The organism is Candidatus Pelagibacter communis (genome assembly GCF_001180185.1).
GTDB lineage: Bacteria > Pseudomonadota > Alphaproteobacteria > Pelagibacterales > Pelagibacteraceae > Pelagibacter > Pelagibacter ubique_F.
This window is the reverse complement of record NZ_CVSS01000021.1, coordinates 1-57156: the sequence shown is the minus strand read 5'-3', so window position 1 is coordinate 57156 and position 57156 is coordinate 1. Positions and strand designations below refer to the sequence as shown.

61 protein-coding genes, 3 tRNA genes and 1 pseudogene (1 of these 65 only partly in view) are annotated in these 57156 nt (G+C 29.5%); 19 read left to right on the top strand and 46 right to left on the bottom strand.

What is annotated here, in order from left to right:
• From nuoH to AMN95_RS01610, 15 genes are all read right to left on the bottom strand, one after another.
• On the bottom strand, positions 1–181 hold the 5' end (the start) of the coding sequence (gene nuoH / locus AMN95_RS01680; RefSeq protein ID WP_075522270.1) for an NADH-quinone oxidoreductase subunit NuoH. The gene continues 818 nt to the left of window position 1, outside the view; the window shows 181 of its 999 coding nt (coding positions 1–181); it begins with the start codon at positions 179–181; the stop codon falls past the left edge of the window.
• 2 nt (positions 182–183) lie between these two features.
• Complete coding sequence (gene nuoG, locus AMN95_RS01675; RefSeq protein WP_075522269.1) at positions 184–2217, bottom strand: NADH-quinone oxidoreductase subunit NuoG; 2034 nt, start codon at positions 2215–2217, stop codon at positions 184–186.
• The gene (gene nuoF / locus AMN95_RS01670; protein ID WP_075522268.1) at positions 2210–3538 is read right to left on the bottom strand and encodes an NADH-quinone oxidoreductase subunit NuoF; all 1329 of its coding nucleotides are present in this window, start codon (positions 3536–3538) and stop codon (positions 2210–2212) included. The genes nuoG and nuoF overlap by 8 nt, the downstream gene beginning before the upstream one ends.
• Positions 3531–4139 carry an NADH-quinone oxidoreductase subunit NuoE gene (gene nuoE / locus AMN95_RS01665; RefSeq protein WP_075522267.1) on the bottom strand — a complete coding sequence of 203 codons (609 nt, stop codon included), beginning with the start codon at positions 4137–4139 and terminating at the stop codon, positions 3531–3533. The genes nuoF and nuoE overlap by 8 nt, the downstream gene beginning before the upstream one ends.
• On the bottom strand, positions 4136–5311 hold the full coding sequence (locus AMN95_RS01660) for an NADH-quinone oxidoreductase subunit D (RefSeq protein ID WP_075522266.1): 1176 nt from the start codon (positions 5309–5311) through the stop codon (positions 4136–4138). Before AMN95_RS01660 ends, nuoE begins: the two co-directional genes overlap by 4 nt.
• Positions 5295–5903, bottom strand: coding sequence for an NADH-quinone oxidoreductase subunit C (locus tag AMN95_RS01655; RefSeq protein ID WP_075522265.1), 609 nt, complete (start codon positions 5901–5903; stop codon positions 5295–5297). The genes AMN95_RS01660 and AMN95_RS01655 overlap by 17 nt, the downstream gene beginning before the upstream one ends.
• A gap of 2 nt (positions 5904–5905) precedes the next feature.
• Positions 5906–6421: a NuoB/complex I 20 kDa subunit family protein gene (locus AMN95_RS01650; RefSeq protein ID WP_075522264.1), complete on the bottom strand. Its 516-nt coding sequence runs from the start codon at positions 6419–6421 to the stop codon at positions 5906–5908.
• A 9-nt stretch (positions 6422–6430) separates the two neighbouring features.
• The gene (locus AMN95_RS01645; protein ID WP_075522263.1) at positions 6431–6799 is read right to left on the bottom strand and encodes an NADH-quinone oxidoreductase subunit A; all 369 of its coding nucleotides are present in this window, start codon (positions 6797–6799) and stop codon (positions 6431–6433) included.
• Positions 6800–6897: 98 nt separating this feature from the next.
• A tRNA-Asp gene (locus tag AMN95_RS01640) sits at positions 6898–6974 on the bottom strand.
• A gap of 14 nt (positions 6975–6988) precedes the next feature.
• A tRNA-Val gene (locus tag AMN95_RS01635) sits at positions 6989–7064 on the bottom strand.
• 49 nt (positions 7065–7113) lie between these two features.
• Positions 7114–9492: an endopeptidase La gene (gene lon / locus AMN95_RS01630; RefSeq protein WP_075522262.1), complete on the bottom strand. Its 2379-nt coding sequence runs from the start codon at positions 9490–9492 to the stop codon at positions 7114–7116.
• Positions 9493–9552: 60 nt separating this feature from the next.
• On the bottom strand, positions 9553–10821 hold the full coding sequence (clpX, locus tag AMN95_RS01625) for an ATP-dependent Clp protease ATP-binding subunit ClpX (RefSeq protein WP_075522261.1): 1269 nt from the start codon (positions 10819–10821) through the stop codon (positions 9553–9555).
• Positions 10822–10912: 91 nt separating this feature from the next.
• Positions 10913–11524: an ATP-dependent Clp endopeptidase proteolytic subunit ClpP gene (gene clpP / locus AMN95_RS01620; RefSeq protein ID WP_075522260.1), complete on the bottom strand. Its 612-nt coding sequence runs from the start codon at positions 11522–11524 to the stop codon at positions 10913–10915.
• A gap of 33 nt (positions 11525–11557) precedes the next feature.
• Positions 11558–12991, bottom strand: coding sequence for a trigger factor (tig, locus tag AMN95_RS01615; RefSeq protein ID WP_075522259.1), 1434 nt, complete (start codon positions 12989–12991; stop codon positions 11558–11560).
• Positions 12992–13001: 10 nt separating this feature from the next.
• A tRNA-Leu gene (locus tag AMN95_RS01610) sits at positions 13002–13086 on the bottom strand.
• 88 nt (positions 13087–13174) lie between these two features.
• Between AMN95_RS01610 and AMN95_RS01605 the strand changes: the two genes are divergently transcribed.
• The 3 genes from AMN95_RS01605 to AMN95_RS01600 all read left to right on the top strand — a co-directional run bounded on the left by AMN95_RS01605 (position 13175) and on the right by AMN95_RS01600 (position 14001).
• Positions 13175–13426: a DUF1289 domain-containing protein gene (locus tag AMN95_RS01605; protein ID WP_075522258.1), complete on the top strand. Its 252-nt coding sequence runs from the start codon at positions 13175–13177 to the stop codon at positions 13424–13426.
• Entirely contained in the window at positions 13419–13592 is a 174-nt protein-coding gene (locus AMN95_RS05630) for a hypothetical protein (RefSeq protein WP_179850335.1), read from the top strand. The genes AMN95_RS01605 and AMN95_RS05630 overlap by 8 nt, the downstream gene beginning before the upstream one ends.
• A gap of 64 nt (positions 13593–13656) precedes the next feature.
• Positions 13657–14001 carry a hypothetical protein gene (locus tag AMN95_RS01600; protein WP_256997914.1) on the top strand — a complete coding sequence of 115 codons (345 nt, stop codon included), beginning with the start codon at positions 13657–13659 and terminating at the stop codon, positions 13999–14001.
• Here the strand turns inward: AMN95_RS01600 and AMN95_RS05695 are convergent.
• Both AMN95_RS05695 and AMN95_RS01595 read right to left on the bottom strand, forming a co-directional pair.
• Entirely contained in the window at positions 13998–14123 is a 126-nt protein-coding gene (locus tag AMN95_RS05695; protein ID WP_256997913.1) for a hypothetical protein, read from the bottom strand. The two genes, AMN95_RS01600 and AMN95_RS05695, sit on opposite strands and share 4 nt — an antisense overlap.
• Before the next feature lie 4 nt (positions 14124–14127).
• Positions 14128–14685 carry a histidine phosphatase family protein gene (locus AMN95_RS01595; protein WP_075522257.1) on the bottom strand — a complete coding sequence of 186 codons (558 nt, stop codon included), beginning with the start codon at positions 14683–14685 and terminating at the stop codon, positions 14128–14130.
• Between the two features lie 2 nt (positions 14686–14687).
• On the opposite strand from AMN95_RS01595, the gene AMN95_RS01590 reads away from it, so the two are divergent.
• Complete coding sequence (locus AMN95_RS01590; protein ID WP_075522256.1) at positions 14688–15368, top strand: uracil-DNA glycosylase; 681 nt, start codon at positions 14688–14690, stop codon at positions 15366–15368.
• Here the strand turns inward: AMN95_RS01590 and AMN95_RS01585 are convergent.
• From AMN95_RS01585 to AMN95_RS01555, 7 genes are all read right to left on the bottom strand, one after another.
• On the bottom strand, positions 15358–15780 hold the full coding sequence (locus AMN95_RS01585; RefSeq protein WP_075522255.1) for a YbgC/FadM family acyl-CoA thioesterase: 423 nt from the start codon (positions 15778–15780) through the stop codon (positions 15358–15360). The genes AMN95_RS01590 and AMN95_RS01585 overlap by 11 nt on opposite strands.
• Positions 15781–15803: 23 nt before the next feature.
• Positions 15804–16454 (bottom strand): DUF3047 domain-containing protein, encoded by a 651-nt coding sequence (locus tag AMN95_RS01580; RefSeq protein ID WP_075522254.1) that lies wholly within the window; start codon positions 16452–16454, stop codon positions 15804–15806.
• A 215-nt stretch (positions 16455–16669) separates the two neighbouring features.
• Positions 16670–17422 carry an SDR family NAD(P)-dependent oxidoreductase gene (locus AMN95_RS01575; protein ID WP_075522253.1) on the bottom strand — a complete coding sequence of 251 codons (753 nt, stop codon included), beginning with the start codon at positions 17420–17422 and terminating at the stop codon, positions 16670–16672.
• 4 nt (positions 17423–17426) lie between these two features.
• Positions 17427–18884, bottom strand: a complete 1458-nt coding sequence (locus tag AMN95_RS01570; protein WP_075522252.1) for a cytosine permease — start codon at positions 18882–18884, stop codon at positions 17427–17429.
• 25 nt (positions 18885–18909) lie between these two features.
• A complete protein-coding gene (locus tag AMN95_RS01565) occupies positions 18910–20244 on the bottom strand; it encodes a TRAP transporter large permease (RefSeq protein ID WP_082256649.1) in 1335 nt (444 codons plus the stop codon).
• Entirely contained in the window at positions 20241–20855 is a 615-nt protein-coding gene (locus AMN95_RS01560) for a TRAP transporter small permease subunit (RefSeq protein WP_075522251.1), read from the bottom strand. Before AMN95_RS01560 ends, AMN95_RS01565 begins: the two co-directional genes overlap by 4 nt.
• A 70-nt stretch (positions 20856–20925) precedes the next feature.
• Positions 20926–22020 (bottom strand): TRAP transporter substrate-binding protein, encoded by a 1095-nt coding sequence (locus AMN95_RS01555; RefSeq protein WP_075522250.1) that lies wholly within the window; start codon positions 22018–22020, stop codon positions 20926–20928.
• Between the two features lie 142 nt (positions 22021–22162).
• Here AMN95_RS01555 and AMN95_RS01550 point away from each other — a divergent pair, with 142 nt between their 5' ends.
• Genes AMN95_RS01550 through AMN95_RS01530 form a run of 5 tightly spaced genes read left to right on the top strand, consistent with a single transcriptional unit; the run spans position 22163 to position 27636 of the window.
• Positions 22163–23758: a GMC family oxidoreductase gene (locus AMN95_RS01550; RefSeq protein WP_075522249.1), complete on the top strand. Its 1596-nt coding sequence runs from the start codon at positions 22163–22165 to the stop codon at positions 23756–23758.
• Positions 23758–24351: a TerC family protein gene (locus AMN95_RS01545; RefSeq protein ID WP_075522248.1), complete on the top strand. Its 594-nt coding sequence runs from the start codon at positions 23758–23760 to the stop codon at positions 24349–24351. Before AMN95_RS01550 ends, AMN95_RS01545 begins: the two co-directional genes overlap by 1 nt.
• Positions 24351–25118, top strand: a complete 768-nt coding sequence (locus AMN95_RS01540) for an SDR family NAD(P)-dependent oxidoreductase (protein WP_075522247.1) — start codon at positions 24351–24353, stop codon at positions 25116–25118. The genes AMN95_RS01545 and AMN95_RS01540 overlap by 1 nt, the downstream gene beginning before the upstream one ends.
• Positions 25103–25906, top strand: coding sequence for a M23 family metallopeptidase (locus AMN95_RS05770; protein WP_075522246.1), 804 nt, complete (start codon positions 25103–25105; stop codon positions 25904–25906). Before AMN95_RS01540 ends, AMN95_RS05770 begins: the two co-directional genes overlap by 16 nt.
• Before the next feature lie 26 nt (positions 25907–25932).
• Positions 25933–27636, top strand: a complete 1704-nt coding sequence (locus AMN95_RS01530; RefSeq protein ID WP_075522245.1) for a hypothetical protein — start codon at positions 25933–25935, stop codon at positions 27634–27636.
• Here the strand turns inward: AMN95_RS01530 and AMN95_RS01525 are convergent.
• The 4 genes from AMN95_RS01525 to AMN95_RS01515 are packed head-to-tail and all read right to left on the bottom strand — an operon-like array spanning position 27633 to position 31319.
• Positions 27633–28937 (bottom strand): NAD(P)/FAD-dependent oxidoreductase, encoded by a 1305-nt coding sequence (locus AMN95_RS01525; protein WP_075522244.1) that lies wholly within the window; start codon positions 28935–28937, stop codon positions 27633–27635. The genes AMN95_RS01530 and AMN95_RS01525 overlap by 4 nt on opposite strands.
• A gap of 10 nt (positions 28938–28947) precedes the next feature.
• Positions 28948–30783 (bottom strand): carbamoyltransferase family protein, encoded by a 1836-nt coding sequence (locus AMN95_RS01520; protein WP_075522243.1) that lies wholly within the window; start codon positions 30781–30783, stop codon positions 28948–28950.
• A gap of 1 nt (position 30784) precedes the next feature.
• Positions 30785–30934: a DUF5989 family protein gene (locus tag AMN95_RS05625; RefSeq protein ID WP_179850334.1), complete on the bottom strand. Its 150-nt coding sequence runs from the start codon at positions 30932–30934 to the stop codon at positions 30785–30787.
• A gap of 1 nt (position 30935) precedes the next feature.
• Positions 30936–31319 (bottom strand): SxtJ family membrane protein, encoded by a 384-nt coding sequence (locus tag AMN95_RS01515; RefSeq protein ID WP_075522242.1) that lies wholly within the window; start codon positions 31317–31319, stop codon positions 30936–30938.
• A 130-nt stretch (positions 31320–31449) separates the two neighbouring features.
• Between AMN95_RS01515 and AMN95_RS01510 the strand changes: the two genes are divergently transcribed.
• Positions 31450–33426 (top strand): acyltransferase family protein, encoded by a 1977-nt coding sequence (locus AMN95_RS01510; RefSeq protein WP_075522241.1) that lies wholly within the window; start codon positions 31450–31452, stop codon positions 33424–33426.
• A gap of 5 nt (positions 33427–33431) precedes the next feature.
• Here the strand turns inward: AMN95_RS01510 and xsc are convergent, their stop codons facing one another.
• Complete coding sequence (xsc, locus tag AMN95_RS01505; protein ID WP_075522240.1) at positions 33432–35213, bottom strand: sulfoacetaldehyde acetyltransferase; 1782 nt, start codon at positions 35211–35213, stop codon at positions 33432–33434.
• A gap of 115 nt (positions 35214–35328) precedes the next feature.
• Between xsc and AMN95_RS01500 the strand changes: the two genes are divergently transcribed.
• Genes AMN95_RS01500 through AMN95_RS01490 form a run of 3 tightly spaced genes read left to right on the top strand, consistent with a single transcriptional unit; the run spans position 35329 to position 37871 of the window.
• Entirely contained in the window at positions 35329–35613 is a 285-nt protein-coding gene (locus AMN95_RS01500; protein WP_075522239.1) for a UxaA family hydrolase, read from the top strand.
• Positions 35614–35617: 4 nt separating this feature from the next.
• Positions 35618–36784 (top strand): UxaA family hydrolase, encoded by a 1167-nt coding sequence (locus AMN95_RS01495; protein WP_075522238.1) that lies wholly within the window; start codon positions 35618–35620, stop codon positions 36782–36784.
• 16 nt (positions 36785–36800) lie between these two features.
• Positions 36801–37871: a YeiH family protein gene (locus tag AMN95_RS01490; RefSeq protein ID WP_075522237.1), complete on the top strand. Its 1071-nt coding sequence runs from the start codon at positions 36801–36803 to the stop codon at positions 37869–37871.
• Here AMN95_RS01490 and AMN95_RS01485 read toward each other — a convergent pair.
• From AMN95_RS01485 to AMN95_RS01435, 11 genes are all read right to left on the bottom strand, one after another.
• On the bottom strand, positions 37864–38949 hold the full coding sequence (locus AMN95_RS01485) for a sulfite exporter TauE/SafE family protein (RefSeq protein WP_075522236.1): 1086 nt from the start codon (positions 38947–38949) through the stop codon (positions 37864–37866). The genes AMN95_RS01490 and AMN95_RS01485 overlap by 8 nt on opposite strands.
• Before the next feature lie 203 nt (positions 38950–39152).
• Positions 39153–39503: a hypothetical protein gene (locus AMN95_RS01480; protein WP_075522235.1), complete on the bottom strand. Its 351-nt coding sequence runs from the start codon at positions 39501–39503 to the stop codon at positions 39153–39155.
• A 17-nt stretch (positions 39504–39520) separates the two neighbouring features.
• Positions 39521–41380, bottom strand: coding sequence for an adenylyl-sulfate reductase subunit alpha (gene aprA / locus AMN95_RS01475; protein WP_075522234.1), 1860 nt, complete (start codon positions 41378–41380; stop codon positions 39521–39523).
• Positions 41380–41850 carry an adenylyl-sulfate reductase subunit beta gene (aprB, locus tag AMN95_RS01470; RefSeq protein ID WP_075522233.1) on the bottom strand — a complete coding sequence of 157 codons (471 nt, stop codon included), beginning with the start codon at positions 41848–41850 and terminating at the stop codon, positions 41380–41382. Before aprB ends, aprA begins: the two co-directional genes overlap by 1 nt.
• 34 nt (positions 41851–41884) lie before the next feature.
• Positions 41885–42679 (bottom strand): adenylyl-sulfate reductase, encoded by a 795-nt coding sequence (locus tag AMN95_RS01465; protein ID WP_075522232.1) that lies wholly within the window; start codon positions 42677–42679, stop codon positions 41885–41887.
• 100 nt (positions 42680–42779) lie between these two features.
• Positions 42780–43178 carry an HIT family protein gene (locus tag AMN95_RS01460; protein WP_075522231.1) on the bottom strand — a complete coding sequence of 133 codons (399 nt, stop codon included), beginning with the start codon at positions 43176–43178 and terminating at the stop codon, positions 42780–42782.
• A gap of 3 nt (positions 43179–43181) precedes the next feature.
• Entirely contained in the window at positions 43182–43955 is a 774-nt protein-coding gene (locus AMN95_RS01455) for an aminotransferase class IV (RefSeq protein WP_075522230.1), read from the bottom strand.
• Positions 43918–44475: an aminodeoxychorismate/anthranilate synthase component II gene (locus AMN95_RS01450; RefSeq protein WP_075522229.1), complete on the bottom strand. Its 558-nt coding sequence runs from the start codon at positions 44473–44475 to the stop codon at positions 43918–43920. Before AMN95_RS01450 ends, AMN95_RS01455 begins: the two co-directional genes overlap by 38 nt.
• Positions 44472–45623 (bottom strand): chorismate-binding protein, encoded by a 1152-nt coding sequence (locus AMN95_RS01445; RefSeq protein WP_075522228.1) that lies wholly within the window; start codon positions 45621–45623, stop codon positions 44472–44474. The genes AMN95_RS01450 and AMN95_RS01445 overlap by 4 nt, the downstream gene beginning before the upstream one ends.
• A gap of 1 nt (position 45624) precedes the next feature.
• Entirely contained in the window at positions 45625–46845 is a 1221-nt protein-coding gene (locus tag AMN95_RS01440; protein ID WP_075522227.1) for an MFS transporter, read from the bottom strand.
• Complete coding sequence (locus AMN95_RS01435; RefSeq protein ID WP_075522226.1) at positions 46842–48017, bottom strand: trans-sulfuration enzyme family protein; 1176 nt, start codon at positions 48015–48017, stop codon at positions 46842–46844. The genes AMN95_RS01440 and AMN95_RS01435 overlap by 4 nt, the downstream gene beginning before the upstream one ends.
• 164 nt (positions 48018–48181) lie before the next feature.
• Between AMN95_RS01435 and AMN95_RS01430 the strand changes: the two genes are divergently transcribed.
• Complete coding sequence (locus AMN95_RS01430; RefSeq protein ID WP_075522225.1) at positions 48182–48892, top strand: hypothetical protein; 711 nt, start codon at positions 48182–48184, stop codon at positions 48890–48892.
• Here AMN95_RS01430 and mnmA read toward each other — a convergent pair.
• A complete protein-coding gene (gene mnmA / locus AMN95_RS01425; protein ID WP_075522224.1) occupies positions 48885–50003 on the bottom strand; it encodes a tRNA 2-thiouridine(34) synthase MnmA in 1119 nt (372 codons plus the stop codon). The two genes, AMN95_RS01430 and mnmA, sit on opposite strands and share 8 nt — an antisense overlap.
• Positions 50004–50043: 40 nt before the next feature.
• Between mnmA and AMN95_RS01420 the strand changes: the two genes are divergently transcribed.
• Both AMN95_RS01420 and AMN95_RS01415 read left to right on the top strand, forming a co-directional pair.
• Positions 50044–50220 carry a DUF3553 domain-containing protein gene (locus AMN95_RS01420; RefSeq protein WP_075522223.1) on the top strand — a complete coding sequence of 59 codons (177 nt, stop codon included), beginning with the start codon at positions 50044–50046 and terminating at the stop codon, positions 50218–50220.
• Positions 50216–50980 (top strand): 3'(2'),5'-bisphosphate nucleotidase CysQ family protein, encoded by a 765-nt coding sequence (locus tag AMN95_RS01415; RefSeq protein ID WP_082256652.1) that lies wholly within the window; start codon positions 50216–50218, stop codon positions 50978–50980. Before AMN95_RS01420 ends, AMN95_RS01415 begins: the two co-directional genes overlap by 5 nt.
• 131 nt (positions 50981–51111) lie before the next feature.
• Here AMN95_RS01415 and AMN95_RS01410 read toward each other — a convergent pair whose 3' ends face one another.
• Entirely contained in the window at positions 51112–51675 is a 564-nt protein-coding gene (locus AMN95_RS01410; protein ID WP_075522221.1) for a regulatory protein RecX, read from the bottom strand.
• 28 nt (positions 51676–51703) lie between these two features.
• On the opposite strand from AMN95_RS01410, the gene AMN95_RS01405 reads away from it, so the two are divergent.
• The 3 genes from AMN95_RS01405 to bcp are packed head-to-tail and all read left to right on the top strand — an operon-like array spanning position 51704 to position 53656.
• Complete coding sequence (locus AMN95_RS01405) at positions 51704–52177, top strand: ABA4-like family protein (RefSeq protein WP_075522220.1); 474 nt, start codon at positions 51704–51706, stop codon at positions 52175–52177.
• A gap of 14 nt (positions 52178–52191) precedes the next feature.
• Positions 52192–53169, top strand: coding sequence for a glycosyltransferase group 2 (locus AMN95_RS01400; protein ID WP_075522219.1), 978 nt, complete (start codon positions 52192–52194; stop codon positions 53167–53169).
• Positions 53156–53656 carry a thioredoxin-dependent thiol peroxidase gene (gene bcp / locus AMN95_RS01395; RefSeq protein WP_075522292.1) on the top strand — a complete coding sequence of 167 codons (501 nt, stop codon included), beginning with the start codon at positions 53156–53158 and terminating at the stop codon, positions 53654–53656. The genes AMN95_RS01400 and bcp overlap by 14 nt, the downstream gene beginning before the upstream one ends.
• A gap of 96 nt (positions 53657–53752) precedes the next feature.
• Here the strand turns inward: bcp and AMN95_RS01390 are convergent, their stop codons facing one another.
• From AMN95_RS01390 to AMN95_RS01375, 4 genes and pseudogenes are all read right to left on the bottom strand, one after another.
• Entirely contained in the window at positions 53753–55054 is a 1302-nt protein-coding gene (locus tag AMN95_RS01390; RefSeq protein ID WP_075522218.1) for an ammonium transporter family protein, read from the bottom strand.
• A 134-nt stretch (positions 55055–55188) separates the two neighbouring features.
• Positions 55189–55464: an HU family DNA-binding protein gene (locus tag AMN95_RS01385; RefSeq protein ID WP_075522291.1), complete on the bottom strand. Its 276-nt coding sequence runs from the start codon at positions 55462–55464 to the stop codon at positions 55189–55191.
• 155 nt (positions 55465–55619) lie between these two features.
• Positions 55620–56732, bottom strand: a complete 1113-nt coding sequence (gene rseP / locus AMN95_RS01380; RefSeq protein ID WP_075522217.1) for an RIP metalloprotease RseP — start codon at positions 56730–56732, stop codon at positions 55620–55622.
• Between the two features lie 41 nt (positions 56733–56773).
• Positions 56774–57094 (bottom strand): annotated as a pseudogene (locus tag AMN95_RS01375) (SOS response-associated peptidase family protein); the annotation flags it as partial.
• Positions 57095–57156: the final 62 nt, after the last annotated feature.

Here is a 57156-nt window from a genome sequence, read left to right as displayed (position 1 = left end):
AAGCATCTGCCAAAGATTGAAGCAAACCAAAAGGTCCAACAACATTTGGTCCCTGTCTTTTTTGAACAAATGCCCAAACTCTTCTATCTAACCAGACTATCATTGCAACAGACACAAGAACAGGCACTAACAAAAATAAAATTTTATATACTTCTTGAAAAATTATATTCAAATATTCCATAATTATCCCTCAGTTCCAGTTTTCTTAATATCTATTTTAGAGTTATGACAATCTAACATTGTTTTTGATGCTCTTGCTATAACATTTGAAAAATAGTAACTTTTATAATCAATTATCAACTTTTCATTAATAAATTTTTCATTTATTTGATCATCAAAATTTAAAGAGATCTTATTTTCTTTCTGTAAACTGACAAAATTAAACATACTACTTTCTAATTCATCTTTATCATTAAATAAATTTCTATTATTGATAAAACCAGAAAGTTCATTCAAAATTTGCCAATCTTCCTTTGCTTCACCCGGAGGATAAGAAGCTTTATAAGCTTTTTGCACTTTACCTTCTAAATTTGTGAAGTATCCACTCTGTTCTGCATAAGTCGAACCAGGTAAAATTATATCAGCAATTTCAGCACCATTGTCTCCATGACTACCTTGATAAATTATAAATTCATTATTTTTTTGGAAATTTAGGTTATCTTGACCTAATAGATAAACAATATCAAACTTATGATTATTCAAATCATCAAATAAATTTTTTTCTTTATTTAAAATACCTAAATCTAAACATCCTACAGTAGCAGCGTCTGAAGTTAATCTATTTATGGAGTTCCAATCTTGTGAAATTTTATTATTATTTTTCAAAAAATCTTTTATTAAATTATATATCATTTTTGCTTTTTCTAATTTAAAAAAAGATTCACCTAGTATAATTAATGGTTTTTTTGAATTTTTGATTTCTTTGGAAATATCTGTTTGATTACTAAAAATATCAATTAAGGTATTAGTCTCTCCATTTAGTTTTTTATAAGGATATGTCAAATCACCAACATCATTCAAAGATATAATTCTAATATTATTATTTAAAAAAGATTTTCTAATTCTCGCATTTAAGATTGTTGCTTCAAATCTTGGATTCGTGCCAATTAAAAAAATTAAATCAGATTCTTCAATACCATTTATAGATGAGTTAAAAATATAATTCTCTCTTAAACTATCATCAACAAAATAGTTTGAAGATCTACTTTCATAATTTTTTGAATTTAAAACTCTCTCAAAAAATTCTTTAAAAATATAGCTAGACTCCATGTTTTGCAAATCACCGACAAATCCTGCTATTTTATCTTTAGGTGTATTTTCAATCTTTGACTTAATTATTTTAAATACTTCATCCCAACTAGCTTTTTCAAATTTACCATTGTATTTTATATATGGTGTATCTAATCTTTGATTAGAAAGGCCGTCACATGCATATCTAGTTTTATCTGAAATCCATTCCTCATTAATATCCTCATTAATTATAGGTAACACTCTCTTAACTTCCCAACCATAAGTATCAATTCTAATATTCGATCCTATTGCATCCATTACATCAATAGTCTCCGTTTTTTTTAATTCCCAAGGTCTAGCCTCAAAAACATATGGTTTAGATGTAAGAGCACCCACCGGACATAAATCAATAACATTTCCAGACATTTCTGATTGTATCGAATGCTCAAGATAAGTTGTGATTTGCATATCTTCACCTCTCCCGACAGCCCCCAGCTCTGGAACCCCTGCAATTTCTGTGGCAAACCTTATACATCTAGTACAATGTATGCATCTTGTCATTTGAGTTTTTATTAGCGGACCCATATTTTTATCAGGCACTGCTCTTTTATTTTCTTTGAATCTTGATTTATCTATTCCATAAAACATGGACTGATCTTGAAGATCGCACTCTCCACCTTGATCACAGACAGGGCAATCTAGTGGATGATTAGCTAATAAGAATTCCATTACCCCTTTTCTTGATTTTTCAATTTTTGGAGTGTTAGTTTTTATTATCATTCCTTCAGCTGCAGGCATTGCACAAGATGCGACTGGTTTTGGCGATTTATCTAATTCGACTAAACACATTCTGCAATTACCAGCTATTGATAATTTTTCATGATAACAAAATCTTGGAATTTCTACTCCAGCTTTTTCACAAGCTTGAAGAACTGTTAAGCCCTCTTCTACTTCTAAATCTATATCATTTACTTTAATTTTAAGCATTTTTATCTAACAAGTGTTGGTCAACTAAATATGGAATATTCTTATTTTCTTTTACAACAGGATCAAATTTATTTCTTTTCTTTATTTCATCTTTAAAATGTCTTAGTAATCCTTGAACAGGCCAAGAAGATCCTTCACCAAATGCACAAATAGTATGACCTTCGATTTGCTTTGTTACATCTTCCAACATTTCAATCTCATCTCTTGATGCCTCTCCTTTAGCCATTCTTTCGAGCATTCTCCACATCCAACCTGATCCCTCCCTACATGGAGTACATTGACCACAACTTTCGTGTTTATAAAATCTCGCAATTCTTGCCATACATTTTATAATGTCTTGGTCTTTATTTATAACAACAACCCCAGCAGTTCCTAATCCACTTTTTTCAGCCACCAGTGAGTCAAAATCCATTCTAAGCGTTTCACATTTATCTTTTGGAATTAATGGCATTGATGAACCTCCAGGAATAACAGCTTGCAAATTATCCCATCCTCCAATTACTCCGCCAGCATGGACTTCTATCAATTCTTTTAAAGATATGCTCATTTCTTCTTCAACATTACATGGATTATTAACATTTCCAGATATACAGAAAATCTTAGTCCCTGTGTTTTTTTCTTTACCTAATGATGAAAACCACTTTCCACCTCTTTTAAGGATAGTAGGAACAACAGCTATTGTCTCTACGTTATTTATTATAGTGGGACATCCATAAAGTCCAATCAGTGCTGGAAAAGGTGGCTTCAATCTAGGTTGACCTTTTTTACCTTCTATGCTCTCTAATAAAGCAGTCTCTTCACCACATATATATGCCCCTGCTCCATAATGGATATAAATGTCTAAATCCCAACCAGTGCCGGCTGCATTCTTACCAATTAATTTTTTTTCATAAGCTTCGTTAATTGCATTTTGAAGTTTTTGACCATCAATAAAATATTCTCCTCTAATATAAATATAACAAACATGAGCTTGGATTGCATAAGATGCGATTAAACATCCTTCAATTAATTTGTGTGGTTCAAATCTTAGTATATCTCTATCTTTACATGTTCCTGGCTCTGACTCATCGCCGTTAATTACTAAATAATGAGGTCTCGAACCAACTTCTTTTGGCGCAAATGACCATTTTAAACCAGTAGGAAAGCCTGCTCCTCCTCTTCCTCTTAATTGAGAGTTTTTAATTTCATTTATTATCCAATCTCTTCCTTTATCTATAATTTCTTTAGTATTTATCCAATCACCCCTTTTTTGAGATGAAATCACATCCGAACCTAAATCATTATATAAATTTTGGAAAATTCTGTCTTTATCTTTAAGCATTTTTTAGATCCATTAATGTTTTTCTATTATTTTCAGGTTCGTTATTTATCCTGCCTCTATATGAGCCTGGTTTTGGAGTTTCACCCTCTAAAATTTTGTCAATAATTTTTATAGTTTTATCCTTATCAAGGTCTTCATAGTAATCGTCATTAATTTGCATCATAGGAGCATTGACACATGCACCTAAACATTCAACTTCTGTCCAAGAACAGCTTTTATTTTCTGATAGTTCAAATTGATTTTTTGAAATTTTTTCTTTACAAGCATCAACTAGCTCATTCGCACCTCTGATCATACATGGTGTTGTCGTACAAACTTGAATGAAATATTTTCCAACAGGTGATAAATTGTACATGCTATAAAAAGTAGCTACTTCATAAACCTTAATATAAGGCATGTCTAAAAATTTTGCTATGTACTTCATCGCAGCTAATGGTATCCAATTATTATTTTGTCTTTGCGCTAAATAAAGCAAAGACATTACAGCACTTTGTTGTTTACCTTTAGGATATTTAGAAATAATAACTTTTGCTGCTTCTAATGAAGCAGAATTAAATTCAAATTTTTCAGGTTGATTTTTAGCTGGCCTTCTTAAACTCATCTATCTACCTCTCCAAAAACAATATCCAATGATCCAAGAACAGCTGGGACATCTGCTAACATATGCCCTTTAATTAAATAGTCCATAGACTGCAGGTGAGAAAAACCTGGAGCTCTTATTTTGCACTTATAAGGTTTATTAGATCCATCTGAAATTAAATAAACCCCAAACTCTCCCTTTGGAGCCTCAACAGCAGTATAAATTTCATCTTTTGGTACTCTATAACCCTCTGTAAATAATTTAAAATGATGTATTAAAGCTTCCATTGACTGCTTTAACTCTTTTTTGGGAGGTGGGGTTATTTTTCCATCCTGAGACTTTACGGGACCTTTTTCCATTTTTGTTAAACACTGTTTTATTATAGACACACTCTCCTTCATTTCCTCTATTCTGCACAAATAACGATCATAACAATCACCATTTTTACCAACAGGAATCTTAAAATCTAATAATTCATAACAATCATATGGCTGAGATTTTCTTAAATCCCAAGGAATGCCGGATCCTCTCATCATCACACCAGTAAAAGAATAATTTAATGCATCCTCTTTGCTAACAACGCCAATATCAACATTTCTTTGTTTAAAGATTCTGTTATCGGTAAGTAAATTTTCTAAATCATTGATAATTCTTGGGAAAGTTTCACAAAATTTTGCAATATCATTTTCTAGACCAGCAGGCAAATCTTGATGAACTCCTCCTGCCCTAAAATAGTTTGCATGTAATCTTGAACCAGAAGCTCTCTCATAAAAAGTCATTAAAGTTTCTCGTTCTTCAAATCCCCATAATGAAGGTGTTAAAGCACCAACATCAAGTGCTTGTGTAGTTACATTCAATATATGGCTCAATATCCTACCAATTTCACAGAATATTACTCTTATGTATTGGGCTCTTATTGGTACATCAATATTCAATACCTTCTCTACAGCTAACGCAAAAGCATGTTCTTGATTCATTGGCGCCACATAATCTAATCTATCAAAATAAGGTACTGCTTGCATATAAGTTTTGTTTTCAATGAGTTTTTCAGTTCCTCGATGAAGTAATCCAATATGTGGATCTGCTTTCTCAACTACTTCCCCATCCAGTTCTAGTATAAGTCTCAATACCCCATGAGCAGCTGGATGCTGAGGTCCAAAATTCAAATTTAAATTTTTAATTTTTTTTGTCATCTTTGATATCTGTTTGATCTTTAATGTATTTTGTCCCTTCCCATGGACTTTGATAATCAAAATTTCTATAATTTTGCTCTAACTTTACAGGTTCATTTATAACTTTTTTTTTGTCCTCGCTGTATCTTACCTCTGAATGTCCAGTCAAAGGAAAATCTTTTCTTAAAGGATGTCCCTCGAATCCATAATCAGTTAAAATTCTTCTTAAATCAGGGTGATCTTTAAAATTAATACCATACATGTCGAAAACTTCTCTTTCCATCCAATTAGCTGCAGGAAAAATGGATGTTAGTGAATTAACAACTTCATTTTCATTAATGTAATAAGTTACAATAATTCTTTGATTAAATTCGTGGCTTAAAAATAAATATACTAGCTTAAATCTTTTACTTTCTTCAGGGTAATCAACAGCTGTAATATCAATTAATTGTCTAAATTTAGTATCTAAGTTAGTCTTTAAAAATAGAATTACATCAATTAAATCCTCTTTATCTATTTCAACATATAATTGATTATGTTTAATTTCAGAATTGTTTATTTTAGTTGTTAGTTCAGAATTAATTTTTTTTTCTAAGTTTATAAGGGTTTTCATAATTATCTTGGTAAAGAACCTTTGTTTCTTATTTTTTTTTGTAATTGAAGAATTCCATATAATAAAGCTTCTGCTGAGGGTGGACATCCTGGCACGTAAATATCTACTGGCACAATTCTATCACAACCTCTCACAACAGAATATGAGTAATGATAGTAACCACCACCATTTGCACAGCTACCCATTGAAATTACATATCTTGGCTCTGGCATTTGATCATAAACTTTTCTAAGTGCTGGAGCCATTTTATTTGTTAAAGTGCCAGCTACAATCATTACATCTGATTGTCTTGGAGAACCACGTGGAGCTGCTCCGAATCTCTCTAAATCATATCTTGGCATCGCAGTTTGCATCATCTCAACCGCACAGCATGCTAAACCAAAGGTCATCCAATGTAATGATCCTGATCTCGACCAATTTACTAAATTATCAAGTGAGGTTGTAATAAAACCATTTTTACTAAAATCCTCAGCTAATTTTTTAAATTCTTCAGGGACTTGATTTAATTTGTTATTCATAAGATTAAATTATTCCCAATCCAAAGCACCTTTTTTCCATTCATAAATAAATCCAATGGTCAAAATGAACAGAAAAATCATCATTGATATAAATCCTAATAAACCAATATTGCCCAAAGAGATTGCCCAAGGAAAAAGAAATGCTATTTCTAAGTCAAAAATTATAAATAAAATTGCCACTAAATAAAATCTAACATCAAATTCCATTCTTGAATCTTGAAATGGTTCAAAACCACATTCATAGGCTGATAATTTTTCAGGGTCTGGATTTTTTGGAGAGAGAATATAATTCACGACAACAAATGCACCACTTAATCCTAAAGCGATTACTAAAAATAGTATAATTGGCAAATATTCTTTTAAAAATTCTGGAAACATATGAGTCTATATAGCTATTTTTATATCATGTTGTAGAGTAGAAAAGTCACATTTTTAAGGCCTAACTGATAATGATTATCACCAGTTTACAAGGAAAGTGGCGGGAGTGAAGGGACTCGAACCCTCGACCTATCGCGTGACAGGCGATCGCTCTAACCAACTGAGCTACACCCCCACTTATTCAGTTTTTGGTGGGCAGTAAAGGACTCGAACCTTTGACCCCCTCGGTGTAAACGAGATGCTCTACCAACTGAGCTAACCGCCCCAAAATAACGGTACTAATACATCAACGTAAGTATAAAGTAAATTAATTATTATTGAATACTGGCTTGAGATTTATCATCTTTTTTGGTTAAATCGACCTCTACCCATTCTACTCTTTTTAATTCTTTCATTAAAGCTATCTTTAAAACTTGATCAGCATTTTCTACAGGAGTAATTTTAATCTCATCAATAATTTTTTTTGGCATATCTACTAAATCTTTTTCATTTTCCTTTGGAATTATAACTTCTTTAATACCAGCACGATGAGCAGCTAGTAATTTTTCTTTAAGTCCCCCAATTGGAAGTACTTGGCCTGTGATTGTTACTTCCCCTGTCATGGCAACGTCTTTTCTAACAGGGATGTTAGTCAAAGAAGATACAATTGAAGTTACCATTCCAACTCCGGCAGAAGGACCATCTTTAGGAGTTGCACCTTCAGGAACGTGAATGTGAAAATCTTTTTTTTCAAAATGAGGAGGTATTATACCGTATTCTAAACATTTTGATCTAACAAATGATTTTGCTGCTTTAACTGACTCTTGCATCACATCACCTAGTTTACCTGTTATTTGCATTCTTCCTTTTCCGGGCATTGTAACAGTTTCAATCTTCAAAATTTCTCCTCCATATTCTGTCCAAGCTAAACCAACAACTATTCCCACTCTATCATTTGACTCAATCTCACCAAATTTATATTTAGCTACACCTAAAAAATCTGAGAGATTTTTATTATTAATTTTTACCTCTTTTTGTTCACCAGCTACCACTTTTTTTACTACTTTTCTTGCTAATTTAGAAATCTCTCTCTCTAAATTTCTAACACCAGACTCTTTTGTATAATTTCTTATTATCTCTTTAATGATGTCTTTATCTAAGTTCATTTCATTTTCTTTGACACCATTGTCTTTAATTTGCTTAGGTAACAAAAATTTATTTGCTATACTTATTTTTTCATCCTCTGTATAACCAGCTAATCTAATTACTTCCATTCTATCAAGTAATGGAGGAAGAATATTCAATGTATTTGCAGTCGTGACAAACATTACATCAGATAAATCATAATCTACTTCTAGATAATGGTCATTAAATGTTGTGTTTTGCTCTGGATCTAATGCCTCTAAAAGTGCAGATGAGGGATCACCACGATAATCATTTCCAATTTTATCTATCTCATCTAATAATATTAATGGATTTTTTGTACCTGCTTTTTTCATCATTTGAATAATTTTACCGGGCAAAGATCCAATATAAGTTCTTCTATGACCTCTAATTTCAGCTTCATCTCTCATTCCACCAACTGACATTCTTACAAATTGTCTATTTGTAGCCTTTGCTATAGATTTTCCTAAAGAAGTTTTTCCAACTCCTGGGGGTCCAACTAAACAAAGGATTGGTCCTTTAATTTTTTCAATTCTTTTTTGAACAGCTAAAAATTCTACTATTCTCTCTTTTACTTTCTCTAAACCGAAATGATCCTTATCCAAAACATCTAAAGCTTTTACCAAATCAATATCAACTTCGCTTTTTTTATGCCAAGGTAATTCGGTCATCCAATCAAGATAATTTCTTACAACTGTTGCTTCAGCTGACATTGGACTCATATTCTTTAACTTTTTAAGCTCTTGAAGACATTTCTTCTCAACTTCTTTAGGCATCTTTGCTTTTATGATTGATTTATTCAAACTTGTGTTTTCATCTTTCCCATCTTCTATTTCTCCAAGCTCTTTTTGAATAGCTTTAAGTTGTTCATTTAAATAATATTCTCTTTGGGTTTTTTCCATTTGAGTTTTAACTCGTCCTCTGATCCTTTTTTCAACACCGATTATACTTGCCTCATTTTCCATAATTTTTATAATTGCATCTAATCTTTTCTTTACATCAATTGTTTCAAAAAGTTGTTGTTTTTCAGAAATTGTTGCTGTTATGTGCGAAGCAATATTATCTGCAATCTGCGAAGGCTCTTTCAATTGTTTGATTGCATTAATTGTCTCGTTTGAAACTTTTTTATTAATTGAGGTTAATTTTTCCAGTCTCCTAATTGCAGTTGCTGCTAGTGGATAAAGATCTTCATCTTTATTTACTACATCTTTATATGGTGTGTAATCACAAGTAATAAATTTTTCATTATCTCTAAAATCTAAAATTTTAACTCTCTTATTCCCTTCTACTAAAACTTTTACAGTTCCATCTGGTAATTTTAAAAGTTGAAGTATATTTCCCTCACAGCCATACATAAATACATCTGTTTTTTTTGGGTCATCTATTTCAGAATTTTTTTGAGTTACTAAAATGATTTTTTTATCATTCTTCATTACTTCATTTAAGGCCGATATAGATTTATCTCTTCCAACAAATAACGGTATAACCATACTCGGGAATACGACAATATCTCTTAAAGGTAAAAGAGGTGATGAAATTTTAACGTCCATAATATAAATATGGATATTATATCTAATATTGCAATACCTTTTTATAAGTTATTAAGGATATTACGCCGCTGAAGTTTTGTTATTTTTTGATTTACCTTCATTTTTACTGTGTACCAAGATTGGTTGGGAGTGTCCTTTTGCAGCAGATGCATCGACTATTACTTCCTCTATGTTATCCTGGCTTGGCAAATCGTACATTGTTTTCAATAAAATATTTTCCAAAATTGATCTTAAACCTCTGGCCCCAGTTTTTTTGCTGATTGCTTTTTGTGCAATTTCTTTTAAGGCATTATCTTTAAAAATTAACTTAGCTCCGTCTAGTTTAAATAGCTCTTTATATTGTTTTGTTAATGAGTTTTTTGGTTCTTGTAAAATCTTAATTAAAGATTTTTCATCCAAATCCTCTAAAGTAGCTATCATGGGTAATCTACCTATAAATTCAGGAATTAAACCATATTTCAATAGATCTTCAGGCTCTAAATTTTTCATCCATTCACCTGTTTTTTTATCTTGTGTATTTTTAACATCAGCACCAAAACCAATAGATGTGCCTTTATCTCTTTGTGAAATTATTTTATCTAAACCTGCAAATGCACCTCCACAAATAAACAAAATATTTGTTGTATCTACTTGAAGAAATTCTTGTTGAGGATGTTTTCTTCCTCCTTGTGGAGGTACACTAGCAATTGTTCCTTCCATAATTTTTAATAAAGCTTGCTGAACACCTTCTCCAGAAACATCTCTGGTGATTGAGGGGTTTTCAGATTTTCTGCTTATCTTATCTACTTCATCGATATAAACTATACCTCTTTGAGCTTTTTCAACATTATAATCAGCAGCTTGAAGTAATTTCAAAATTATATTTTCCACATCTTCTCCAACATATCCAGCCTCTGTTAAAGTTGTTGCATCAGCCATTGTAAATGGAACATCTAATATTCTTGCTAATGTTTGAGCCAGCAGTGTTTTTCCACATCCAGTTGGTCCTACTAGAAGAATATTAGATTTAGCCAACTCTACATTTTTACTAGTTTTGTTATCGTAATTTAATCTTTTATAATGATTGTGAACAGCTACAGATAAAACTTTTTTAGCATGACTTTGTCCAATAACATAATCATCTAAGACAGTGCAAATCTCTTTTGGAGAAGGAAGTCCATCTTGGTGTTTAACGAATGTATCTTTATTTTCCTCTTTAATAATATCCATACATAATTCAACACATTCATCACATATAAATACAGTGGGGCCTGCAATTAACTTTCTAACTTCATGCTGGCTTTTTCCACAAAAAGAGCAATAAAGAATATTTTTACTATTTGTACTCATAATATTTTTTTAACGAATCAATATTTATATTCTATTATAGGAGACTAATTGATATCAAGGTTCAAATTGTAGATTTGCAATATATGGTATATTAAGATCTTTTTTCTACTACTTCGTCTATTAATCCAAATGTCTTTGCAGACTCTGCTGTCATAAAATTATCTCTTTCAAGAGCACTTTTGATTTCTTCCACATCTTTGCCTGTATGTTTTGAATATATTTCGTTTAACCTTTTTTTAAGGGATAGAACCTCATTAGCATGAATTTCTATATCTGTAGCTTGCCCTTGAAAACCTGCAGAAGGTTGATGAACCATAATTCTTGAATTCGGCAAAGAAAATCTTTTTCCTTTTGTTCCTGCAGAAAGTAAAAAAGATCCCATTGAGGCAGCTTGACCAATGCAAAGTGTAGATATTTCAGGTTTAATATATTGCATAGTGTCATAGATTCCCAAACCAGCTGTTACTAAACCACCTGGGCTATTTATATATAAATAAACATCTTTTTTTGGGTCCTCAGCTTCCAAAAACAATAGCTGAGCTGTAACAAGAGAAGCAACATTATCATTAATCTGTCCAGTTAAAAAAATTATTCTCTCTTTAAGTAATCTTGAAAATATGTCGTAAGCCCTCTCACCTTTACTTGATTGTTCAACAACCATAGGAATTAGACTACTCATATATTCTGAAATTTTATTTGTCATAAACTTGATTCGTTTAACTTATACAACTTGAGATTACTTTTTGCTAACTTTTTTTGTTTTTTTGATTGTAGATTTAGTTTTTGTTGATTTTAGCTCAGTTTTGATCTTATTTGATTTTTTTGTCTGAACTGTTTTTTCAGTTTTTCTTTGGTCATTTAATTCTTGATCAAGTTGTTGCTTTTGACTTTCTTTTAAAATTTTTTCGGCTTCATTTTTAGTAATTTCTTTTTTATTTGGTTTTGCTTTTTCTTTAATGAGATTAATTATCTTCTCCTCGTAAACAGTACCTCTTAAGCTTGCTACTGCAGAAGGATTCTTCTGGTAAAAATCCATTACCATTTTTTCTTGTCCGGGCATCATGCTTAATTGTTTCTTTATTTCTGCCTGAAGCTCTTGCTCACTCACTTTAATTTGATTTTGATCTCCAAATTCATTAAGAATTAAACCAGTTTTAATTCTTTTTTTTGCAATTCCTTCAAAATTTTTTCTATTTTTTTTGACGTCCTCATCGTTCATTCCTTGTGATAATATTTTTACTTCTTCATCAACTAAATTATCAGGTATTTCATCAACTTTAAATTTTTCTAATTCTTTTAAAATTTGATTTTTTGATAGTCTATCTAGTGAATTTTTATATTCATTATTAATTTGGTTTGATATTAGTTTTTTTAAATCTTGTAAATCTTTTGCACCTAAATTTTTTGCAAACTCATCATTGATTTTAGTTTCTTCAGGTTTTTTTATAGATATAATCTTACAATTAAATTTTGCTTTTTTATTTGCTAGTTTTTTTTCTGGAAAATTTTCTGGTAAAACTGCGTCAACAACTTTAGTTTGGTCTTTTTTTAAACCAATCAATTGTTTATCAAAACCTTTTAGAAATAAATCTTTTCCAAGTGTTAATTGTGTATTTTTACCTTCACTTCCATTAAATGTTTGACCATCCACTGTTGCATTATAATCTAATACTACTAAATCTCCCAGATTAGCTTTTGACTCTAGTGTAGCTTCTTTGAAATTTGGTTGGTTTTTTGCGATTTCATTTATTCTTTTATCAGTTTCTGAGGGATCAATCTTAACTGTGTATTGATCAAATTTAATATTACTTATTCCTTTAATATCAATTTTAGGTAGCTCTGTTATCGAAAGAACGTACTCTAACTCTTTATCTTCACCATATGTTTTCAAATTTAGTTTTGGTTGACCTGCAGGTTTTATTTTGTTCTCTTCTAGTGCTTTAGATGATGTTTCCTTTAATACTTTATCCAAAACCTCACTAAAAACAGCTTTGCCAAATTGTCTTTTTAAAATTTCCCTTGGAACTTTTCCAGGTCTAAAACCTTTTAAATTAACTGTACCTTTAATTTCTTCATATTTTTCATCCATATAATTGGACATGGTTTTTTTATCTACTAAGACTTTTACATCTTTGTTAAGACCATTTTTATTTTCTATAGTAACTTTCATAATATTTAAATGGTAGGGCGAAAAGGACTCGAACCTTCACATGTTGCCATATTGGTTCCTAAGACCAACGCGTCTACCAATTCCGCCATCGCCCCACAAATGTAGAGGTTTTATATATTATTGAAACTATTTGTCCAACGACAATTATTGTAAAATATATATATTTTCTATTATAATATAGTAATGATTATTTCACCTTGCATTAGTATATGTAAAACAGATCCAAGCACAGGATATTGCTATGGTTGTGGAAGAAATGAAGAAGAAAAAAAAATTTGGAAATTGCAGGAAACATCAGATGAATGGAAAAAAGAAAACCTTAAAACTATTAAAAATAGATTAACAGGTTGGCAATTAGAAAGTTTTGAAGAATCCTATACATTTAAAATTGAAAATGGTATTTCTTTATTTAAAAAAAATTTAAAAAATGAGTAAAACTTCAATTGTTATAATAATCTACATTCTTGGACTTATCTTTGGTGCGCTTGTACTAAAAATTTGGAGTGCTGATACGAGTGTTTTAAAAGGCCTTTTGGGTTTAGGTTGGACAGCATTGCTTTTAATTGGAATATTTTTTGCTGAAAAACATGAAAAAAATTAGATTTCTTATTAGTCTTTTTTTACTTATTCTTCTTATACAAAATTCTCAGTCAGAAATAATTGTGATGAGTGATTGTGATGATAGTCAGGATGAGTTTTTAAAGAATGAGTATATCCTAAATCTAAATGAATTGATTATGACTAGAAATTATGTTTATAAGGAAAAAACATATCAAAAATATCGACTAACTGATTTAAGTACTAAAAAATCAAACTCTTATGTTCGAAATATTTATGAAGAAAATGGTAAAATACTCACTCATAAACACGGATATCCACAATTTTATACTCAAATTCTTTTTGAAAAAGATAAACAAGAGATTTTCATGAAAACTGTTCTTAATGATGAAGAAGGAATATCTAAAATTTCTTTTTGTAAAAAAATTGAGAAATTTAAAAAAGAAAGTTAGCTTTTTTTATTTTTCTTAGAAAAATTTTTTTTTCTATTTCCAAATCTATTATTAGTAATGTTACTTCTATGTTTAGCGTAAGCTTGTTTTTGGGCTTGTTTCATTGCTCGCTTTGATGACATGATATTAAAAATCTATTTGTATACTACCAATTTTATTAAAATTTTTATCTGCAATAACTATTTCGCCCGATGAGGGAGCATAATCTAAAGCTTCTGATATTACTACATAATGAGTGACAAAAATTAAGTTTTTATTACCTTTAAATTTATCAATATAATTTTTCAAATCTAACATTTGTTTATGTTTATTATTAGCAAACTTTGCACTAAAAAAGGAATTTAAGAAATCTTTTGTTTCGAAATTTGTGAAAGCCAATTCAGCAGTTTCTTTACAGCGACACCATTCACTTGAAAAAACTTTGAAAATTGGAACATTTTTTTCTATAAAAAAATTTCCAATCTTCTTGGCTTGGCTTCTTCCTTCTTCACTCAAATTTCTTTGAGTATCACAGTTATTAATATCAAAATTTTCAGGGTCTCCACCACCTGGTGCATATGCATGTCTAATAAATATAAGTTTACCACCCTTTTTTAATTCTAATGATAATTCTTGATTTAAATCTGCTTTAATCGTTGACGGTAAAGTTATAAAAATAATGAGAAAAAATTTTATAAGTTTCATTAATGACTATTAAATTAAAAAAAATAAATAATACAATTATTAAATGTAAAAAATGTCCAAGACTTGTTAGTTTTATTAAAAAAATTTCATTAGAAAAAAGGAAACAAAATAAGAATGAAAAATACTGGGGAAAACCAGTCCCGGGCTTTGGGGATAATAAAGCAAAATTGATGATCTTAGGTCTTGCTCCTGCTGCTCATGGTGGAACAAGAACCGGAAGAGCATTCACAGGGGATAAATCAGGGAATTTTTTATTTAAGAGTTTATTTTTAACAGGAATTTCAAATCAAGATTTTTCAGAAAAAGCAAATGATAATTTAAAATTGAATAATACTTACATAACTAATGTTCTTAAATGTGTTCCTCCAGGAGATAAACCAGAAAATAAAGAATTAAATCGCTGTTCAACTTATTTTGAAAACGAAATTGAAAATTTGAAAAATCTTAAAGTGATCATTACTCTAGGTAAAGTTGCATTTGATAATTGTTTAAAAATTTATAAAAAAAAATTCATACTTCACAAAAAATTTGAATTTAAACACGGAAATAAATATTTATTGCCAGATAATAAAGTTTTGATTGCTTGCTATCACCCAAGTCCAAGAAATGTAAATACAAAATTAGTAACGACTACTATGATTAACCAATTACTTATTAAAGCAAAGAAAATAGCTAAGTTTTAATAGTGTCACAAAAATAGGGTTTAAATTTTATGTAAATTTCATCAGGTATTTTTACTGGTTTACCTAAATCATTGACAAAAACTAAATGAACTTGTGCCTCAACTATAATGTCATCACCTTTGGTAATTATTTGATTCATAAAAAAAGATGTTTTGGTGATAGATTTAACAAAAGATCTTATTGTTAGTTCGTCCTCAAGACTTGCGGGTTTTTTATATTCAATATTACAAGCTTTTACTATGATTAATGAACCAAAATCTTTTTTCACTTTTTGGTTACTGAACCCAATTGAATGGAGAGCTTCTGTTCTTGCTCTCTCTAAAAACTTTAAATAATTAGCATAATATACGACACCACCAGCATCAGTATCCTCATAATAAACCTTTAAAGTGTGAAAAAAATTCTCATGCATACGAAATTATAGCAAAAAATAAATCAATTTGCTGAAAAATATATATTTTGAAAATATGCGATAGATTTCATTTTTGAATTATCTGTATCTGACATAATAGCAAGTCCATCAAGCTCATTAACATCAAGATTATGCAATCTTTTAAAATCCTCTTTAACATTAGCTTTGACTGTTACCCATTCATTTAGGTTATCTTTTGTACTAGCTAAAACATTATCTATCGATTTCTTTGTATATGGGCTTGGGAAATTTGACCCAACTTCATTATTGCTTGAAAAAACATAATTTATAGCTCTATTTGATAATGGTGTGGCGCCAGTTTTTTTAATCACAAAAACTCTTGCAGCAAAATCGTGCCCTTTTTTTGTGTTTTCTTTAATTCCTGACAGATCCTTCTCAATTTTCCACGTAATATTTATAAATGGGGTCTTGTTGAGGTTTATCTTGATCTCTTTTCCTAGGCCAGAGGCAGCATTATCAGCAACTGATTTCAAATAATTCCCATTATCATTTGATCCAACTGTATAAAGTGTTTTATTGTCAGCCCCTCTTACCTTTCTTACTTGAAGATCTGCGAGCTCTGTTTCAGTAAAATCAAAAACTTGTAACTCATCTGCTGAAGACAAGTTAATAGATATAATTGTAATAATTAAAATATTTAAAATAATTTTCATTAAAGAATAAAAAATACTTAATACATTATTTAGACAAAATTTAAACAATCAAAGCTCAATATTTAGTTTTATATAAATAACATGAAGACAATATCCGCTTTTATACTTATAATTTACTGGTCTATAATGATTTTTGCGCCGGTTTTGTCTAAAGATATCAAGTTTAGTAGAGCTAAAATAAATAATATCAAAATAGTTGAGCAAAAACCCATAAGTTAATAAGTAGAACGACCACCACTAATATCAAAGACTGCTGCTGTTGAAAAAGTATTCTCCTCAGAAGAAAGCCAACAAACTAATGAAGTAAACTCTTCAACTTCTAAAAATCTTCCTCTTGGCACCTTTGATAACATTCTTTGAACATGCTCTTTAGTCATTTGATCCAAAATTCTGGTTTTTGCTCCAGCTGGAGTCACAGCATTTACAGCAATATTTTTATCTGCAAGCTCCTTACCTAATGACTTAGTTAGTCCTATAGCGCCCGCTTTTCCTACACTATAAGCACTGGCATTGGCATTTCCATCTTTTCCGGCTACTGAGGCTACATTTACAATTCTTCCGTAGTTGTTTTTAATCATATTTGGCACTATCGACCTGCAACAATTAAAAGTTCCCATCAAATTAATTTCTACAACTTTTTTCCACATTTCTATGTCATATTCCCATAGAGTAGCTGTGGGACCAGTTATGCCTGCATTATTTATTAAAATATCAATATTAGAGTTTTTTATGATTTCCCTCACATTTTTTTCAACTTCTTCATAATTAGATACATCCACCACATTTGAACTTAAATTTGAATTATTTATATCTTTTAAAGCTGACTCTATAGCTTTGGGATCATTATCCCATATTATCACATTTGCACCCGATTTTAAAAAACGTTTGGCGATATCAAAACCAAATCCCTGAGCACCTCCTGTAACAATTGCAGTTCTGTTTTTAAAATCAAAGGTAATTTTTTCCATAATTTTATTCTTTGGCTAATAAATAATAAGTAAGAGCAGCCACAAAAGCACCAATAATCCATGAAAATGATTGGAGAAACATCAAATTAGTATTCCAAATAGTTGAAGCTGAAAAAATAAAACCCAAAATTACAGAGTAAATTGCTTTTATGTGCCATCCTCCACTATAATAATAAATCCCATTACTCTCTAGAGAATAAATATCTTTATTATCTAACTTACCCTTTTGAATAAAATAAAAATCAGAAATCATTACTCCAAAAAGTGGTCCAAAAAAAGCTCCAAATGTATCAATAAAAGATAATGCACCAACTTGACTTAGAAAAGTTAACCAAAATATTCCGACTATAAAACCTATTATTGTTATAATTAAACCTGCGCTTTTTACAGATAAGGAAAAAGGGAAAAAATTTATTAAGGCATATTGTGAAGGAATAAAATTTGTTATTAGATTAGTTGAAGCAGATGCTATAATTATAAAGATCAAAGCTAAAATTATAAGAAATAAATTTTCTAATTTTCCAATAATATCTGTAGGGTTAGTAAGTATTCTAGTTAAATTTTCTGGATCTTGTTTTAAAAATGCATCCATGCCCGAAACAATAAATAAAGCAAAAAAAGAAAAAATAATTAAATTTGAAATTAAACTAAAATTTCCTTTTTGAAGTTGACTACTATCTTTCACATATCTTGAAAAATCTCCAAAACTTAAAATTACAATAGAAAAATAAGCAAACATGGTGCCAGTAACAGTGATTAATGGATTAATATTATTTTTATCTAGAAAATTTGAAAAATTAAGTGAGTTTAAAAAAGCTTTTGAAGTAAATTTAACATCATTTAATAAGACAGACAAAAAGAAAAATAGCATTCCAATATAAACAGCTGTAGCAGAAAAAATAATAATTTTTTTATTAAAATTCATTCCTGTAGTAAATAAAAAACCTTGAAATATGATTGATACAAGAATTGAAAACCAATCAATTAAATTCATTCCTAAAAAAAATGTTAAGAAAATTTGTTGATCAAGTAATGCAGGATCAAATGAAAAAATACCAATTCTTATTAAATAACTTAAAACTTTTGATAGAAAATATGTTTGAATACCAAATAAAAAAACACCAACAAAAAATCTTATAAGGCCAAAGTATTTTGCACCCTTAATACCTAAAGACGATCTGAGTAATACAATAAAAGGTAATCCATTTTTTTGAGATGGTTTACCTATTAAATTTGATAAAAAATAAACTAATAGTGAAGCAATTATTGTTCCAAAAAAAACTACAAAAGTATTTAAATTATAAATCAAATAAAGAGAAGCAATTAATGAAAAACCTATTATACTTTGAATGTTCACTCCCCAATAACAAAATAGTGTTTTCCAATCCCAATTTTTATCGTTCGGATTTACAGATACTAAATCCCAATTAGTAAGATTTTTTTTTAAATTTTGAGGACTCACCTAATTAATATAAAACTTAAACTTTCTACTGTCCATATAAGAGAGTTGGTAACCATAGAGCAATTTTAGGGAATATGATAATAAGCACTAAACCAACGACTTGTAGGACCATAAATTGCATCATCCCATAATAAATATCTTTAAGATCCCATTCTGGAACAACTCCTTTTAAGAAATAAGCTGATAGTGCTACAGGCGGGGATAGCCAGGCGGTTTGCAAGTTAACAGCTACCAGTATAGCAAACCAAGTTAAATTAAATCCTAAGGCCTCAATCAATGGTAATATTATTGGAACAATAATCATAACTATTGGTACCCATTCTAAAGGCCATCCTAATAAAAATATCATAACCATAACCATTGCAAGAATTAGATATTTATTCATTTCAAGACCTAATAAAAACTCAGTTAATAAAGTTGGTGTTCCTAATCTTGCAAAGACAGCACCAAAAAAATTTGAAGCTGCAACTAAAACCATTATCAATGCCGTTATCTCTAGTGTTTTAACTAAGGCTTCTTGCAACTTTGGGAGAGTTAATTTTTTGTAAGCTAATGAAAGAATTAAAGCACCCATAGCACCACACCCTGCTGCCTCAGTCGGAGTCGCAAAACCAAATAAAATACTTCCTAATGCAGCAAATACTAAAGCAGCTGGTGGCACTAAACCTAAGAAAAATTCAATCCACACATCCTTCATGCTCGCAGCTCTCATATCTTCAGGAATAACTGGTCCTAATTTAGGATTAATCATACATCTAATAGTTGTGTAACCTGCGTACAAACTTGCAAGAAGAATTCCTGGCAGAATTGCAGCAGCAAATAAATCTATTACAGGGATTTCCATTATCGGTCCCATAACTACTAACATAATGCTTGGTGGAATTAATATTCCTAATGTTCCTCCAGCTGTAATAGTTCCAGCAGCAAGTCTAACATCATAACCAGATCTGTTCATAGATTTTGCAGCCATAATTCCTAAAATTGTTACAGAAGCTCCTACAATTCCTGTTGCCGCAGCAAATATTACAGAAACAAATAAAACTGCATAATATAAAGAGCCTTTAACTTTAGCGAGCATCATTTGAAATGCTGAGAATAATCTTTCCATCAATCCAGCTTGTTCCATCATAATACCCATAAAGACAAAGAGTGGTACGGCGGCAAGTGTTTGTTCTGTCATTACCATAGAAAATTGGAGTGTCATTAAATAGAAAACTAACTTTCCAAATCCAAGATAACCAAATACAAATCCTAAAAATATTAAAGTAAAAGAAATTGGAAATCCTATAAAGATTGCAAATAGCATTACACCTACAAGTATAAAACCTAAAATTGCTGGATCTATAAATTCAGCAATCATTTAGAGTCTCCTGGCCATTCACCTTTTTTAGCTGCCCAATAACTTTTAAGTAATTCAGAAATACCTTGAATAAGTAGAAAAATAATACCAATTAATAAGCAAGTTTTAATTGGCCACATATAAGGCATCCAAGTAGTATCCATGCCTCGCTCTCCTCTTTGAATTGACTCTCCAACAAAACCTATTGTCATGTATAGAAAAACAATTAGTCCTGGAAAATAAAATAATAAATATAACCAAAAATCTATTAATCCTTGATTTTTAATTTTAAAATTTCTGTATAAAAAATCTGCTCTTATATGAACTCCTCTTGAAAGAGCATAACCAGCACCTAACATAAAAAGTGCTCCGTATAAAAAACGACTTATGTCATAAGCCCAAATTGTTGGTGCTAAAAATAATTTTCTTGCAAGAACTTCATAAGTCATTGCAAAGATTAGCGGCATCAGTATCCAGCAAACAATACTACCGATCCACTTACTAAATTTGTCAATACTTGTAATAGATTTAGCCATCCATAATGGCATGTCATCAGGCATTTTTCCCGAACCACTACGCCTTTCGGCAATCATTTCATCTGATATATCTAATTTACCTGGTTCGTCTGCCATAAAATTTTAATTTAAATAATTAGAGCGGACTATAAAAGTCCGCTCTAATCGAATTTAGATTAATTAATAATTACTTTAATGTTTCAGCGTGAGCCATTCCGAGCTTCGCATTAGACATTTGAGCACCACTCCAGAAAGGAACAGCAATATCAGCAAATTCTTTCATTGAATTATAAACTTCGTTAAAGAATTTATTTTCTTTAGCATTCTTGTTTAAAGATGCTTTTGCTGCAGCCATGTATTCTGTGAAATAATCTGAAGGTGTATCTTCTAAAATTACTCCATGCTTAGTAGTTAACTCTCTTAAAGCTTTTCCGTTTTCATAGATTCTATAACTTAAAGATTTAGCTAATGACGCATTAGCTGCAACTTCAAGAGATTTTTTCTCATGATCACTCATAGCATTATAAGTTTTTCCAGTAATATAAAAGTCAGCATTAACTACTACCTGGTGTAAACCTTGTAGATAATAGTGCTTTAATACTTTTTGGAAACCAAATGTTAAATCTGGTTTTGGACAACACCACTCAGCAGCATCGATAGTTCCTGCTTCTAAGGCTGGTAGAATATCTCCACCACCCATAGCAACAGATGCTATACCAATGTCTTTATAAGTTTGTCCTGGTATTCCTGGAGGAGTTCTGAACTTATATTTTCTAAAGTCAGCCATATCTTTAATTGGTTTTGGAAACCATCCTAAAGCTTCTGGTCCAACTGGTTGAATCATAAATCCTTTTATATCTCTCCCCATTTCTTTCCAAAGTTGGTCGTATAACTCTTTACCACCGCCGTATTGAAACCATGATAAGAAAGCAATATTGTCAATACCTACACCACCACCAGCTACTGGCGAACCAAATAACATAGCTGCAGGGTGATCTCCTGACCAATAGTGAGTCCATGCGAATCCACAATCAATCAATCCTTTGTCGACAGCATCTAAAGTTTCTTTTACACCAACAACAGCTCCGGCTGGTAGGATTTCAAACTTAAGAGATCCTCCTGTTAAAGTTGTTACAGTGTCAGTGAAGTCTTTTAACATTTTAACTTCATCAGCCTTAGTGTTAAGAACTGTCTGACATTTAAGTGTTTTTGCAGCATTAGCACTTGACGTAAATCCAATTACTAAAAGTGTTGCAAATAACATTGAAATGATTTTTTTCATTTATTTCCTCTCTCTTTTATTTATAAAAAACAAAGCTAATCAAAGAATGAAATTTAAAACAAGTGTTAATATTGAATTATTTTATTTTTTTGTTGATAAAAGTTACAAAATAAAAATTTTTAATTTATAAGAGTTCTAACCAATGGATAAATTTGATTTCATAATCTTAGGAGCTGGATCAGCTGGGTGTGTCCTTGCTAATAGGTTGTCAGAAAATTCTGCTAATAAAGTACTACTAATAGAAGCTGGTGGCAAGGATAACTATCCTTGGATACATATACCTGTTGGCTATTTCAAAACAATGCACAACCCAAAAACTGACTGGTGTTATAAAACTGAACCAGATGAAAGTATGAATAATATCTCAATCAGATATCCTAGAGGAAAAACTTTAGGAGGGAGTTCATCAATTAATGGTTTACTTTATATTAGAGGTCAAAATAGAGATTATGATATTTGGAGGCAGTTAGGTAATACAGGTTGGGGTTGGGATGATGTTTTACCATATTTTATTAAAGCTGAGGACCAAGAAAGAGGTAAAAATGAATTTCACGGAATTGGTGGTCCATTATCAGTTTCTGATCAAAGAATTCATCTTCCTCTTTTAGATGAATTTCAAAATGCTGCAGAAGAATTTGGTATTCCAAAAACTAAAGATTTTAATACTGGTGATAACCATGGATGTGGATATTTTCAAGTTACTGAAAAAGATGGTTTTAGATGTAGCACAGCAGTTGGTTATCTAAATCCAATAAAAAAAAGACAAAATTTAAAAATTATTACTCACGCACATGTAAAAAAAATAAATTTTGAAAATAAAATTGCAAAAGAAGTAGAATATTGGCAAGACAATGAACTCAAAAAAGTTCAAGCAAATAAAGAAATAATTCTTTCATCAGGTGCTATTGGTTCACCACAAATACTTCAAGTATCTGGTATCGGTAATTCTGATAAATTGAGAGATCTTGGAATTGATACGATACAAAATTTAAAAGGTGTGGGAGAAAATTTACATGATCATTTAATGTTAAGACCTGTGTATAAAATCAATGGTTTAAAATCACTTAATAAGAAAATTAATAGTTTATTTGGAAACTTAATGATTGGATTAGAGTATATTTTTAAAAGAAGTGGTCCAATGACAATGGGTGCAAGTCAGTTATGTATGTTTGCGAAAAGTGACTCCTCACTTGAACTTCCTGATCTACAATGGCATGTCCAGCCCATGAGCATGGACACATTAGGAGCTAGTAAGAATCATGACTTTCATGCCTTTACTCCTACAGTATCAAATATAAAACCTACTAGTAGAGGCCACGTAAGTATAGTCGATAAAGATTCAAGAATTTATGCAAAAATAAAACAAAATTATTTATCAACTGAAAACGATAGACTAATTGCAGCAAAAGGACTTAAATTGACAAGAAAAATTATTATGGAGTCCGAAACATTCAAAAAATATTCACCTGAAGAATATAGACCTGGAATACATATTAATGATAACGAAGAGTTAGTTAAACAAGCGTCTAATCACGCTCAAACTATATTTCATCCTGTTGGAACTTGTAAAATGGGACAAGATGATATGGCTGTAGTTGATGAAAAACTGAGAGTAAAAGGAATCAAAAATTTAAGAGTAATTGATGCATCTATTATGCCAAACATTACCTCGGGCAACACTAATGCACCAACAATAATGATTGCAGAAAAAGGTGCTGATATGATACTTACAAATTAATGTTTGCTGAATTATTTACCCCAGAGCAACTGACAATATTAACTCAAATCATTTTAATTGATTTAGTTTTAGCAGGGGACAATGCAATAATAATTGGAATGGTTGCATCTAAATTTCCATTAGAACAAAGAAAAAAAATAATTTTTTTTGGTATTGGTGGAGCAGTTATATTAAGAATTATCTTAACTTTACTAACTGCATACCTATTACAGATTACAGGTTTAAGATTATTAGGTGGATTACTTCTACTTTATATAGTCTATAAACTTTATACTGATGTTATAAAAGGCTCAGATCATGAGGAAGATATTAAAGTTGATAATTCTAGTTTCTTAAAAGCTATATGGACAATTTTATTAGCTGATTTTACAATGAGTTTAGACAACGTTTTGGGTGTAGCTGGAGCAGCAGGTGATCACTATAAATTATTAATATTTGGTTTGGTTTTATCAATTGTATTAATGGCTTTTGCTGCAACATTAATTTCAAATTGGATTAAAAAATACAAGTGGATCGCTTGGGCAGGATTATTAGCAATTTTAATTGTTGCTATTGAATTGATTTACACAGATATTCAAATATTATTTTTATAATGTACTTAAAAAATTATAATCTCAGAAATAAAACAGCAATTGTAACTGGAGCTGGTAAAGGACTTGGAAGAGCTTGTGCAATTGCTCTTGCTGAGGCTGGTGCTAATTTAATAATTATTAGTAGAACTCAAAAAGATTTGAATGAAGTTTCAAAAATAATAAAAAAACTTAAAGTAAAATGTAAGTCTTATGTATGTGACATTACAAATTTCAATGAAATAAAAAAAATAATCGATCAACAAACCAAAATAGATATCTTAATAAACAATGCTGGAAACAATCGTCCAGCACATTTTACAAAAGTTAAAAATAAAGATATGGAATATATGGTTAAGATCAACACTATCGCTACTTTTAATCTTGCACATCTATGTACTCTTAAAATGATAAAATCTAAAAATAGGAAAAAAATAGGTGGCTCGATAGTTAATATGTCATCTCAAATGGGGCATGTAGGTGGACCAATTAGAAGTGTATACAATATGAATAAGTTTGGCTTAGAAGGCCTAACTAAAGGAATGTCAATTGATCTTGCTAAATACAACATCAGAGTAAATACTGTCTGTCCTACATTTGTCGTAACTCCAATGACTAAAAAGTTTTTAAAAGATAAAAAATTCAAAAGAGATATGTTAAACAATATTCCTCTTGGTAGATTTGCAGAATTATCTGAAGTAGCATCAGCTGTTGTTTTTTTAGCCTCAGATGCAGCATCAATGATTACAGGAACCTCATTATTGGTAGATGGTGGATGGACTGCAAAATAATTTATAGATTATTTTTTATAATAATTCTCTTTGCCTCAACACAATTAAATGCAATTGAATTTAAAGGTAAATTTTTACAAGGTCATTATATTATTGGAATTACCAATCCATCTGCCAAAATATTAATAGGTAAAAAAGAAATTAAAGTTTCTAAAGATGGTTACTTTGTATTTGGAATAGATAGGGATAGAAAATTCGATGTCACTATCACAAAAATTACAAACGATAAAAAAGAAGTTATTACTAAACAAGTTTTAAAAAGAAAATACAATATTCAAAGAATTGATGGGTTAGAAGAAAGTAAGGTAACTCCACCTGAATCTGTTTATAAAAGAATTAAAGAAGAAAATAATAAAATTGGAGAAGCAAGAGCTATTAATTCTGACTTACCTTTTTTCAAAAATCAATTCATTATGCCAGTAGAAGGAATTATTAGTGGTGTTTATGGTAGTCAAAGAATTTTAAATGGTAAACCTAGATGGCCACACTATGGAATAGATATAGCTGCTAAAAAAGGAACAAAAATCCAATCATCAGCAACAGGTATTGTTACGTTGGCCGAAACAGATTTATATTACACGGGTGGAACTATTATTATGGATCATGGTCACGGTATCTCGACAATATATTCTCATTTAGAAACACTTAATGTGGGAGTTGGAGATGAAGTTCTGCAGGGAGATATTATTGGAACAGTTGGATCAACTGGCAGGTCAACAGGGCCTCATCTAGATTTTAGAATTAATTGGTTTCAAACAAGACTTGATCCTATGTCAGTATTAAACTAAATTTTTCATATCATATTCTTTAATAAATGATTAATTTTTTTGTTATTTTCTCTTTAGTATTATTAATATCTTTATCCTTTGTAGGATATGGATCAATACTCTCATATTTTTTAGACAGAAGGCTATTAAAAATAAATATTGGTTACTTAGGGTTATTGGGATTGTTCACCTGTACATTAATTTCTTATACAACAATAATATTTATTAAACACAATTACTACCACAATATACTTATTCATTTAGTCGGAATAATTATATTTTTTTATTTTTATCTTTCAAAAAAAAATAATTTCAAGATTAATATTAAAAGATTTTTTACTATTTTTATTTTACTTTTCATAGGTTTGTTAATTCTCAGAAACCATGATGATTTCAATTATTATCACCTTACATATTCTCTCGTTTTAACTGAAAATAAATTAATATTTGGTTTAGGAAACTTGGGTCATGGATATAATCATCATTCTTCAGTTTTTTTTTTAAATTCGATAATTTTTTTACCATTTATAAAACATTACTTATTTCACTCTATAGGATGGTTAACACTTTTTTTTGTGAATTTAGTCTTCATAGACAAACTGACTAATAAAAATTTAAAAATTTTAGATTTTAGTTATTTTTTTTACTTGTTTTCATTTCTTTTTATAAATTTTAAATTTTTTAGAATTGGGGGATACGGTACTGATCTTTCAGGTCAAATCATCATGTTAACAATAATTCCTTTGATTTATGAAATTTACAAATTTAAAAAAGTAAAGGAAATTAATAATTCAAATTTGAATTTATCAATTTTATTAATCACATATTGTAGCACATTAAAATCTATGATGATTTTAAATTTTTTATTTCTTGTACCACTTTTATTTTTTACAAAATTAAAAAATTTAAAATATATTTTATTACCTAAAACTATTTTAGCATCATTAATTGGTCTATTTCTTTTAATTTTTATGAATTTATCTTTTACAGGTTGTGCAGTTTATCCTGTCAAACAAACTTGCTTAGAAAATAAATTAGAATGGTCTTTGAGTAAAAGGCATGTTGAAAAGATGAATAAATTTTACCAATTATGGTCAAAATCTGGAGCTGGATTAAATTATAAAATCAAAAATGATGATGAATATATTAAAAAACTAAATTGGGTATCAAATTGGTATGAAAGATATTTCACATATAAATTTAAAGAAACTCTATTAGGTATGTTTTTTTTAGTTTTTCTAGTAACCTTTTTATATCAATTAAATATTAATCAAAGTTTTAAAAAAATTGATAGTTTGTCGAAAAGATCAATAAAAATCATATGCATTATTACGAGTTTATTATTTTTAGAATGGTTTTTATATCACCCTGCCTTAAGATATGGAGGATATCATCTTTTAGCAATTTTGATTTTCTTACCATTCTCTATTTTTTTAGCAAAAAAAAATATTAATCTTAAAAAAAAGTTATCTGTTACTTTTACTTTAATTATTTTATCATTTTTTTTATTTAACTATAAAAATTTTAAAAGGATCAAAGAGGAATTTTTAATAGTCAAAAATCATAACTTTCCTTTATTTTATTCACCAAAACAAGAATCCACAAAAATAGATATTGGAAATGATATATCTATATATGTTCCGAATGATCAAAAAGGATGTTGGACAGTTAAAACACCTTGTACACATTATGCGGGAAATGTTGAAGGAGACAGTTTAGGTCCATTTAAAATGATTAAAAGAAAAAATTAGATCTCAGTTCGTGCAATAATTCTTTCGTAAAAAAGTCTCAACCTTATCCCTAAACTTAAGATAGGTTTAATTGGTAGTTTAGTTGGTTTTTTTCTTTCCTGAATAATCTTTATTTCCTCAGATTGTTGATTATTTGCCATTAAAGCAATCTGCTCACCAAATAAAGTTCCAGCACCAATGCCTGAGCCAAAATAACTTCCAGCAACAAAAATTTTTTCATCAATTTTTTCAAATATTTGAGAACCATTACTGCTTCTTGAAACAATCCCTGACCAACTAGATGAAATAATATTATCTGGTAAAAATGGAAAACGTTTTTTTAATCCAATTTTATGGATATTAACTCTATTATTTAATGTACGTTTATCCATATAATTTGGATTCCTGTGTTCACTAGTATTTCTGATCAAAATTCTTCTATCCTTTGTAAGTCTAACGGTTGCGCCCATCGGTCGAACTGGTAATACACCCCATTCTTTTGGGCTTCCAATCAAACTATATTCTTTATCAGTTAACTGTCTTGTCATGCTTGCAGTAAGTGTTAAAGGAAAGTTAAATCTTTTTTTGATATTCATATTACTCAAAAAACCATTTGAGCAAAAAATAATCTTGTTAGATATGATATCGTTATTGTTAACTTTAGTTTCAATCTTGCCATTTGTTTTTTTCCATGATTTAAGAAATGAATTTTCTAATAAAGTAACATTCTCTGGCAATACATCTACCATAGCTCGTGCTAATTTAGCTGGGTGAAGTAAAATGCCACCTTTTGTAAAAATTCCAGTTTTATAAAAGTTTGTCCCAAGTTTTTTTTTTAATTGAGCCTCATTTAATATTTGATTTTCGAAATTTAAATTATCTAATATTTTTTTAAATTTTAATAATTTACTTATGTCTTTTTTAAGAGAGGAAGCAAAATATTTCCCACATTCATTCAAATCACAGTCAACTTGATAGTCTTTTAAAAATTGTTTAATTGTTTTAATACCTAAATCATAAATTTTTAATTTAGTTTTATAAGCCTCAATATCTCTTTTAAAACTATAACTGTCATTTAAAGTTGTATCCACCAGATATCCAGAATTTCTTCCGCTTGCTCCCTCACCTGCTAATTGAGCGTCAATTATTATAATTTTAAATTTTGAATTTATTTCTGACAATTTTCTTGCAGCTGATAGACCTGTATAACCAGCACCTACTATTAAAAAATCACACTTTTCGTTTTTACTAACAGATTTAATATTAAATCTTTTTGGAAGATCATTTATCCAGCCACAACTTTTATCATTAATTATTTGCATGAAGTTAAATCTAATCTAATTCAAATTCTTTTGTATAATCTTTTTTTAATTCCAAATTTTGTTTAGTTTTATCTAAAATGCAATTTCCAATTACCAAATAGTCTAATTCAGTTCCCATAAAACAATTAAAAGCATCGGACGGTGAATTAACTATAGGTTCACCTCGAACGTTAAAAGAGGTATTGACCAATACAGGGCAACCTGTTTTTTCCTTAAATTTTGATATCAAATCATAATACCGTCTATTAGTATCTCTACTCACTGATTGTATTCTAGCAGAATAGTCAACATGCGTAACTGCTGGTATCTCAGATCTTTTAACATTAAGTTTGTCTATTCCAAAAAGACTTTTTTGTGCTTCAGTCATTTTAATTTTTTTTTCTTGATTGATTTCTGCTACAAGCAACATGTAAGGGCTTTCGTCACTTAAATTAAACCATTTAGATAATTCCTCTTTAAGTACTGAAGGTGCAAATGGTCTAAAGCTTTCACGATATTTTACTTTCAAATTTAAATTCTTTTGCATGTTATCAGATCTTGGATCACCCAAAATAGATCTACAGCCTAATGCTCTTGGTCCAAATTCCATTCTGCCCTGAAACCAACCTATAGCTTTTTGATTTGATAGATATTCAGAAGTTTTATCAATTAAATCCTCATATTTATAAGTCTGAAATTTTGCACCTAAAGATTCTAAGTCTTTTTCTATTTCCAATTGAGTGAATTCAGTGCCTAAATAAGATCCTTTCATTTGATCTATCAAACTTTGTTTTCTTTCTTTATCATTTTCTAAATACCATAGTGCTAGTGCAGCACCTAATGAACCTCCAGCATCTCCTGCTGCAGGCTGTATCCAGATATCATCAAAAATTTTTTCTTTTAAAATTTTTCCATTAGCTACACAATTTAAGGCAACCCCGCCAGCTAAACATAAATTTTTTATATTATATTCTTGTCGTATAGATTTCGCTAATTTGATCATTATGTCCTCAGTAATTTTTTGAATAGATGCTGCAATATCCATATGAAACTGTGTAATTTTTTCTTTTTTTGGATCACGAGGTTTTTGACCAAATAATTTATTAAACTTATCATTTGTCATAGTAAGACCAGTTGAATAATTAAAATATTTTTGATCCAACCTAAAACTTCCATCATCTTTTACATCTATTAGTTCTTTTATTTTATCTTCATAAATAGGATTACCATAAGGGGCTAATCCCATAAGTTTATACTCACCACTATTTACCTTAAATCCTGTATAGTAAGTAAATGCTGAATAGAGCAATCCTAGAGAATGAGGAAAATGAATTTCTTTTTTAATCTCTAATTTATTACCTTTTCCAACAGCAACAGTAGTTGTAGCCCACTCCCCCACTCCATCAGCTGTTAAAATAATTGCTTCGTTAAATGGTGATGGATAATATGCACTTGCAGCATGACTTAAATGATGTTCAGAAAAAAAAATATTTTTATCTGATTTGTAATTACTATCGTGTTTTTTAAGTTGATTGAACAAAAAATTTTTTTGAAAAAGTTTTTCTTTTATCCATAGTGGCATTGCTTTACTAAAAGATATAAATCCCTTAGGAGCAAAAGCAACATAGGTCTCTAACAATCTTTCAAATTTTAAAAAAGGTTTTTCAAAAAAAACAATCTGATCAATTTCACTTAATTTTAAATTTGAATATTTCAAAACAAATTCTATAGCATTATGAGGATAACTTGGGTCATGTTTCTTTCTTGTAAATCTCTCTTCTTGGGCTGCAGCAATAATTTCACCATCAATTAAAATACATGCTGCGCTATCGTGATAAAATGCGGATATTCCTAAAATTGAAAACACTTTAAAATATTGTATAAATAAATGGAGCTATAGCAGAACCTTGAGTTAAAACAATCAAACCACCAAATAATACAAGAACAATTATAATTGGTAGTAACCAATACTTTTTCCTTACTTTTAAAAATTCCCAAAATTCTTTTATAAAACTCATTTTAAAATTGTTTTTTCATGTTACTTTTGACACTATCTTTTTTAATCCAATATGATTTATTATTATTAAAATTTAAATTCAATAAATCTTTTTTTAAAATTTTCATTATAATTGCAATTGGTGTTACAACTAAAAAGAATATCAATCCCATAACAACAGGGGAAATTATTTTTCCTAAGAATAATCCAAATCTAAACCACAGCTTGTTAGGAATAGTCAGTATTTTTGAGTTTGCTAAACCTAATATTAAAAATAGTAATGAAAATGACAGTAAGTAATAAAAAATGGAGGAATCATTAAAAAAAAAATAAATACCTACTAAGAAGAACACTATACAAAAAACAATACCAAAATTTCTATTACTTGGAATTTTTGGATTATTCATATAGTTAAAATACTGAATTTTATAAATATTTATACTATATATTTGTTAAAGGTAAAAACAAAGAAGGACAAGATATTCTTTAAAATATTAAATTTGAATTATTAGATTTAAATTATTAAAAAATAAAAAAATGATTGAAAAATCTAACAAATCCAAGCATGAGCTAGAGATAAACGGCTTAAGAGGTTTAGCAATAATATTGGTGGTTCTTTTTCATTATGAAATTGTTCCATTTTCTGGAGGATTTATAGGTGTAGATATTTTTTTTGTCATAAGCGGTTACTTAATTACAAAAATTATTCTTAGAAAAGATTATGATGATCTAAGTTATTTTGGTTTTGTAAAAAATAGAATTCGAAGAATTTTTCCTGGATTAATTATTATGATAATGTTAGTGACATTAACTTTTGTTCTAATATTAACACCTGATCATTTAACAAAGCTCTCACACTCAGTAATTTCTAATATTTTTCTGATACCAAATTTTTATTTTTGGACACAAAGTGATTACTTTGATATTAGTTCATCATTCAAGCCAATTCTACACACATGGTCTTTAGGTGTAGAATTTCACTTTTATTTTTTATGGCCAATATTATTGGTATTTTTTTCAAAATTTAATTCAACAAAAAAAATTAATATTTTAATAGTATTTTTAATCATCATTTCAATATTATTTATAGAGTACATAATTACAAAAGGTCCTATTTTTGAAAATAAATTATTGTATGGAAAATTGATTAAAGACACTTTATTTTTTTTATCACCATTCAGATTTTTTGAATTTTTATTTGGAAGTTTATTAGCAATTAATTTAGCAAGATCAAAAAATAATTTTTTAAATGAAACGATTTTTATTTTAGGTCTTGGTTTAATATTTTTCTCGTCAGTTTATATAAGTGGTGACGATTACTTTCCAAGTTTAATAGCTTTGCTTCCTTTATTTGGAGTTGTATTTTTAATTTACTCAAAAGAGGCAAAATACTCTGCATATTTTTTAAGAAATAGGTTTATTAATTTTTTTGGGGACATTAGTTACTCTCTATATTTGTATCATTGGCCAGTATATGTTTTCTTTAAATATTATAAATATTCAGTTCTTAATTTAAATACTAAGTTTTTTGCTTTTTTAATCTCACTTTTATTAAGTTATATTTCATTTAGATTTATTGAAAAATATTATTTAGATAAAAAAAATAAGATATTTGATTTAAGAGTTAATTTTTCAATAATTTTCTTAATCCTAGCAGGTTTAACAATTAATTATTATAATGGTTTAGATTTTAGATTAACTGAAAAAAATTTAAATGTATTGAATAATAAAAATAATCAATATGGAGGATTATGTACTGATTTAAATGAAAGTGAATATTCAAAGAAAGACCATTGTTTAATTGGAGATAGAGATAACTTAGATTTTTTAGTTGTTGGTGATAGTCATAGTAAACAATATAACTTTGGTTTGGAAAATTTTTCAAGAAAATATAATTTAAATTATCTCACTCAAGAAGGATTATGTGAAACATTTCCAAATCTAGGAGAAATTGCATCAAACTGTTCAAGTGATGAGAAAATTCCAAAAAATATAATCATAGGAAAATGGTATTATAGCTATCAAATGAAAGATAAAAATATCGAGAATATTGCAAAGAAATATATTCAAAGAATAATAGAATTAAAGAAAAGTGAAGATTTTAAAAATATAGAAAATGTAATTGTAATTGGGCAAGTGCCAGGTTTTTATTCTTCTTATGGAGATGCCTTATCTTGTTTTGCTAGACCTCAATATATAATTAAAACTGACTGTGAGAACTACTTAAATCATGAAATTTACAATCTCAATATTGATCATGATATTTATTTTAGTTTTAAACAAAAAAAGCTTATGAACACTTTTTTAGATAAATACTCAAAATTAGCTTCAAATGATAAATTGAAGATACATTTTTTTAGTCCATTTGATTACCTATGCAAAAAATCCAAATGTGTTCAGGTAATTGACAATAACTTATTATACTCTGACTCTACTCACTTATCTAAGTTTGGGTCGAACTACCTGATTAGCCAAATAGAGGATGATTTATTCGAAATACTTAATAAAAAATAAGATAATTAGACTAAAGATTTTTGTCTTTTCATATCTTCTTTTTTGATACCTGCTATTTTTACTGGTTTTTTCATTGCGTCTCTTCTGAATGGTTCACCAAGTTCTTGATTAAGAATCACTTCAATAAAAGTGGTAACACCTTTCTTTTGATCTTCACATGATTGTTTGATCGCCGCTGTTGTTTCTTCCATCGTTTTAACAGTGACGCCTTTTAAACCACAGGCATTAGCAACTTTAGCATAACTTAGTTTTGGGTCTAATTCTGTTCCAACAAAATTATTATCAAACCATAGAGTGGTATTTCTTTTTTCTGCTCCCCATTGATAATTTCTAAAAATGACCATTGTTATTGCTGGCCATTCTTCTCGTGCACAAGAGCTCATTTCATTCATACTAATCCCAAATGCTCCATCTCCAGCAAATCCTATTACTGGTGTATTAGGACAACCAATTTTTGCTCCAAGAATTGAAGGAAAACCATAACCACAAGGACCAAATAAACCTGGAGCTAAATATTTTCTTGGTTTTTCAAAAGTAGGATAAGCGTTACCAATTGCACAATTATTTCCTATATCACTTGAAATAATTACATCTTCAGGCATTCCAGCTTGAATTGCCCTCCACGCTTGTCTTGGAGACATTCTATCTTTATCTCTTTCTCTTGCCTCTTTATTCCAAACTGTTCCTTCATCATCATCTTCATGATCTAAACTTGATAATTTTTGTAACCATGCAGATTTTGTTTGGTGAATTAAATCTTTTCTTTTTTGTCTATCGGTATCTCCAGCATTAGAGGATAATTTATCAAAGATTTGTTGAGCAACCAATTTTGCATCACCACTAATTCCAACTGTAACTTTTTTTGTTAAACCAATTCTGTCAGGATTCATGTCTACTTGAATAATACTCGCATTCTTGGGCCAATAATCAATTCCATATCCTGGAAGTGTTGAAAATGGATTTAGCCTTGTTCCTAAAGCCAAAACTACATCTGCTTTTGAAATAAGTTCCATTGCAGCTTTTGATCCATTGTATCCTAACGGTCCTACAGCCAACGGGTGACTTCCTGGAAAGCTATCATTATGTTGATAACCAGAACAAACTGGTGAATCTAATTTTTCTGCAAGTTTTTTTGTTTCTTCAATTGCTCCACCAATCACAACCCCCGCTCCAGATAAAATTACAGGAAATTTTGCATTTGATAAAAGTTTTGCAGCATTATCTATTGCTTCAGCTCCTCCGCCTTGTCGTTCCAATCTAACTATTGGTGGTAATTCTATATCTATAACCTGAGTCCAATAATCTCTTGGTACATTGATTTGTGCAGGTGCGGAACCTCTTATTGCTTTTTCTATTACTCTATTTAAAACCTCAGCCATTCTTGATGGATCTCTTACTTCCTCTTGATAACAAACCATATCTTTAAATAAATTCATTTGTTCTACTTCTTGAAAACCACCTTGCCCCATAGTTTTGTTTGCAGCTTGCGGAGTTACTAATAGTAAAGGTGTATGGTTCCAATATGCAGTTTTAATTGGAGTTACTAATCCAGTTATGCCTGGTCCATTTTGTGCAACGACCATAGACATTTTCCCAGTAGATCTAGTGTAACCATCAGCAATTAATCCACCATTTGTCTCATGAGCAACATCCCAAAAAGTTATTCCCGCATCAGGAAAAATATCAGAGATTGGCATAAATGCTGATCCAATAATACCAAAAGCGTGTTCAATGCCGTGCATTTGTAAAACTTTTACAAAAGCTTCTTCTGTTGTCATTTTTGTCATTAATAGAGCCTTTCTAAACGAGTAAAATTATTATTATTTATAAAACTATTTGTTAATTGACGCGATTAATATATAAGATTTCTCAAAATTCAAACAAACAATTGACACTATAAATATGGCTACTGACATCATAATTCACGATAAAAAGGATAATGTCGGGGTGGTTGTGATCGAAAAAATAACCCCAAAACAGGATTGTAAATGCTGGATTATGGAAGATGACAGCTCAACAAACATTCAATCAATGGATGAAATACCTTTAGGACACAAAATTGCAATGATCGATTTAAAGGAAGGAGACACAATCTTAAAATATGGTCATGATATTGGAAAAGTAGTAAAATCAATTAAAAAAGGTGAGCATGTTCATGTTCATAATGTCAAAACAAAAAAATGGTAACTAAATGGAAATTCCAAAAAGCTTTTTAGGATATAAAAGAGAAAACGGTAGAGCCGGAACTAGAAATCATGTAATTATTTTGCCAGTAGACGATATTTCAAATGCTTGTGCAGAAGCAGTAGCAAATAATATCAAAGGAACAATAGCATTACCGCATTCTTATGGACGACTGCAATTTGGTGCAGATTTAGAATTACATTTTAGAACGATGATTGGAACGGGAAGTAATCCAAATGTTGCTGCTGTTATTGTAATAGGAATAGAGCCTAAATGGACAAAAAAAATTGTCGATGGAATTGCAAAAACTGGAAAACCTGTAGAAGGTTATCATATTGAGCGAACAGGTGATATTGGAACCGTAATGAAAGCGTCAAAAAAAGCTCAAGAATTTATAATTTGGGCATCTGAAAAACAAAGAGAAGAATGTCCAATAAGTGATTTGTGGATATCAGTAAAATGTGGTGAGTCTGACACAACATCAGGTTTGGCTGCAAATCCAACAGTTGGAAATTTAATGGATAAACTTGAACCTTTAGGTGTTCATTTATGTTTTGGTGAAACTTCTGAACTTACAGGTGCTGAAAAAGTTTGTGCCTCAAGAGGAGCTACTAAGGAAGCCTCAGATAAGTTCATGAAAACCTGGAGCTCTTACAATGATTTTATATTAAAAGAAGCGACGGATGATTTGTCAGAGAGCCAACCAACTGCTGGAAATATTGCAGGCGGGCTCACAACAATTGAGGAAAAAGCTTTTGGAAATTTTCAAAAAATTGGAAATTGTAAATTTGTTGATGTATTAGAGCCAGCAGAAGAGCCAAAAAAAGGTAAAGGTTTATATTTTATGGACACTTCTTCAGCTGCAGCAGAGTGTGTAACTCTACAAGCAGCAGCAGGATTTAATATTCATTTGTTTCCAACTGGTCAAGGTAACATTGTAGGAAATCCAATTGAGCCTGTTGTGAAATTAACTGCGAATCCATTAACAGTTAAAAGTATGGGTGAACATATTGATTGTGACGTGTCTAAAATTCTTTCTAGAGAGATGAATATGTCTGAAGCAGGTGATGAACTTATAAAAACCACTTTAAAAGTGGCAAATGGAAGATTAACCTGTGCTGAAGCTTTAGGTCATAAAGAATTTGTTATGACTAAGCTTTATAGAAGTGCATAATTAAGAATATCTTTTCATGAAATTAAATAAATTTTTGGTATTTATACCAGGTATTATTCTTGCATTTGTTCTTTATACTTTATCCCAAGGTTTTAATAATATTATAGGAATAGAGCTGTTGGGATATAAAAAAAGTCCTATATCAACAGCTATGATAGCTATTCTTTTAGGTATGTTCTTTGGAAATTTTTTTAAAATAAGAGATAGTTTTCAGACTGGTTTAGATTTTACGAAAGATTATATCTTAAAACTTGGAATTATATTACTTGGAATACAACTGAAACCATTTGAATTTTTAGAATTTGGAAAAATCGCAATTCCATTGATTATAATATGCATTATCAGTGTTTTAATTATTATTAAACTTTTAATAAAAAAACTTAAAATACCAACTAGAATGGCTTACCTGATTTCAATTGGAAGCACTGTTTGTGGTACAACTGCCATCATGGCAACTGCACCTATTATTAAAGCTAGTAGGACTGAAGTTTCATATGCAATAGCTAATATTACGTTATTTGGGATACTATCGATGCTAATATATCCTTATTTTGCTAATTTGTATTTTGAGGGAGAACCTTTACTTGTAGGACTTTTTTTAGGTACATCTATACATGAAACTTCTCAAGTTGCAGCTGCAGGATTAATTTATGAGCAGCAATTTAATAGCCAAGAAACACTAAATATAGCAACAGTTACAAAGTTAGTTAGAAATACTTTTTTGATTATAATGATACCCCTTTTTGCATTTTTATATAATAGAGGCCAAATAATCGAAAAAAAGTATTCTGTATTAAATATTTTCCCATATTTTGTTTTAGGTTTTGTTGGAATGATAATTATAAGAAATTTGGGGGATCAAGTATTTACAGTAAATTTTAACTCAAATTGGGAAAATATAATTTATATCATAAAATTTTCCTCAAAAATTTTATTAACAATGGCTATGGCTGCGATAGGATTATCAACAAATTTGAAAGATATAAAAAGCATGGGCTTTAAACCTTTTGTAGTTGGATTCATAGCAATGGTTACTGTTGGTATTATTTGTATCTTAACGATTGAGAGTTATTTAAGATTTATTTAGCAGTCTTAAGTAAATATTTTTTTCTTAAATTAGATAAAAATCTTCTTATGAATGCTGCTCCAATTCCCAAAAAAACTGCAAACATTATTGAAAATAGCCCATAAAAGAACGGCATATCTTTTGAAAAATCTTTGATAAAATTTGAAAAGAAATTTAAATCTTGAGATTTTGTTATAGTAGTTCCGTTTTGAATTCCTTCTGCAAAAAAAGTATCATAAGCAATTGCTATACCTACTATAAGCAATAAGATTGCTAATAAAGCTTTTAATCCAGAACTATCTATTTGTTCTCCAAGTTTTTGGCCTACCTGAACACCTACAATAGAACCAACTACCAATAACAAAACCAACATCAGATCAATTGAACCATAGTTAATTGAGTGCAAAAAAGTAACTATTACGCTTACAAAGATAGTAACAAACAAAGAAGTTCCTGGAACTAATCGTGTTGGCATTTTGATTATATAAATCATTGCTGGAACTAGTATAAAAGCTCCACCTATCCCCATTATTGCAGCAATAAAACCAACTACTAATCCAATTATGATAGGTGTAAAAATACTCTCATACAATTTAGATTTTGGAAATCTCATTCTGAAAGGAAGGCCATGGATCCAATAATGAACATGAAGTTTTTTTCTTTCTACTACATTTTTTTTCGCCTTATCGATCTCACCTAAACTTTCAACCAGCATTAAAGTCCCAATTATTGCTAGAATATACATATATGCTAATGAAATGACTGTATCTATTTTTCCAATGTCTTTAAAATATGTAAAGGTATAAATACCTAAAGCAGTACCTATTGAACCACCAATAACAATCATAAGACCCATCTTATAATCAAGAGTATTTTTTAACCAGTGAGTAGTAGACCCCGATACTGAGGTTGCTAATATGTTATTAGCTTCATTCGCAACTGCATAAGCCGGTGGAACTCCCATAAAAATTAAAAATGGTGTCATTAAAAAACCACCACCTACACCAAATAAACCTGAAAGGACACCGACTATCGCACTTAACAAAAGTATCTCTACTGGATTAATAAAAACTTGGGCTATAGGTAAAAAAACTTCCATCAATAATAAAAAACTTTTTTTAACTTATTTTAAAGTTAAGAAAGTTCCCAATAAGATAACACTCCAACAAGCAGCTATAGCTGAAAAAATTCCTGTTTTATAAATCGTTGTTTTATAATTAATTAATTTTTGAGGTATTTTTATTTTTGAAAAGTGCATCTATATCTTTCAATACACCTAGTAAAAAAATTGTCAAACTTAAATTAATATATTGTGGCCCCAAAAATCTTTACTTCACCGTCTTCAATTCCCAATACCAATCTTCCCAAAAATTCTCCTGGTATTTCTTTGTTGGTCTGTTTAATCAAAACGGTTACATGCTCACCTCTCCTCAAGGTACCAAAAGGTTTATAAGTTTCATTCAAGTTAGTAATAATCTTGTTGTTTGCCCACTGTTTACCTAGTTCAACTTCATTAGCACCAAATAACATTTGAGTAGAAAAATCTTTAGTAAAACCTCCATAATCCTTCATATTTGAGGTTTTAACTAAATTTTCCCAAAAAGGTTTAGCGATTGCAAAAATCTCATCGTCTGATTTTGCTAAAAGATCCATAAAATTTCTTCAGATAATTATGACGCCTTCTTCTTTTCTTTCTCATCTACGATATGGTAAACAGGAACTTTTTCCATTGTAAACTTTCCTGTTTTAGGATCTCGTCTAGAAACTGTCAAACAATGCCAATTATCATCATCAAGTTTCATATGATCACCTCTATAATAATAACCAGGCCAACGAGTTTCTTCTCTAAATAAAGTATGTTCAGTTACACATTGAGAGGTTAATGTTCTATGTTTTAACTCCCATGCTCTCATTAATTGATGATAATCCTCAGCTCCTACTTTCTCTAAATCTTCTTGTAACCACTCTAACAATTCAAGAGCTCTTTTTAGCATGTTGCCATTAGTCATATAATTTGACGTGATACCGCCGACATATTCATCCATAATCTTCTGAAGTCTCTGAAGACCTTGTATTGGTGAGATGTAACTTGGTGAAACAGTTCCACCTGTAATTTCATTTTGAGCAATAATGTATGTATCTAACGGTTTATAAACTGCAGTTTTAAAATCATCACATTGTTTGTCAGATACATTAATACCCTCTGCTTTCTTATCTTCAATATATTTAACTGCTGCTTTTGCAGCTAATCTACCTTCAGTAAATGAACCTGATGAAAATTTATGTGCACTTCCACCTACGGTGTCTCCAGCTCCAAAAAGGCCTTCTATTGTGAGCATTCTATTATAGCCCCAAAAATATTCAGGCGGCGAAAGATCTTCTGGTCCACTTACCCATGCTCCAGAACATGTTGCATGTGATCCCATTACATAGGGCTCAGATGTTGTTAATTCAGGATTTGTATATTTTGGATCAATATTTTGTGAAGCCCAAACTACAGCTTGACCAACTGTCATTCCTAGAAAGTTTTCCCATCCAACTGTTTCTAAATGTGGATCTTGAAAAGCCTCCTTAGTAACCATATGAATAGGTCCACCACCTGCAGCAACTTCTTGAATAAATGCATGATTTCTTAAACAAGTGGGTGTTGGATGATGATCAATATATTCACCAACTAATTCTTTAGTTTGATCATACCATTTCTTCTCATAATTTTCACCATTAGCATTTTGAGTATAAGTTTTTAGATGTAAAAAATATGCTCCAACAGGTCCATAACCATCTTTAAATCTACACAATACAATTCTATTTTCCATTTGAGTCATCTTTGCTCCTGCAGCAATAGGTAGTGCATATGCAGATCCATTACTCCATGGTGCATACCAAGTTCTTCCCATACCTTCTCCAACCGCTCTTGGTTTAAAAATATGCGATGCACCACCAGCAGCAACAATAACTGCTTTAGCTCTAAATACATGAAAATCTCCTGTTCTCATATTAAATCCAACAGCTCCACCAATTCTATTTTCTTGAGCTTCATCCATTAATAAATGAGTAACCATTATTCTATTATAAATTTTATCTGCAGATTTTTTTGCTGCCTCAGCAACGATTGGTTTATAGCTTTCACCATGTATCATGATTTGCCATTTACCTTCTCTTAAGTATCTTCCAGTTTTTTCATTTTTCATCATTGGAAGACCCCACTCATCAAACATGTGAACAGTTGAGTCTACATGACGAGCCATGTCATAACCTAAATCTTCTCTAACCATTCCCATTAAATCATTTCTAGCGTATCGAACATGGTCTTCTGGTTGATTCTCATCCCATTGCATACCCATGTAACAGTTGATTGCATATAGACCTTGTGCAACTGCACCACTTCGATCAATATTTGCTTTTTCAACACAAACAATTTTTAAATCTCTTCCCCAATGTCTGGCCTCGAATGTTGCTCCAGTGCCAGCCATTCCACCACCAACAACTAGTACATCACATTCCTCATAATGTGTTTTATGCTTAGCCATTAGTAATAAACCCCTTTTTTAAAAGATTCTTTTGGGACTGATGGTAATTCTTTATTGGTATTTAAACCCTCTGGCTCACTATATAATCTTTGAGAATTAATTTCTCCTTGGTTAGGAGTATCACCTTCAGCAAGTTTAGGAATAAATTTACCCCAGGGTTTTGTTGTTATCGGGGATACGAAATTTTTTTCTGTTCCATTTCTAAATTTGATTTTCCAAGAGATAGTTCCTTTTTCTTCTTCTCTTCTAACTCTCACGCTGTGACCCATAGGAGCAAAATCAGCATACCCTCTTACGTCAATTGCGTGATTAGGACATGCTTTAACGCATGAGTAACATTCCCAACAAAAATTTGGTTCAATATTTTTCGCTCTTCTTATATTTTCATCAATATGCATGATATCTGAAGGACATATATCTACGCAATGACCACAACCATCACATCTTGTCATGTATACAAAAGTTGACATAATTTTTTATTTTTCTCCTTTTTCTATTAACACATTAATAATGTTTTGGCTCTTCTCTTTTTATACCCAGGCCAAATTGTTCTGGGGCATCAGCTGGTGGAGGCAAATTATCCCTAGATCCATCTGCTTCTGCTAAATTTTTTTGAATAGCTGCTCCAGGTTTGTAGAACATATGGGCAAATTTAGACCAATAAACACCACCAAATAAAATTAAATTAGATGCAACAAATAAAGTTAAAAACAAATATGATAATCCCACTTGTCCGTGAAATTGAGTGTAAGACCACGCTAACCCAAAAGTTGAACATGCAAGTAAAGCTAAAACAAATAAATCAGCTTTAATGATTCTATACCAAGGATGAGCTTCTGCTGATACATCAACTCTCAAAAAAAACCAAAACCAATACCCACCCAAACAAGTTAATATTGCTCCTGCATGCCAAATCATTGACCAAGTTTGAGAAGTTGGTTTATCAGCACCTGTGTAACAAAAAACTAAAACAGCTGATGACACCCAAAATAAAATTGTTCCATACATTCCTAGAACATGGGCTAATCTTCTTTTACCAAAACCTAATTCAGAGGTAGTACCAATATCAACGACTGTTGTTTTAGCAATCACGGAAACTTTTTCTCCAACACCTAGTTCTTTTGTCGCTGATAGTTTTGCTTTTTTTGCGTTATTAAAAAAATAAGTCAAATTTTTATGATGTATCATTTGAATAATAGTTCCAACTGCAATCAACAAAACCATTGCAATAATAAAAGATTGCATAGCAAACGGTGAGATGGTTTCTGATAAAATTGAAAATGGATTGTTACTTAACATTTCCGCCTTTTGTTTAATTTTGAATTAATTCTAAAGTTTTATATATAGTTGAATTTATAGTTCAACCTCAAACTAGGGTCAATTTGTCTTTTATAACAGGCTAATTATTTCTTTTATAATGTTGTTTATCTGGGATGACTGATCGTACTCCGCCCTGAGGATTATCTACATCTCCTTCTCTTCGGGGAATCAGATGAAAATGACAATGTAAAATAGATTGACCAGATACAATCCCTATATTTGTCCCTAGATTAAATCCTTTAACTAATGGATCTTTATTGGTTATTTCTTTTTTTACAATTTTTAAAAGATCATTACATGCAATCAATTCATCATTAGATAAATCAAAATAATCCTTTATGTGTCTTTTTGGTATAATTAAACAATGATGTTCTGAAACTGGATATGAATCATAACTTGCATATGCCAACTCATTTTCATGAGCACATCCACTTTTTTTAACATTACAAAATAAACAAGGATTGTTTGGATCTTTCATGTTTTAAAATTTATAAGAATTGCATTTATTTATAACTGCATCATATTGTTTTGATAACAACTTGAATTTTTTTAGATTTTTTCTTTTCCATTTAAGTTCATTTATAGTTTTTACTGAAGCAACCCCTTTCCCAGAACCTAATAATAATATTTCATCATAATTTTTTATCTCTTTAAGCAAAATATCTTTTTTAATAATCTTTCTTATTTTTGTTTTAAAAAATTTATAAGTATTTCCCTCATAATAATCCTTTTTAGGAGTAAAAAATTTTTGATCTTTAACAAATATTAAATTTGAGGTTCCAGTTTCTAATAATTTTTTATTAGATACCAATACAACATCTGATTGGGAGTTATCCAATTTAGATAAATAAGATAAGATCTTTTTGTATTTCAGATTTTTAAATTCTGGTTTCTCTCTTTTTAATTTAACTAACTTTAAATTAAAATTTAATTTCGGTTTAACTCTTTTTCTTAAAGATATTGAAATGGTTTTCTTATTTATAGCAATTCTCAGTAGATGATTATATTTTTTCTTTTTAGATATATTTATATTAATTATCTTTAAAATATCTGCCTTTAAAGATTTTTTTTTTATTTGATATTTTTTTAATGATAAAATTAGATTTCTTAAATGATTATTAAAAAACAGTATTTTGGCTGGTTTTCCAAAAATCCACATCGTTGTAAAAATTCCATGATCTCCCCAAAGATCTTGAAACTTTATCTGTTTTAAGTCTTTAAGCTGATAAGATTTTTTTAATAAGTAAGTTGCCATTGATAGTTAAAAAAGACTCCGGGTGAAATTGAAATCCATAAATTTTATCTTTATTATTTTCAAAAGCCATTGCAACTTTTGAAGTTATGCATCTCATAGTTATCTCAAAATTATCAGATTTGAAAGGTTCTTTTAATTTTAAAGAATGATATCTACCTACTTTAAATAGTTTACCTTTTTGAAATAAAGATTTGTTATTAATTACTTTAATATTTGATTGATAACCATGATATATCTTTTTTTGTTCAATAATTCTTGCACCTTCACAAAATAGAATATGTTGAAATCCTAAACAGATACCTATTATTCTTTTTTTTCCTTTGTACTTTTTGTATATTTTTGAGGTGATTGGATAATCTTTGGGATTTCCTGGTCCAGGTGAGAAAATTATTGTTGATGCCTGCTTAATTTTATTTTCTCTAACTTTATCATAGTTATCACACTCAACTTTATCAAATAAAGCAAATTGATGAACCACATTATGAGTAAAGGAGTCGTTATGATCAATTACATAAATCATTTGAATAAATCTATTAATGCTTTAGCTTTAAGAAAATTCTCATTAAATTCATGATTGGCATTACTATCGACAACAACACCTGAAGCAACTGAAATTTCAGATATATTTTTAAAATTTAAAATTGAACGTATGATTATGTTAAATCTCATATCACCATTAAATTTTATGTAGCCAAAACTACCTGTATAAATATTTCTATTTTCTTTTTCCTGATTATTTAAAAGATTAAGCGTATTTATCTTTGGACACCCAATAACTGAGCCACCGGGCATCATTGCTTTAATTATTTCTAAATTATTAATATTTTTTTTTAGTTTACCCTTGATGAGGCTGACATAATGAAAAAGGTCTTTATATTCTTCTACGATTTTTTGTTTAGATAGTTTTACAGTGCCTACTTTGCAAATTCTTGCTAAATCATTTCTTTCCATATCAACAATCATATTGTGCTCTTTGGTTTCTTTTAAATTTTTTCTAAAATAATTTAATGCTTTTATTTTATTTAAATGCTTCGTTTTTTTTACAGTTCCAGCTATTGGTTTTGTGGATATATCACTCCCCTTTTTTGTAATTAAAGTTTCTGGTGAACAGCTAATTATTGAGTAATTATCATCTTTAATCATAAAAGCCTCTGGAGCTAAATTAGTATCTGATAACCTCGAAAAAAAATCTAACGGATTAATTTTCGACTTTGTTTTGTATTTAGTGCAAATTTTAATTTGATATGTTTCACCACTTTTTATTTTTTTCTTAAATTTATTAAATATTTTTGTATAATTTTTTCTGTTAATATTTATTTTAAAATTACCTGATTTAAAATTTTCATAATCATAATTTAACTTGTTGCTAAGTTTAATCTTTTTCTCCGGCTTATAAAAAATACCCTTGGGAAAATTTAAATTCTTCTGTTTTGGGATTTTAACATCAATTAGATTATTCAATAACTCATATCCAAAAAAACCAATAAAAAGATCAGTATCTTTTGATTTCTTTTTATTTTTTTTTGTTAAAAAACTTTTAATATTTTTATTGTTAAGAATGATCTTTCTTGAAAAATTTGTATATAAATCAAAACCTTTTTCAGATTTATAGATAATGTAGGGTTTACCTGAATGGTGGATGTCTGCTAATTGTTTTTGTGTAATCAATTTATTCTGTTTTTAATCTCAAAACTGGTTCTTCTCTAATTGGTAGATGTATTATTGCTGCGAATACAGATAATGCAATTGCTAAATACCACGCATAATCATATGAACCATAAAGATCATGAAACAAACCACCTAAATATGCACCAAAAAAAGATCCAATTTGGTGACTTAAAAATACAATTCCATATAGCATGCCCAAATATTTTGTTCCAAAAAGATGTGCCACAATACCACTTGTAGCTGGAACTGTTGAAAGCCATAAAAAACCAAAACTTGCTCCAAACAAAAAAGCACTAATGTTAGTTGCGGGTGTAAATATAAAAAGAATAATAGAGATGCCTCTTAAAAAATAAATAGCACTGAGAATAATCTTTTTACTCATTTTTGCTGAAAGATATCCACTTAATAATGAGCCAAAAATATTAAACAAACCAATTAATGATAAAATAGCTGCTGCAGTCCAATCTTCTAAGCCTCTATCTATAACATATTTTGGTACATGGGTTCCAACTAAAGTAATATGAAATCCACAAACAAAAAATCCTGATACAAGTAAAATATAACTTTTAGTTTTAAAAGCTTCATTCAAAGCCTCTTTAAAAGATTGGTCTGAAGTTTTTTCTATTTTTTCAGCTTCAGACGGAGATCTTACAAAATAAGCAGCAATTAAACCCGTTAATAAAAATAAAGTAAATATGAATAAAGTATAATTCCAACCATATTCTTGCAAAGAATAAGTAGTAAAAATTGGTGAAAGGAAATAACCAAAAGACCCTATGGCAGTTACAATACTCATTGCAATTGTTCTTGTTGATAAAGGAAAATGTTTACCAACAACTGACATTGGAATACTTATGGCTGTACCACCAAGGCCAATACCTATCAATAACCCCATATGAATTTGAAAAAAAATACCTGTATTTGGACCAGTAAATAAAAAATATATGCCTAATGTATAAAATATAAATGCAGATATTATAGCGACATGACCACCATATCGATCAGCTATTGCTCCAAAAATTGGGCCAGTTAAACCCCACATTAACATTTGTATTCCAATAGCTAATCCAAATGCAGTGTTACTAATATTTAAACTTTCATTGAAATCAATAAAAAATAAACCAAAAACCTGTCTTACACCTAAAGAAATTAAAACTACAAAACATGCAGAAAATAAAGTAATTAATGCTGTTTTAGATTTAAAAAAATTCTCTTTTATCATTTTAAATGTCTTAATGCTTGTTTAATATCTGCAATTAAGTCATTAGGATCTTCAAGACCTATATGTAATCTAACAAGATGTTCATTTTTTTTTAAATTCATAAATTTTCTATTTCCAGTCTCTCTAAATTCCTGATGAAGAGCTAAACTTTCAAAACCACCCCAGCTATAACCATAACCAAAAAGCCTCAGTGAATTTACGAATTTTTTAACAGAATTAATGTTATTTGATTTAATCTTCAAGCCCATTAAACCTGAGGCTCCTGAATAATATTTTCTCCACATTTTAAAATTATTTGAGTTTTTTTTGAAAGGATAAAGTAATTTGATTTTTCTATTTTTTGATAGAAATGCTGCTACTTTCTTTGCATTCTCTCTATGACGATCTAATCTTACATCCAGAGTTCTTAGACCTCTAGTAATCAAGTATGCATCATCTGGTCCTAATCTTAATCCTGTGATCCTCTCGGCATTTTTTACTTTTGAAAAAACTTTTTTATTAACAGCTAAACTACCTCCCATAACATCTGAATGACCAGAATAATATTTAGTTGCTGATACAATTGCCATATCAAATCCAAGTTTTATGGGTTTTAAGTAATAAGGAGTTCCCCAGGTATTATCTATAGCTGTTAAAACTTTATTCTTTTTTGCAATAGATAAAATTTTTCCTAAGTCTTGAAAATCAAAAGTGTTACTACCTGGATTTTCAACAAATATTAATTTTGTTTTTTTTGTTATATTATTTTGTAATGTTTCCAAATCAGCTGGATTATAAAATATTGTTTTTATATTAAACTCCTTTAAAAATTTTTCTGTAAGAAGCCTTGTTGGGCTATAAACTGGGTCTGCAACTATAATTTCATCTCCAGGACGTGTGACACTAAATATTGATAAAAATACAGCCCCAAAACCTGTTGGAGTTGTAAAAACGTGATAACTTTCTTCAAGTTTAGTTAAAATTTTCTGTAGTATATGTGTTGTGGATGTCCCTTGTCTTCCATAATCAAAATGTCCACCTGTTGGATTTTTTTTGGCTTTGGCTTGCATTTTTCTTATATGCTGCATTGACTTGAAAATTATGGTTGATGCTCTTACAACTGGTGGATTAACAGACTGATTATGAAAGTCTTTTGCTGTATGTTTTAGAAAAGTTTTAAAAGATTTTGTCATAAAAAAATTGATAACTTTAGGGGACAATGCTATATCCCGCTATTAATTTCAATATAATTTAATATAAGGATAAAATGGGTTACCCAAAAAAACATAGAGGCAGAAGAAAACAAGGGTCGAAAAAGAGAAGAGCTAAAAGAAAAAATAAGAAAAAATAATTATCAATGGACCAAATCAACAAGGTTAAATCCATTAGTATATGGATTTTTTTAGTCCCTTTCATTGCTGTTAACACTTGTTTGATACTGATTACTCAATTTCAAGAATTGTATCCTAATCCAGAGGATTTAATACATAACACTTTTCCTTACTTTGATGGTGGAGCATCTATAAGCAGAACAGCCAGACCATATCCTTCATGGTTAGTTTTTAAACCGGCAATGTTTATTACTTCAGCTCTTTTAATAAAATATTGGCTTTTTAATAAAGATATAATCAAATTTTTTGATGAAAATAATAAGAATATTAATAAAGTTGTATATTTTGGGATCGCTTCTGCAATAGCATTAACTGTTCACTCAATTTTTCTAGGCATTAAATTTGATAATGATTTATATAAATTATTTAGAAGAGTTATCATGCTGATGTTCATAATTTTTGAAATAGTTGCTCAAGCATATTTAGTTGCAACATTATATTCATTTAAAGATAAACTGTCCGGATATATTAATAAAAAATTTTTAACCTTTAAATTATATTTAGTATCTATCCTAATTGTAGTAGCTTTAATAAGTATTCCAATTATTAGTTTACCAGGTAATAATTTTTTTGGTTTAAATCTAAAGTTTTTTAAACATGCTTTAGAGTGGGATTATTTTATTGGGGTAATAACTTTTTATCTTTTAACTTTTTTTATGTGGAAAAAAATTAATTAATTATCCAACCCCCTCCTAGAACTTTATATCCTTGTTTATCTAAATCATAAAAAACACAAGCTTGACCAGGTGAGATCCCGTCTTCAAAATTTTTTAATATAACATCAGCAGAATTTTTATTAATAAATTTAATTTTAGCATTTAATAGTTTTCCTGTTGATCTAACTTTTACCAAAATATCCTTATCTAAATTTTTTTTATCAACAAGGAGATTTAAATTATTAATACTTATAATTTTCTTTCCGAGTTCTTCTCTTGGTCCAACTATAATTTCATTTTTATCTGAATTAATTTTCAATACATATAACGCTTCAACATTAGAAACTTTAATTCCTTTTCTTTGGCCAATTGTAAAATTTATGATACCGTCGTGAACACCAATAACTTTTCCGCTTAAATCTTTGATATTCCCTTTTTTAAAAGACTCTGGCTTAAATTTTCTTATAACTGAAGCATAATCCCCATTTGGAACAAAACATATATCCTGGCTGTCTGGTTTCTCAGCTACATTTAAATCTAATTCTTTTGCAATAGATCTTGTTTCATTTTTAAACATGCCACCTAAAGGAAAACGAAGATAATTTAGTTGTTCTCTTGTCGTATTAAATAAGAAATAACTTTGATCTCTATTTTCATCTATTGCTCGGTACATGTTAGTCTCATTATTTGATGTTATACTTTTAACATAATGTCCTGTTATTAGTGCATCAGCATTTAATTCTTTCGAAACTTCAAATAAATCTTTAAATTTTACTGTTTGATTACATTGAACACATGGTATGGGCGTTTCACCTTTTAAATAACTTTCTACAAAATTATCTATCACACCCTGTTTAAATTTATCTTGATAATATAAAATTTTATGCTCGATCCCAAGTTTTTGTGCAACTCTTTTAGCATCCATAATGTCCTGTCCTGAACAACACTGTTTTGAAGATGCTACCTCTTTACCGTCATCATAAAGCTTTAAAGTTATTCCAATAACATTATACCCATCTCTTTTCATAATTCCGGCTACAGTCGATGAATCTACTCCTCCAGACATGGCTACAACAACAGTAGTTTCAGAGGGTTTTTTTAACAGTCCTATGGAGTTTAATTGAGAGTTCATAAAATAGTATTTATACTTATTTCTTATATAAGTTAAATAAATGATATTAGATTTTGAACCAGGTGACAAAGTTTACAATCCTTCTGCAAAAGAATGGGGTATAGGTCAGGTACAATCAATAATTAAAGAAAAGGTAACTGTAAATTTCGAAAATGTGGGAAAAAAAGTAATTAATACGATTAATATTGAACTAAGAAAAGTTAATGAAAAAAATTAATCTTGAAAAGGTAGTAAGAAATTTAATAAGCACTTTTTTTGATGCTGGAAAATTGTGTCTAAAATTAAGAAATGAAGGTTTAAAAAAAAAAATGAAAGCAGATAATACCCCAGTAAGTAATGGTGATTTAGAAGTTAATAAAATAATTAGCAAAAGACTAAATGAATTAACACCTGAGATACCAATTATATCCGAGGAAACATCTGATAATAAATCAAACAAAAATCTCAAAGATTTTTGGTTAGTAGATCCAATTGACGGAACTTATGACTATATAAATAATCTTGAAGAATTTACAATTAATGCAGGTCTGATTTTAGATAATAGACCTGCCGCTGGATTAATTTATGCACCAGCAAAAAAAAGAATGTTTTACTCTTATGGCGAAGGTCAAGCTTACGAATTAATTAATAATAAAGAAGTCAAACTCGACGGATCTAGAAATTTTGATAAAGATAAAATAAAATTTGTATCTTACTCAAATACAATTAAACCGCAAATTCAAAAAATATTTAATAAATTAAATGTGAAAAATTATCTAAGAATGAAAAGCTCATTAAAGTTTTGTGTTATCGCCACTGGTGAGTTTGATGGATATGCAGCTGAACCAAGAGCATGTGAATGGGATATTGCTGCAGGTCATGCAATTCTTCAGCATTCAGGAGGTATCATAACTGATTTTGAAAATAATGAGATAGTTTACGGTAAAAAAGATTTTAAAAATCCAAGTTTAATATTAAAAAGTAAAAAATTAGTTTAATGGATGAACAATTAAAAATAATATTAATAATTATTATATCAGTTTCAATTTTTGGCTTACTTATATTTGTTTTTGTAAAAAATTACATAAAAAATAAAATTGATCTTCTTCTTAAGCAAGAAAAGAAAAAATTAAAGTAAATTTATAATTTTTAAAAAATCCTCTTTATCAATATCCATCACTCTTTTTGAAGTCTCAAAATCAAAACCATTTCGAGCTAAAAGTGAAATATCTTTTTTATAAAATAATGATCTATTATCCTCTGTTCTGGCAGGTCCTATTCTTTTTTTTTTACATAATTTTATCGCTGAAAAAAAATCTTGTTCTGAATTATTTTCATTTATTTTGCTTATTGTATCTTTTATAAATTCAGTATTAATTCCTTTGCTAATTAAATAGGTTCGAATTTTGTTAATTGAACTGCCTTTATGAATCATGCTTTTTGCTTTACTTTCTGAGTAGAATTTATCATTTATAAATTTATTTTTTTCTAAATCAGATAAAACTGTATCAATCAAATTATTAATATCCTGCTTTTTTACATTTGAAACTCTCATTTTTAAATATTTCTTTAAGAGGTAGGTTTTGAGCTGTTGTTTCGACGGTGCATATTTTTCAACATATGAGAAAGCAAAATTACGCATCTCATCAACAGTGGCTTTTAGAGTTTTTTTTTTGTTTCTTATAGGAATCATATTAAGATCTAATATAATATAATTAATAATGATCGAACAAATTTATAACTATTTTACACTTGATATGCTCTACCTGTGGGTAAATATAGGTGTTCTTCCATTTTGGATGTTGATAATATTTTTTCCACAATCACATGTTTGTAAATATTTAGCTACTTCAATTTTTCCTATATTTTTATTAAGTGGTGTCTACATATTTGTTTTGTATAAAGCTTATCTTGGTTCTTTTGATTTTGATGCAAATTTTAAACTTTACAAAGGTTTAATAGATGTTTCTGAGCTATTTGAGGATAATTATTTTCTTTTGATGTTCTGGACACATTTCGTCGCAATAAATTTATTTGTGGGTGGATGGATATTAAAAGATTCTCAAAAATTTTTAATTAATAAGATTCTCTTAGGAATACCCTTAATCATTACATATTTAATTGGACCAGTTGGTTTATTTTTTTATTGGGTGATAAGAATTTTTTACGCTAAAAGAATTAATCTCTATGATTAATATATAGATTGATTATGAAAAAAATATTCATCAAAATTATAAAATTATTAGGATATGAAATAATTGATCAAAACAAATTTATTTCACCAACTTTAAATAAAGAACTAAGTGAGGAATTGTCAGAAATTAATAAACAATCTATTGTACTACCACTTGGGCAAGTAAGTATTACAAGAAAAGTAAAATCTCTTTTAATTATTTTTAGAATGAATACTAATATTGAGATTTGGGATCAAAATAAAAAAAGATTGTTCGAAAATCCAAAAATAGAATATTCAATGAGATCACTAAACTCTTTAATTAAATCAATAAAACATTTAAAGAAAAATTTACCAATGATAAAACTTAAATTGATAATCTTAGATGATCACTCAAATGAGGAAAATTTAAAAAAGATTAAAGAAATTTCAAAACAAGAGGAAAGTACTGAATTTGATTATTTGAACTATGATAAATATAACAATTATATTAAGAAACAAAAAACTTTGGAGACATTTTCAAATCTTGCAAGTTTATTAAATTCCTTCGAAATTGGAAAAAATAAAACTGAAGATCTGGTATTTTTTGTTGAGGATGATTATTTGCATTTTGAATCAATGCTGGAAGAAATGATTAAATCTTTTGAAAGAATCTCTTCTCAATTAAAAAGAGATATTTTCATTTGTCCATCAGATTACCCTTATCTTTATATGAATAATGAAAAAACAAATATACTAATTGGTAATAAAAGACATTGGCGAACAATTAATAAATCTTTATGTACTTTTTTGACTTCAAAAAACATGTTGGATAAATATTGGAATAATTTTAAAAAAACTTGTGAAGATAGACATGATCCGTTTGAAAAATATATAAATGAAATCTATGAAAAAGAAATTTGTATTTCTCCCTTAAAAAGTTTGTCATTACATCTGACAAATATTAACTCAAGTTATGGACTTGCTCCTTTTATAAATTATAAATATTTATGGGATGAAAATGAAATTAAATGATAAAATGAATATAAGAGCCCCGGATTTTACTTTACCATCAACGAATGACAAGAATTTTAAACTTAAAGATTTCATAGGTAAATATATAGTTATATATTTCTACCCCAAAGATAATACGCCAGGTTGTACTTTAGAAACGATTGAATTTAATAAACTTTTAGAAAAATTTAAAAAACTTAAGTGTGAGGTAATTGGTATTTCGAAAGATAGCATTATCAGTCATAAAAAATTCAAGAAAAAAAATAAAATTAAATTTGATCTATTATCTGATGAAAAACTTAAAGTAATAAAAAAATATAAGGTTTGGGGTAGAAAACAATTTATGGGTAGAGAATTTATGGGAATAAAACGGTCAACAATTTTAGTAAGTAAAAAAGGTCGTATTTTAAGATTTTGGGAAAATGTAAAAGTAAAAGGACATGCTAAAGAAGTTTTAGAAACAATAGAAAATTTACGAAAAATTAAAAAGGCCCCGAAGGGCCTTTAATTATTAACTATAAGAGAGAGAAGTTAATTTTTTTTGGGACTCTCCGTTGAGTAATCTTTAAGATACAGAGAGCGGAAAGTCCCATATTGTTAACAATTAGTCTCGTATTGCATACGCAATCACACCAGTTTCAGTAACATCGGTACCTTTAGTTTCACCTTCTTTACTTAATCTTAGCCCGATTGTTGCTTTGATAGCGCTAAACACAATGTAAGCTACTACAAAAACAAATATATTAACTGAAATCACTCCAATTAACTGTGAACTGAAAACTGCATCAGAATTTGTAGCTGGAACTATTAATGTTCCCCAAATTCCTGCAAACAAGTGAGCAGGTATGGCTCCAACTACATCATCAATTTTTAATGAGAATAATAGTTTTGTACCATACACTACAATTAGACCACCAACGGCACCTATCAATATAGCTGCGAAAGGTGATGGGGCTAAAGGTTCAGCTGTAACTGCAACTAATCCACCAATACATCCATTTAACATTTGAACTACATCTGTTTTACCAAAATGTAATCTTGTAATGATAGCAGCACCTACAACTCCACCTGCACCCGCTAAAAATGTATTCATGAAGATAGTTGATACAGCAATTGCATCTACTGCAGTTCCCATAGCTAATTGTGAGCCGCCATTAAATCCAAACCAACCTAGCCATAAAATAAATACTCCTATAGTTACTAGTGGAATTGATGAAGCTGCAAATGGCTTAAGCGGAGCTGGAGCACCAGACTTTGTAAATCTACCAAGTCTAGGACCAATTATCATGGCACCAGCTAAAGCTGCTGCACCACCAGTTGAGTGTACAAGAGTCGAACCAGCAAAATCAGAAAACCCTAATTCTGCTAACCAGCCTCCTCCCCACTGCCAACCCATTACGATTGGATAAATAATTCCTGAAAGGACTGCCGCGAATACGAAGAATGGCCATAATTTAATCCTTTCGGCCATTGTACCCGAAACAATAGATACTGTTGTTGCACAAAATACCATCTGAAAATACCAATCTGAACCATCAGAATAACCAGTGTCTACTGCACTAGCATCTGACCATGGAATAAATTTTCCTATATATCCACCCTCTGGTATTCCGTAAGCTAAATTATAACCTACTAACCAAAACATAATTCCTGCAATTGAAAATAACCCAATGTTTTTTGCACAGATTACAGATACACTTTTTGATGTAACCATACCTGACTCTAACATTGCAAATCCTGCCGCCATAAACATTACTAAGAATCCACAAATAAGAAACAATAAGGTATTAAAAATAAAACCTACTTCAGCAGAGACTGTTGTTTCTGCCATACCTGCACTACTCATGTTCAACAAAAAAATTAAACTAATAAGTGGCGCACTTATTTTTTTTATTAATTTAGTCATAAGACCTCCCTGTTAAAAGAGCTCTTATATTTTCTAAATATTTAAAAACTAACGCTGATTAGGAAAATTGGGTATGCAGAAAATGCATATAGAAACAGCCTTAATGTATTTTTACATCAAGGCTGTTCAAAAAGTTATCTATTGAATACTTCTTTTAAAGCTTTTGCAGGCAAGAATTTAACCTTCTGTGATGCAGCGATTTGTATCTGTTCACCAGTTCTAGGATTTCTTCCAACTCTAGCCTTTCTTTTAGCTACTTTATAAGTACCAAATCCAGCTATCTTTACTGAATCATCACCTTTTAAAGCGTCTAAAATAGTGTTGGTAATTGTATCGAAAGTTCTTTCAGCATCAGCTTTACTTAAATTTAATGCCCCTGAAAGCTTTACGATTAGTTGTTTTTTATTCATTTTAGCTCCGGTTTTATTGGTTAATTCTTTTTTTTCAAAATAACCCATATAAATCAAGCTTTTTTTTAGTGGTATATTTATTTATACACACAATATGTTGTAAAATGACAAATTTGTATTGATTTTACTAGGTTTTTTATAATTTCAACTTTTAATTATTTAAAAAGACCGAGATCCTTCAAATCATTAAATGTCGTAAAAAACATCAAAGATATCAATAAAAAAATACCGATTCGAAAAAAACCTTCTTGAGTTTTTTGTGATAATGGACGGCCTAAAACCTTTTCAAATGCATAAAACATTAGATGACCGCCATCGAGCATTGGAATGGGAAATAAATTTACTAAACCAAGACTTATTGAAATGTAAGCCATCATGCTAATAAAAGCCAAAATACCAATATCAGCAACTTGTCCAGAAATTTTAGCTATTCTAATTGGTCCACCTAATTGTGATGTATCAGCCTTCCCCACAATCATTCCTCCAATATATTTTAGGCTAGAAGTACTTACATAATAGACTTCATTAACAGCATGCAAAATTGCTTGGGCTGGTCCTAATTTGACGTGGTTTATTTCATTATTGTATGCACCTAATTTAATACCAACTATTCTTTTATTTATAGAATTTCCAAGGTTATCCTCACTTTTGACCATTTCTGGTTTTACATTTAATATAATTTCTTCGTATGAACGTTTAACTTTAAAACTAATTATTTCATCCGTGGACATTGTAATATATTTTGAAACATCCATGATACTATCCACTGTGTTTCCATCAATTTCTAAAATTATATCATTTTGTTTTAATCCTCCTACCATTGCTGGACTATCTTTTTGAACTTCATTAATCATTGCTGGTGTAAAATCTTTACCTACAAAAGTATAAATAGAAAAAAAAATAACTATTGCTAATAAAAAATTTGCTAAAGGACCTCCAAAAACTATTAGGGCTCTTTGATATAACGGTTTTAAAGTAAATAATTTCTTTTGTTCTTCTTCACTATATTTCTCTAATATTTCATCATGATCTGTCTGAGAATATACATTTCGATCTCCAAAAAATTTTACATATCCTCCTAATGGTATCCAACAAATTTTCCATCTTGTTCCAGATTTATCATTCCATCCAAAAATTTCTTTACCAAAGCCTATTGAAAAATCTGTAACTCCCACTCCATATTTTTTTGCAAAGTAATAATGTCCATATTCATGAATAAATACGACAATCAAGATCAAAATTATAAAAGGTATTATATATGATAGCATTGACAAATATTTTATTAAAAATTAACTTCTTACTCAACCCTCTAATTACTTAATTTTTGAATTAATGACGCAGTATTATTAGTTGGTTTATTTACATCTTTTGAAATTTCATGAAAAATTAAACCAGGTTTATTGGATTCTTTTAAAAAATTAGAACCAGATGTCTCCAAATTTAAGTAATGATTCACATCTGTTTTATTTAATATTACTGGTTGACGATGATGAATTTCTTTAATGTTATCTTTAGCCTCTTCAGTAATTAAACAAAACTGATCATTTTCATAAATTCCTGCAAAAAAAATAGTTTTTTTATCTTCACGTGTAAAATAATGAGGTGTCTTTACTTGGTCTTCTCTTTTCCATTCATTAAAATATCTGGAAGATACGTAATTACTAACCCAGTTTTAAAAACTGAAAAGATAGT

Excerpts from the sequence above, each read along its gene's own strand:
- mnmA (WP_075522224.1), bottom strand. The coding sequence starts at position 50,003 with ATGAACTCTCAATTAAACTCCATAGGACTGTTAAAAAAACCCTCTGAA.
- AMN95_RS01525 (WP_075522244.1), bottom strand. The coding sequence starts at position 28,937 with ATGCAAATAATTAATGATAAAAGTTGTGGCTGGATAAATGATCTTCCA.
- AMN95_RS01500 (WP_075522239.1), top strand. The coding sequence starts at position 35,329 with ATGGCTACTGACATCATAATTCACGATAAAAAGGATAATGTCGGGGTG.
- AMN95_RS01595 (WP_075522257.1), bottom strand. The coding sequence starts at position 14,685 with ATGAAACTTATAAAATTTTTTCTCATTATTTTTATAACTTTACCGTCA.
- AMN95_RS01550 (WP_075522249.1), top strand. The coding sequence starts at position 22,163 with ATGGATAAATTTGATTTCATAATCTTAGGAGCTGGATCAGCTGGGTGT.
- bcp (WP_075522292.1), top strand. The coding sequence starts at position 53,156 with ATGAAATTAAATGATAAAATGAATATAAGAGCCCCGGATTTTACTTTA.
- AMN95_RS01405 (WP_075522220.1), top strand. The coding sequence starts at position 51,704 with ATGATCGAACAAATTTATAACTATTTTACACTTGATATGCTCTACCTG.
- AMN95_RS01455 (WP_075522230.1), bottom strand. The coding sequence starts at position 43,955 with ATGGCAACTTACTTATTAAAAAAATCTTATCAGCTTAAAGACTTAAAA.
- AMN95_RS01575 (WP_075522253.1), bottom strand. The coding sequence starts at position 17,422 with ATGGAAAAAATTACCTTTGATTTTAAAAACAGAACTGCAATTGTTACA.
- AMN95_RS01540 (WP_075522247.1), top strand. The coding sequence starts at position 24,351 with ATGTACTTAAAAAATTATAATCTCAGAAATAAAACAGCAATTGTAACT.
- AMN95_RS01480 (WP_075522235.1), bottom strand. The coding sequence starts at position 39,503 with ATGGATCTTTTAGCAAAATCAGACGATGAGATTTTTGCAATCGCTAAA.
- AMN95_RS01490 (WP_075522237.1), top strand. The coding sequence starts at position 36,801 with ATGAAATTAAATAAATTTTTGGTATTTATACCAGGTATTATTCTTGCA.
- rseP (WP_075522217.1), bottom strand. The coding sequence starts at position 56,732 with ATGCTATCATATATAATACCTTTTATAATTTTGATCTTGATTGTCGTA.
- AMN95_RS01590 (WP_075522256.1), top strand. The coding sequence starts at position 14,688 with ATGACTATTAAATTAAAAAAAATAAATAATACAATTATTAAATGTAAA.
- xsc (WP_075522240.1), bottom strand. The coding sequence starts at position 35,213 with ATGACAAAAATGACAACAGAAGAAGCTTTTGTAAAAGTTTTACAAATG.
- AMN95_RS01645 (WP_075522263.1), bottom strand. The coding sequence starts at position 6,799 with ATGTTTCCAGAATTTTTAAAAGAATATTTGCCAATTATACTATTTTTA.
- tig (WP_075522259.1), bottom strand. The coding sequence starts at position 12,991 with ATGAAAGTTACTATAGAAAATAAAAATGGTCTTAACAAAGATGTAAAA.
- AMN95_RS01495 (WP_075522238.1), top strand. The coding sequence starts at position 35,618 with ATGGAAATTCCAAAAAGCTTTTTAGGATATAAAAGAGAAAACGGTAGA.
- AMN95_RS01530 (WP_075522245.1), top strand. The coding sequence starts at position 25,933 with ATGATTAATTTTTTTGTTATTTTCTCTTTAGTATTATTAATATCTTTA.
- aprA (WP_075522234.1), bottom strand. The coding sequence starts at position 41,380 with ATGGCTAAGCATAAAACACATTATGAGGAATGTGATGTACTAGTTGTT.
- AMN95_RS01385 (WP_075522291.1), bottom strand. The coding sequence starts at position 55,464 with ATGAATAAAAAACAACTAATCGTAAAGCTTTCAGGGGCATTAAATTTA.
- AMN95_RS01510 (WP_075522241.1), top strand. The coding sequence starts at position 31,450 with ATGATTGAAAAATCTAACAAATCCAAGCATGAGCTAGAGATAAACGGC.
- aprB (WP_075522233.1), bottom strand. The coding sequence starts at position 41,850 with ATGTCAACTTTTGTATACATGACAAGATGTGATGGTTGTGGTCATTGC.
- lon (WP_075522262.1), bottom strand. The coding sequence starts at position 9,492 with ATGGACGTTAAAATTTCATCACCTCTTTTACCTTTAAGAGATATTGTC.
- AMN95_RS01460 (WP_075522231.1), bottom strand. The coding sequence starts at position 43,178 with ATGAAAGATCCAAACAATCCTTGTTTATTTTGTAATGTTAAAAAAAGT.
- AMN95_RS01400 (WP_075522219.1), top strand. The coding sequence starts at position 52,192 with ATGAAAAAAATATTCATCAAAATTATAAAATTATTAGGATATGAAATA.
- AMN95_RS01605 (WP_075522258.1), top strand. The coding sequence starts at position 13,175 with ATGATTATTTCACCTTGCATTAGTATATGTAAAACAGATCCAAGCACA.
- AMN95_RS01655 (WP_075522265.1), bottom strand. The coding sequence starts at position 5,903 with ATGAAAACCCTTATAAACTTAGAAAAAAAAATTAATTCTGAACTAACA.
- AMN95_RS01555 (WP_075522250.1), bottom strand. The coding sequence starts at position 22,020 with ATGAAAAAAATCATTTCAATGTTATTTGCAACACTTTTAGTAATTGGA.
- AMN95_RS01410 (WP_075522221.1), bottom strand. The coding sequence starts at position 51,675 with ATGATTCCTATAAGAAACAAAAAAAAAACTCTAAAAGCCACTGTTGAT.
- AMN95_RS01650 (WP_075522264.1), bottom strand. The coding sequence starts at position 6,421 with ATGAATAACAAATTAAATCAAGTCCCTGAAGAATTTAAAAAATTAGCT.
- AMN95_RS01435 (WP_075522226.1), bottom strand. The coding sequence starts at position 48,017 with ATGACAAAATCTTTTAAAACTTTTCTAAAACATACAGCAAAAGACTTT.
- nuoG (WP_075522269.1), bottom strand. The coding sequence starts at position 2,217 with ATGCTTAAAATTAAAGTAAATGATATAGATTTAGAAGTAGAAGAGGGC.
- AMN95_RS01515 (WP_075522242.1), bottom strand. The coding sequence starts at position 31,319 with ATGAATAATCCAAAAATTCCAAGTAATAGAAATTTTGGTATTGTTTTT.
- AMN95_RS01565 (WP_082256649.1), bottom strand. The coding sequence starts at position 20,244 with ATGATTGCTGAATTTATAGATCCAGCAATTTTAGGTTTTATACTTGTA.
- AMN95_RS01580 (WP_075522254.1), bottom strand. The coding sequence starts at position 16,454 with ATGAAAATTATTTTAAATATTTTAATTATTACAATTATATCTATTAAC.
- AMN95_RS01545 (WP_075522248.1), top strand. The coding sequence starts at position 23,758 with ATGTTTGCTGAATTATTTACCCCAGAGCAACTGACAATATTAACTCAA.
- AMN95_RS01420 (WP_075522223.1), top strand. The coding sequence starts at position 50,044 with ATGATATTAGATTTTGAACCAGGTGACAAAGTTTACAATCCTTCTGCA.
- AMN95_RS01440 (WP_075522227.1), bottom strand. The coding sequence starts at position 46,845 with ATGATAAAAGAGAATTTTTTTAAATCTAAAACAGCATTAATTACTTTA.
- AMN95_RS05695 (WP_256997913.1), bottom strand. The coding sequence starts at position 14,123 with ATGTCATCAAAGCGAGCAATGAAACAAGCCCAAAAACAAGCTTACGCT.
- AMN95_RS01485 (WP_075522236.1), bottom strand. The coding sequence starts at position 38,949 with ATGGAAGTTTTTTTACCTATAGCCCAAGTTTTTATTAATCCAGTAGAG.
- AMN95_RS01390 (WP_075522218.1), bottom strand. The coding sequence starts at position 55,054 with ATGACTAAATTAATAAAAAAAATAAGTGCGCCACTTATTAGTTTAATT.
- nuoE (WP_075522267.1), bottom strand. The coding sequence starts at position 4,139 with ATGAGTTTAAGAAGGCCAGCTAAAAATCAACCTGAAAAATTTGAATTT.
- AMN95_RS01600 (WP_256997914.1), top strand. The coding sequence starts at position 13,657 with ATGAGTGATTGTGATGATAGTCAGGATGAGTTTTTAAAGAATGAGTAT.
- AMN95_RS01660 (WP_075522266.1), bottom strand. The coding sequence starts at position 5,311 with ATGACAAAAAAAATTAAAAATTTAAATTTGAATTTTGGACCTCAGCAT.
- AMN95_RS01465 (WP_075522232.1), bottom strand. The coding sequence starts at position 42,679 with ATGTTAAGTAACAATCCATTTTCAATTTTATCAGAAACCATCTCACCG.
- AMN95_RS01560 (WP_075522251.1), bottom strand. The coding sequence starts at position 20,855 with ATGGCAGACGAACCAGGTAAATTAGATATATCAGATGAAATGATTGCC.
- AMN95_RS05625 (WP_179850334.1), bottom strand. The coding sequence starts at position 30,934 with ATGAGTTTTATAAAAGAATTTTGGGAATTTTTAAAAGTAAGGAAAAAG.
- AMN95_RS01450 (WP_075522229.1), bottom strand. The coding sequence starts at position 44,475 with ATGATTTATGTAATTGATCATAACGACTCCTTTACTCATAATGTGGTT.
- nuoF (WP_075522268.1), bottom strand. The coding sequence starts at position 3,538 with ATGCTTAAAGATAAAGACAGAATTTTCCAAAATTTATATAATGATTTA.
- clpP (WP_075522260.1), bottom strand. The coding sequence starts at position 11,524 with ATGACAAATAAAATTTCAGAATATATGAGTAGTCTAATTCCTATGGTT.
- AMN95_RS01430 (WP_075522225.1), top strand. The coding sequence starts at position 48,182 with ATGGACCAAATCAACAAGGTTAAATCCATTAGTATATGGATTTTTTTA.
- AMN95_RS05770 (WP_075522246.1), top strand. The coding sequence starts at position 25,103 with ATGGACTGCAAAATAATTTATAGATTATTTTTTATAATAATTCTCTTT.
- AMN95_RS05630 (WP_179850335.1), top strand. The coding sequence starts at position 13,419 with ATGAGTAAAACTTCAATTGTTATAATAATCTACATTCTTGGACTTATC.
- clpX (WP_075522261.1), bottom strand. The coding sequence starts at position 10,821 with ATGAGTACAAATAGTAAAAATATTCTTTATTGCTCTTTTTGTGGAAAA.
- AMN95_RS01585 (WP_075522255.1), bottom strand. The coding sequence starts at position 15,780 with ATGCATGAGAATTTTTTTCACACTTTAAAGGTTTATTATGAGGATACT.